The sequence below is a fragment of the Aquirufa sp. genome (genome assembly GCF_044239315.1).
In the GTDB taxonomy this organism is placed as follows: domain Bacteria; phylum Bacteroidota; class Bacteroidia; order Cytophagales; family Spirosomataceae; genus Aquirufa.
Genome location: NZ_JBIIBQ010000018.1, coordinates 1 through 56,839, shown reverse-complemented (window position 1 = coordinate 56,839; position 56,839 = coordinate 1). Strand labels below are relative to the sequence as shown.

At 41.0% G+C, this 56,839-nt stretch carries 34 protein-coding genes, 1 tRNA gene and 1 pseudogene; 13 read left to right on the top strand and 23 right to left on the bottom strand.

Annotation, left to right across the window (positions count from 1 at the left end):
• A pseudogene (prfC, locus tag ACILP5_RS07905) lies at window positions 1-463 on the top strand (peptide chain release factor 3); the annotation flags it as partial.
• On the opposite strand, the gene ACILP5_RS07900 reads toward prfC, so the two are convergent.
• The 7 genes from ACILP5_RS07900 to ACILP5_RS07870 all read right to left on the bottom strand — a co-directional run bounded on the left by ACILP5_RS07900 (window position 460) and on the right by ACILP5_RS07870 (window position 6,627).
• Window positions 460-1,656, bottom strand: a complete 1,197-nt coding sequence (locus ACILP5_RS07900; RefSeq protein ID WP_395618117.1) for a Gfo/Idh/MocA family protein — start codon at window positions 1,654-1,656, stop codon at window positions 460-462. The pseudogene prfC and the gene ACILP5_RS07900 overlap by 4 nt on opposite strands.
• Entirely contained in the window at window positions 1,656-2,471 is an 816-nt protein-coding gene (locus ACILP5_RS07895; protein ID WP_395618116.1) for a phytanoyl-CoA dioxygenase family protein, read from the bottom strand. The genes ACILP5_RS07900 and ACILP5_RS07895 overlap by 1 nt, the downstream gene beginning before the upstream one ends.
• Before the next feature lie 273 nt (window positions 2,472-2,744).
• The gene (locus tag ACILP5_RS07890; RefSeq protein ID WP_395618115.1) at window positions 2,745-2,912 is read right to left on the bottom strand and encodes a hypothetical protein; all 168 of its coding nucleotides are present in this window, start codon (window positions 2,910-2,912) and stop codon (window positions 2,745-2,747) included.
• Window positions 2,909-3,358 carry a hypothetical protein gene (locus ACILP5_RS07885; RefSeq protein ID WP_395618114.1) on the bottom strand — a complete coding sequence of 150 codons (450 nt, stop codon included), beginning with the start codon at window positions 3,356-3,358 and terminating at the stop codon, window positions 2,909-2,911. The genes ACILP5_RS07890 and ACILP5_RS07885 overlap by 4 nt, the downstream gene beginning before the upstream one ends.
• Window positions 3,359-3,578: 220 nt before the next feature.
• The gene (locus tag ACILP5_RS07880) at window positions 3,579-5,315 is read right to left on the bottom strand and encodes a phospho-sugar mutase (protein WP_395618113.1); all 1,737 of its coding nucleotides are present in this window, start codon (window positions 5,313-5,315) and stop codon (window positions 3,579-3,581) included.
• Window position 5,316: 1 nt separating this feature from the next.
• Window positions 5,317-6,090: a diaminopimelate epimerase gene (gene dapF / locus ACILP5_RS07875; protein ID WP_395618112.1), complete on the bottom strand. Its 774-nt coding sequence runs from the start codon at window positions 6,088-6,090 to the stop codon at window positions 5,317-5,319.
• 18 nt (window positions 6,091-6,108) lie between these two features.
• Window positions 6,109-6,627 carry a DinB family protein gene (locus ACILP5_RS07870; RefSeq protein ID WP_395618111.1) on the bottom strand — a complete coding sequence of 173 codons (519 nt, stop codon included), beginning with the start codon at window positions 6,625-6,627 and terminating at the stop codon, window positions 6,109-6,111.
• A 75-nt stretch (window positions 6,628-6,702) separates the two neighbouring features.
• Here ACILP5_RS07870 and ACILP5_RS07865 point away from each other — a divergent pair.
• A tRNA-Asp gene (locus tag ACILP5_RS07865) sits at window positions 6,703-6,779 on the top strand.
• A gap of 47 nt (window positions 6,780-6,826) precedes the next feature.
• Here the strand turns inward: ACILP5_RS07865 and ACILP5_RS07860 are convergent.
• Both ACILP5_RS07860 and ACILP5_RS07855 read right to left on the bottom strand, forming a co-directional pair.
• The gene (locus ACILP5_RS07860) at window positions 6,827-8,998 is read right to left on the bottom strand and encodes a B12-binding domain-containing radical SAM protein (protein ID WP_395618110.1); all 2,172 of its coding nucleotides are present in this window, start codon (window positions 8,996-8,998) and stop codon (window positions 6,827-6,829) included.
• Window positions 8,999-9,203: 205 nt separating this feature from the next.
• Window positions 9,204-14,891: a T9SS type A sorting domain-containing protein gene (locus tag ACILP5_RS07855; protein WP_395618109.1), complete on the bottom strand. Its 5,688-nt coding sequence runs from the start codon at window positions 14,889-14,891 to the stop codon at window positions 9,204-9,206.
• 130 nt (window positions 14,892-15,021) lie between these two features.
• On the opposite strand from ACILP5_RS07855, the gene ACILP5_RS07850 reads away from it, so the two are divergent.
• Genes ACILP5_RS07850 through ACILP5_RS07840 form a run of 3 tightly spaced genes read left to right on the top strand, consistent with a single transcriptional unit; the run spans window position 15,022 to window position 18,051 of the window.
• Window positions 15,022-15,894, top strand: a complete 873-nt coding sequence (locus tag ACILP5_RS07850; protein ID WP_395618108.1) for a PIG-L deacetylase family protein — start codon at window positions 15,022-15,024, stop codon at window positions 15,892-15,894.
• 19 nt (window positions 15,895-15,913) lie between these two features.
• Window positions 15,914-16,564, top strand: coding sequence for a DUF1080 domain-containing protein (locus tag ACILP5_RS07845; RefSeq protein WP_395618107.1), 651 nt, complete (start codon window positions 15,914-15,916; stop codon window positions 16,562-16,564).
• A complete protein-coding gene (locus ACILP5_RS07840; RefSeq protein ID WP_395618106.1) occupies window positions 16,561-18,051 on the top strand; it encodes a Gfo/Idh/MocA family protein in 1,491 nt (496 codons plus the stop codon). Before ACILP5_RS07845 ends, ACILP5_RS07840 begins: the two co-directional genes overlap by 4 nt.
• 4 nt (window positions 18,052-18,055) lie before the next feature.
• Here the strand turns inward: ACILP5_RS07840 and ACILP5_RS07835 are convergent, their stop codons facing one another.
• The 5 genes from ACILP5_RS07835 to ACILP5_RS07815 all read right to left on the bottom strand — a co-directional run bounded on the left by ACILP5_RS07835 (window position 18,056) and on the right by ACILP5_RS07815 (window position 24,732).
• On the bottom strand, window positions 18,056-19,270 hold the full coding sequence (locus ACILP5_RS07835; protein ID WP_395618105.1) for an MFS transporter: 1,215 nt from the start codon (window positions 19,268-19,270) through the stop codon (window positions 18,056-18,058).
• Window positions 19,267-19,974, bottom strand: coding sequence for an alpha/beta hydrolase (locus ACILP5_RS07830; protein WP_395618104.1), 708 nt, complete (start codon window positions 19,972-19,974; stop codon window positions 19,267-19,269). The genes ACILP5_RS07835 and ACILP5_RS07830 overlap by 4 nt, the downstream gene beginning before the upstream one ends.
• Complete coding sequence (locus tag ACILP5_RS07825; protein ID WP_395618103.1) at window positions 19,974-21,281, bottom strand: flavin-containing monooxygenase; 1,308 nt, start codon at window positions 21,279-21,281, stop codon at window positions 19,974-19,976. Before ACILP5_RS07825 ends, ACILP5_RS07830 begins: the two co-directional genes overlap by 1 nt.
• 61 nt (window positions 21,282-21,342) lie before the next feature.
• The gene (locus ACILP5_RS07820) at window positions 21,343-23,721 is read right to left on the bottom strand and encodes a zinc-dependent metalloprotease (protein ID WP_395618102.1); all 2,379 of its coding nucleotides are present in this window, start codon (window positions 23,719-23,721) and stop codon (window positions 21,343-21,345) included.
• A 60-nt stretch (window positions 23,722-23,781) separates the two neighbouring features.
• Entirely contained in the window at window positions 23,782-24,732 is a 951-nt protein-coding gene (locus tag ACILP5_RS07815; RefSeq protein WP_395618101.1) for a phytanoyl-CoA dioxygenase family protein, read from the bottom strand.
• 116 nt (window positions 24,733-24,848) lie between these two features.
• On the opposite strand from ACILP5_RS07815, the gene ACILP5_RS07810 reads away from it, so the two are divergent.
• Window positions 24,849-25,694 carry an AraC family transcriptional regulator gene (locus ACILP5_RS07810; protein ID WP_395618100.1) on the top strand — a complete coding sequence of 282 codons (846 nt, stop codon included), beginning with the start codon at window positions 24,849-24,851 and terminating at the stop codon, window positions 25,692-25,694.
• Here the strand turns inward: ACILP5_RS07810 and ACILP5_RS07805 are convergent.
• Window positions 25,686-26,642: a Fic family protein gene (locus tag ACILP5_RS07805; RefSeq protein ID WP_395618099.1), complete on the bottom strand. Its 957-nt coding sequence runs from the start codon at window positions 26,640-26,642 to the stop codon at window positions 25,686-25,688. The genes ACILP5_RS07810 and ACILP5_RS07805 overlap by 9 nt on opposite strands.
• A gap of 84 nt (window positions 26,643-26,726) precedes the next feature.
• Complete coding sequence (locus ACILP5_RS07800) at window positions 26,727-27,623, bottom strand: hypothetical protein (RefSeq protein WP_395618098.1); 897 nt, start codon at window positions 27,621-27,623, stop codon at window positions 26,727-26,729.
• Window positions 27,624-27,793: 170 nt separating this feature from the next.
• Here ACILP5_RS07800 and ACILP5_RS07795 point away from each other — a divergent pair, with 170 nt between their 5' ends.
• Window positions 27,794-28,285: an ester cyclase gene (locus ACILP5_RS07795; RefSeq protein ID WP_395618097.1), complete on the top strand. Its 492-nt coding sequence runs from the start codon at window positions 27,794-27,796 to the stop codon at window positions 28,283-28,285.
• A 20-nt stretch (window positions 28,286-28,305) separates the two neighbouring features.
• On the opposite strand, the gene ACILP5_RS07790 is transcribed toward ACILP5_RS07795, so the two are convergent.
• From ACILP5_RS07790 to ACILP5_RS07770, 5 genes are all read right to left on the bottom strand, one after another.
• Window positions 28,306-29,487 (bottom strand): helix-turn-helix domain-containing protein, encoded by a 1,182-nt coding sequence (locus ACILP5_RS07790; protein ID WP_395618096.1) that lies wholly within the window; start codon window positions 29,485-29,487, stop codon window positions 28,306-28,308.
• A 41-nt stretch (window positions 29,488-29,528) separates the two neighbouring features.
• Window positions 29,529-30,710 (bottom strand): helix-turn-helix domain-containing protein, encoded by a 1,182-nt coding sequence (locus ACILP5_RS07785; RefSeq protein WP_395618095.1) that lies wholly within the window; start codon window positions 30,708-30,710, stop codon window positions 29,529-29,531.
• A gap of 94 nt (window positions 30,711-30,804) precedes the next feature.
• Window positions 30,805-32,199: a Gfo/Idh/MocA family oxidoreductase gene (locus ACILP5_RS07780; RefSeq protein WP_395618094.1), complete on the bottom strand. Its 1,395-nt coding sequence runs from the start codon at window positions 32,197-32,199 to the stop codon at window positions 30,805-30,807.
• Window positions 32,200-32,243: 44 nt separating this feature from the next.
• On the bottom strand, window positions 32,244-33,170 hold the full coding sequence (locus tag ACILP5_RS07775) for a sugar phosphate isomerase/epimerase family protein (protein ID WP_395618093.1): 927 nt from the start codon (window positions 33,168-33,170) through the stop codon (window positions 32,244-32,246).
• Between the two features lie 150 nt (window positions 33,171-33,320).
• Window positions 33,321-34,367 (bottom strand): helix-turn-helix transcriptional regulator, encoded by a 1,047-nt coding sequence (locus tag ACILP5_RS07770; protein ID WP_395618092.1) that lies wholly within the window; start codon window positions 34,365-34,367, stop codon window positions 33,321-33,323.
• An 84-nt stretch (window positions 34,368-34,451) separates the two neighbouring features.
• On the opposite strand from ACILP5_RS07770, the gene ACILP5_RS07765 reads away from it, so the two are divergent.
• The 6 genes from ACILP5_RS07765 to ACILP5_RS07740 all read left to right on the top strand — a co-directional run bounded on the left by ACILP5_RS07765 (window position 34,452) and on the right by ACILP5_RS07740 (window position 48,516).
• Window positions 34,452-34,727, top strand: a complete 276-nt coding sequence (locus ACILP5_RS07765; protein WP_395618091.1) for a hypothetical protein — start codon at window positions 34,452-34,454, stop codon at window positions 34,725-34,727.
• Between the two features lie 121 nt (window positions 34,728-34,848).
• Window positions 34,849-40,203, top strand: coding sequence for a LamG-like jellyroll fold domain-containing protein (locus tag ACILP5_RS07760; protein WP_395618090.1), 5,355 nt, complete (start codon window positions 34,849-34,851; stop codon window positions 40,201-40,203).
• Window positions 40,204-40,207: 4 nt separating this feature from the next.
• Window positions 40,208-45,064 (top strand): tail fiber domain-containing protein, encoded by a 4,857-nt coding sequence (locus ACILP5_RS07755; RefSeq protein ID WP_395618089.1) that lies wholly within the window; start codon window positions 40,208-40,210, stop codon window positions 45,062-45,064.
• A gap of 4 nt (window positions 45,065-45,068) precedes the next feature.
• A complete protein-coding gene (locus tag ACILP5_RS07750) occupies window positions 45,069-46,454 on the top strand; it encodes a T9SS type A sorting domain-containing protein (RefSeq protein WP_395618088.1) in 1,386 nt (461 codons plus the stop codon).
• A 5-nt stretch (window positions 46,455-46,459) separates the two neighbouring features.
• Window positions 46,460-47,185, top strand: coding sequence for a hypothetical protein (locus ACILP5_RS07745; protein WP_395618087.1), 726 nt, complete (start codon window positions 46,460-46,462; stop codon window positions 47,183-47,185).
• 2 nt (window positions 47,186-47,187) lie between these two features.
• Complete coding sequence (locus ACILP5_RS07740) at window positions 47,188-48,516, top strand: hypothetical protein (protein ID WP_395618086.1); 1,329 nt, start codon at window positions 47,188-47,190, stop codon at window positions 48,514-48,516.
• Window positions 48,517-48,548: 32 nt separating this feature from the next.
• Here ACILP5_RS07740 and ACILP5_RS07735 read toward each other — a convergent pair whose 3' ends face one another.
• On the bottom strand, window positions 48,549-49,526 hold the full coding sequence (locus ACILP5_RS07735; protein ID WP_395618085.1) for a type IX secretion system membrane protein PorP/SprF: 978 nt from the start codon (window positions 49,524-49,526) through the stop codon (window positions 48,549-48,551).
• A 2-nt stretch (window positions 49,527-49,528) separates the two neighbouring features.
• Complete coding sequence (locus tag ACILP5_RS07730) at window positions 49,529-56,833, bottom strand: putative Ig domain-containing protein (protein WP_395618084.1); 7,305 nt, start codon at window positions 56,831-56,833, stop codon at window positions 49,529-49,531.
• Between the last annotated feature and the right edge of the window lie 6 nt (window positions 56,834-56,839).

The window sequence follows — 56,839 nt, the reverse complement described above, 5'->3', positions numbered from 1 at the left end:
TGAAGGGGAAGTTTTGAACTACCAAGGTATTCCCTCTTTCTCTCCAGAAATTTTTAAGGAGTTAATTAACCTCGATCCGATGAAGGCCAAACAGCTCGAAAAAGGCATCGATCAATTAACCGATGAAGGAGTGGCCCAATTATTCTTACAACCGCAGCTCGGAAATCGCAAGATAGTGGGTACGGTAGGAGAACTTCAATACGAAGTAATTCAATACCGTTTAGAGCATGAATATGGTGCGAAGTGCCGCTTCGACGGTATGTCTGTTACTAAAGCCTGCTGGATTACCTCTGAGGATCCGAAGAAATTACAAGAATTCGTCCGCCTAAAGGGCCAAAACATCGCCCAAGACAAAGACGGCAACTACGTCTTCTTAGCTGAATCTGACTGGATTCTTCGCATGAATCAAACGAACAATCCGGAGATTGAATTTCACTTTACGAGTGAGTTTAAATTAGCTTAGGCAAGCAGGGCTATTTCAGAAATTACGCCGGTTGATTTATCTTTCAGAATAATTTTTTTATCTCCATTCGGAAGAATTTCTTCTTTGATGAGCCAATGCTTTTCATCGTATGCTTGGTAAACGGATGGCTTTGAAAGTCCTCTTTTCCCGCGCCACTCCGGTAGTTGAACGGGTTCCCAAAGCTTGGTTTTTGCCGATTTATACGCTGCATCAATAATTGCATTGACTACGTAACCATCATAAAAAGTTTCGCGCGGCTGTATACCTTTTTCATACGCATCAAACATATCATTGAACATCGTAGGGTAGCCTAGTTCATGCGCTTCGTCACCAACTGGGAACTGCCAGCCCACATTTGTTTCGGCTTTCTCAGCCACATAATTATCCGTGTTTCCACTTGTAAACATCTCAAATCCGGTACGCAAAAATGAATTAACCCAAATAGTCCCTTCCGTTCCCATTACCTCATCTCGCAAGTCCATTCCGCCTCTAAACGTCCACGAAACTTCGAACTGACCGATGGCTCCATTCTCATATTTGACTAAACCAATCGCATGATCCTCTGCATCAATGGGCTTCACTTGCGTATCTGCCCAGCACATAACCTCTACGGGAAGCACATCTTTACCTATAAAATTACGCGCAATCTCAATGCAATGACAGCCTAAATCGACCACGGCTCCACCTCCTGCTTTGTCCATATCCCAAAACCAATCAGCATGCGGGCCAGGATGTGTCTCCCTGGATTTAGCCCAAAGAACTCTTCCTATCGCCCCGTCCTCCACACTTTTAACCGATTTTAAAAACTTAGGCGTATAACACAAGTCTTCTAAATACCCGGCGAAAACACCCGCTTTCTCGCATGCTAAGGTCATTCTCAGCGCTTCTTCAGCCGTTCGGCCCAAAGGTTTTGTACACAAAACCGCTTTTTTATGTTTCACACAAAGCATGACCGCTTCTTCGTGCAAATAGTTAGGTAAGGCAATAACAATAAATTCAGATTCCGGATGTGCAATGGCATCCTCCATCTCTGTGCAGTAATGAGGAACGTCATAATCCTTTGCAAAACGAGAAGCTGTGGCTTCTTTCCTAGAATAAACCACTGTGACGCTATCTTTACTACGTCTACCACATAGGGATTCAGCGTAAAATCGACCGATGAAACCACCACCTAGAATACATACTTTTGCCATTATTTATTGATTTTTAACGTGATCTCTTCTTCTTTAGCCAGGAAGTCAGCCCCGATAACTGCTTTTTTTCCACTTTCTAAAATTGCCTCATCAGGCACTATGCTGATGGGCGTTATACAGGATGTATTTTTCTCCAAAAAAGGTTTGTTTGAAGCTATATTATAGGCTGATATGACTGACCAGCGGGCATTATCTGATAAATTTGCCTCCGATCTATGCAGTAAATTAGGATGAAAAAACAGCACATCTCCCGCCTTTAATTCGCAATAAACAAGTTCCGAAACCTTAGCCGCCTCTTCCACAAAGGCCATATCGGCCCCTTGCTGTTCCCCCGCAAAATGGTGTTCTATTCTTTGCATATGATGCGTCCCTTTCAACACTTGAAGGCAACCATTTTCGATAGTCGCATCCGTGAGTGCAATCATCACCGAAACCATCGACTCAGGGAATAGAAACCCATTTTTGTACCAATAGCCATAATCCTGATGCCATTCCCATGCACCACCTACGCGTGGTTCTTTCTGCATGACTTTGGAATGAAAATGACAGACCTCACCTTCGCCTAAAAGGCTTTGGACAGACGTAACCATGCGCTTACACCTGGACATAAGCCCGAAAGAATCATCTCCAGCCGTAAACCAAAGCGTTAGCTTCGTTTTCTTGCCCGTCTGATCATTCAAATCAAAGGCGTGGTTAACCACGGAGTCATCGGTCGCAACCTGAAATAACAAGTCAATTTCTTCTTTAGAAAAAAAGTAGGGAACGTGGATAAATCCATCCTGCTTATAGGCATGGATTTGAGATTCAGTCAACATAGTTATTGGTTTTATTGGCTGAATTTATGGATAATTTTGATAGGTTGTATCCCGGGGAGAGGAGAGATTATAGAGTAGAGAGTATAGATTAAAGCACAAAGAATAAAGCACAAAGCATAAAGTTGGAATCTCCTGCGGAGATGACTACATGAAGTATTTCTGAATACATAAAAAATGGGGCCTGAGCCCCTAAAAAAAGATTAGAGATAAGAGAGCAAAGAGTAGAGATATAAATCTACTCTCTCTACTCTCTACTCTCTACTCTCTACTCTATTATCTATTATCTCCAAACTTTAATTCAAACTCCTTACTAGCTGCTGCTAGTCTTGCCATAATTTGTTCAGGTGTCAAATCTTTCATCTCAAGACTGATTTTTGTTTTGATTCGGCGGAATGTTTTTACTGTGTCAAAACCTTCCTTTACTAGTAATTCCTTTTTCATATGATTTCCCTAGGGGATTTAATTGGAATTTTAACATAACCATAAGCTGAATTTACGTGATTATAACCAGTAATTCTATTTGAGTTTACAATATGTTTGAAGTTCCAGCTTAGGAGTGCGTCAACTCTATATAAAGTAGCAGTAGCGATATGAATGCAGTCGTCCAAACTTGTTAAACCCACTACTTTGTGTTTAATATAAAGGGCTGCTAATTCGAGACATTCGGGAGTTACTAAAATTTTCTGTTTGAATTCTTTAGGGATTTTTTCAACCAATTTACTTATTCGACTTGGGGCTAGAATTAATTCTTCCTCACATAAATCAGAGTAGATGCACAAAATTTTACCTTCTGCTATAAGATCAAAAATTTGCTTCGTTTCTTTAGAAAATTCTGGATCAAAAAATCCACCAAATATGGAAGTGTCAAAATAGCAGCGCTGAATCATTTGAGAAATTAAATGTTCAGCAAGCACTGGAATTAATAGGAGCAAGTGTGAAAATTAACTGATAATCTAGTTAATTAATCATTTTACTGATAAATAATGGGGCCTGAGCCCCTAAAAAAAGAGTAGAGATAAGAGAGCAAAGAGTATAGACGTAAATCTTCTATCTCTACTCTATAATCTCTACTCTATAATCTTCTATCTCTACTCTATAATCTCTACTCTAAACCAATCCTAAATCCCCCTGTATAACCCCCACCTTCTCTTGCAACTCCGCATAAACAGTAAAAAAGTCAGCCGCTGAAGCTAAAGGAGCGTTCACCGAAACGTAGAACTTGATTTTAGGTTCGGTGCCTGATGGTCTAGCGGAAACTTTAGATCCGTCTGCTAATATTAGTTGAATCACGTTTGATGCCTCGATTCCTAAACCTACTTTGATAGGAGTGGATTCTCCCGTTAGTAAGTCAGTCGAAACTAAACCCTCGTAGTCTAATACGCGAACTGGTTTAGAACCTGCAACGGTAGCTGGGACGTTTGAGCGAAGGTTGATCATCATTTGTTTGATCTCCTCGGCGCCAGCTTTTCCTTTTTTGGTCAAGGAGATAAGACCTTCGTAGTAGAAATTGTTTTCTACATACATCTCAGCAAGGAAGTCGAATAATGATTTGCCTTGGTCTTTTGCATAAGCGGTTAATTCGGCGATCATGGCACATGAGGCCACTGCGTCTTTGTCGCGCACGGCATCTCCGATTAAATAGCCGTAGGACTCTTCGCCACCGCCTAGGAATTTTTCTTTTCCTTCTAATTCGCGGATTACTTGGGCGATGTATTTGAAACCGGTTAAGGTATTATAGCAAGGTACGCCTTTAGAGGCACACATTTTGTCGATTAAGTCGGTTGTCACGATGGTCTTCGCGGCGAACTCATTGCCCTTTAAATCCGATACTTTTAATAAGTAATACAGGATTAAGCTGGCCATTTGGTTCCCGTTCAAAAGGGCCCATTCGCCGTCTGGGCTTTTTACAGCGGCGCCTACGCGGTCTGCGTCGGGGTCAGTGGCGATGACGAGGTCGGCATCGATTTCTTTGGCTTTATTTAAGGCCAAAGTCAAAGCTTCCTTCTCCTCCGGATTCGGGTAGATCACCGTAGGGAAATTTCCATTCGGAATGGCTTGTTCGTCTACGATAGTCACTGCTTCAAATCCTAATAATTTCAAGGCCGGCGGTACTAGGGTAATTCCGGTTCCGTGAATAGGGGAGAAGACGATTTTGAGGTCTTTTTGGCGTTTAATCACCTCCGGCTGGCGGCAGTTGACTAAAATAGTTTGTAGGTAGGCCTCGTCGATGGCACTGTCTAAAAGGTGTAACAACGTATCGTTTCCAGAGAACTTAATATCAGCAATGCTCGTGATCGCATTTACCTCGTTTACAATGTTTTTATCGTGCGGTGCAACCACTTGTGATCCGTCAGACCAATAAGCCTTATAACCGTTGTATTCCTTTGGATTATGCGATGCGGTGATCACGATTCCTGCTTGGCAGCCAAGGTGGCGCACCGTAAAGGATAATTGTGGGGTAGGGCGTAAGGCTGGGAATAAGTAAACCTCAATGCCGTTCGCTGTGAAGATGTCTGCAGCGATGCGCGTGAATTCAGGCGAGTTGTTGCGAGAATCGTGGGCGATAGCTACTTTGATTTTTTGGCCTGGTAAAGATGCGTTTAAATAGTTTGCAAAACCTTGTGTGGCTGCGCCTACCGTGTATTTGTTCATGCGATTCGAACCTACTCCCATCTCGCCGCGCATACCGCCTGTTCCGAATTCCAGCGATTTGTAAAAGGAATCGGTCAAAGTCGTTTGGTCGCCTTTCGCGATTAATTCCTGAATCGTCGCTTTCGTCGTAGCGTCGTAGGGGCCCGAAAGCCATTGGTCGATGTTTTGTTGAGTGGTTAAATCCAAGGTCATGTTACACAGATATAGTCCCGGTAAACACGTGTTTCGCCGGTCCGATTAAGAATATATTAGTAAATCCAGAGATGGCATCGCCGTCGAAATTCACGGCTAATTCACCTCCTAGAGTTTTAATTTTAATGGGAGTTTGTACGTTTTGAAAGGTTTTAGCTACTAAAGCCGCCGCCGTTACGCCCGTACCGCACGAATAAGTTTCATCTTCCACTCCGCGCTCATAGGTGCGAACGAAGAGGGTTTGGTCATCTAATTTCTCTACGAAATTAGCGTTAGTTCCATTGATGGGTTGGTATGCTTCTGAATAACGAATCGCTGAACCGGTATTTTTGACATCAAAAAACTGCACCTGCTTTGTAAAACGCACGAAATGCGGTGAACCCGTATTCGTAAAATAATCGTCGTTATGCTGCTCTATACCTTTCACATCCATCATCTGCAACGAGATGGTTTCAGGATTGATATAGGCCAAATGTGGTCCATCTACCGCGATGAAACTAGCTTTCTCTTTCACAATACCCTGATCAGCTGCAAAGCGGACTAAACACCGACCGCCATTTCCACACATTGTACCTTCGGTTCCATCGGCATTAAAATAGACCATTTTGAAATCATAGGCTTCAGCCTCTTGCAAAAGCATGAAACCATCGGCCCCTATCCCAAAACGACGGTGGCAAAGTTTCGCAATTGCCTCTTGATTTAAGTCAAAAGTCTTTTCGCGGTCATCCACCACCACAAAATCATTTCCAGTACCTTGGTATTTAAAAAATTGCATAGTGCAATATTAAGTATTTTAGGCTAAATACCGCTCCTTCATTATCGTAAGGTGGTGTTTTTCGTGTCCAGCGATCATCCAGGCCCAGGCTCTCGCACTGGTTTTTTTGCCATTCGCTTCACCCATTTGGTTCCAATGTTTCGTTGAGAAGGAATGTAAAAGCGCTAATGTGGCTGCTCTAGTGGCTTTGTACTGCGTTACAATAGCTGCCACCTCTTGTGTTTCGTACTCGGAGGCTGCTTGGTATTCATTTTCATCAAAACCAGGTAAGGGTGTTTTTTCGCCTCTGGATATCGCCAAAACCCGGTATGACACAATCCTTTCCGTATCCACCATATGGCCTAATAAACCCTTTAGGCTCCACTTTCCTGGGGCATAGGCTTTGTCTGCTTGGCCATTACCTGCATTTTCAAAGATTTCAATCAATTCATTGAATTGATTATTTAACACCTCGAACAAATTTTCATCTGCCTCAAAGTTCAGATATTCAGCGAAGTACGGCGCATTCGGGTATTCATAGCTAGCAGGTACGTGCATATTTTCGTATTTTTTTACTCAAAGGTATTGTTTCAAAGCATAAATTCCCTAATTTTGTGCCACTAATTACAAGACGGTCCGGTAGTTCAGTTGGTTAGAATACATGCCTGTCACGCATGGGGTCGCGGGTTCGAGTCCCGTCCGGACCGCCAACTAAGAGAAAAGCTTCAAAGAAATTTGAGGCTTTTTTGTTTTATTATTACACCACCAGCAATCCCATCTCCCGTAATTCTTCTGCGATTTCTCCTTCCCAGAATTTGTCGAAATTACCTAAGCTAGCTTTAGAATAAGCAGCTTGAAATTCTGCAAAGGTTCCTGTTTTTTCAGTTCCTAGGGATAGTGTAGGTAATGTATTCAAGAGCCAGGCTCCTAGTTTTTCCGGTACCTCTAATTCTACTTCTTCTCTTCCTAGACTGAAAGAAATTCTTTTTTTATCTAAATAAGGCGAAGGCCCGAGCCAAACAATTTTAGCCGTAGCCTTAGGGAAGGTATCTTCTTTTTGATTTAAAATGCGAGCAATGTAATTTTTAGGAATCTGCGTCCGTGGAATTTTGAAATCAAACCAATCCTGAAGCGGCATATCTAAACCGATGCCATGCATGTAATTAAATAATGACTTCTTTAATCCCTCACTAAATAGGGCATGATCTGTACCGGTAGGATCGGCATGCTCTAAATCGTTATTCGCGAAGCTACCTGGTTCAGGATTCAGAATTTCTATTTTGTAGGCGTCCGGATTCAGTCCCACTGGACTATGTGCAGTTAGAGCAAATTGATGCCAAAACCCAGAATGCACTACTCCATTTTCTACCAACTGTCTCACAACTTCAAGCGAATCTACCGTTTCTTGTGCGGTCTGGGTCGGAAATCCATACATTAAATAGGCATGGACTAAAATGCCCGCTTGCGTAAAATGATCAGCTACTTGGGCCACTTGTGACACGGTCACCCCTTTATCAATTAATTCCAAAAGTCGATCTGAGGCCACTTCTAAACCACCCGAAACGGCAATGCAACCTGAGCGAACGAGTAATTGACATAGGTCTTTGGTAAAACTCTTCTCAAAACGAATATTCGTCCACCAAACCACCGTTAAACCACGGCGAATAATTTCAATCGCCACATCGCGCATTAAGGCGGGAGGTGCCGCTTCATCCACAAAATGAAATCCATTATTTCCCGTTTGCTTAATCATTGCCTCCATGCGATCGACTAACAGGGGAGCCGTTGTGAATTCGTAGTCTTTGATGTAGGATAAAGAAACATCACAGAACGTACATTTGCCCCAATAACAGCCATGCGCTAACGTCAATTTGTTCCAGCGCCCATCGCTCCACAAGCGGTGCATGGGGTTCGCAATTTCAATGACCGATAGATATTGATCTAATTTAAGATCTGAATAATCCGGAATGCCCACGTCTTTTTGCTTGACATCGGAATCTTTTGATCCATTGAGGTAAGTGACCTTCCCATCGATGCAACAAAAAGTACGTTTCAAATCTTTTAATTCTCGTGAACCTTTTAAGTGTTCCAAAAGGTTCATCAAAGGCGTCTCCCCATCATCTAGCGTAATAAAGTCAACAAATTCAAAAACGCGGGGTTCTTGCAAAGAACGTAATTCGGTATTCGCATATCCTCCGCCAAAGGCTACTTTTATCTGAGGATGGTGTTTTTTGATCCACTGTCCACACCGAAGGGCACTATATAAATTACCGGGGAAAGGAGCTGTGATGGCGACTAAATCAGGCTGTTCAGCTTGTATTTTTTCAGCTAAAATAGCCACTAATAAGTCATCAATATAGGTAAGTGGCGCGTTCAGCGCATCGTGTAATTCATGAAAAGTAGAAGCTGAACGACCGAGCCTCTCTGCATACCGGCTAAATCCAAAATACGGGTCCACCGCATCGATAATCAAGTCAGAGATATCTTCTAAGTACAATGTGGCTAAATGCCTCGCTTTATCCCGCACCCCCATACTTCCAAAGGCCCATTCTAAATCCGTTACTTGCTGAAAACGCGATGCTTCCGGCAGGTAATTTTGTTCGCCTATGACATGGGCAAGGGTAGGATTTTTATCGTGTAAAAAGGAAATAACTGGATCGATGGTGCGAATGTAGGCCTGTTTTAGTCGAAGCATTCGCTGGCTATTTTCAGTCAGTATTTTGCCAGAATCCTCAATGAGCGCAAATAACTGCTTAAGTCCGCTGGATGAAAAAAGCTGCAATATAACTTCCAAGCCTAGGTCGGCCTGGTAGGATGGTAAACCTCGGGTATTCATAAACCCCTTCAAATAAGCCGTTGCTGGGTAGGGCGTATTTAATTGGGTAAAAGGTGGGGTAATGAAAAATACCTTGGGGTCTTTTGAGCTCATCTACGTCAAAAGTACTTGAAAAGCAGGGAAAAGAAAAAAGCAGACCATCTATTGATAGCCTGCTTTCTTTTTTTCTCTTTTTTCTTCTTTTTTCTCCTTCGGAGTTTTAGCGGGTTCTTTCTTTGCCGCCTTTTGGGAATTCATGCCTTTGGCCATCTTTTTGGGGTTTAGGATGGCAAGGTCGGGAAAATAGTTGAAATACTATTTATTGAACCTTACTAATTTTAATGGCCTTTTTATTCGAATTGTCATTTGATTCGAGATGCAGTATATAATTACCTCCACTTAAATGACCGAGATCGATAAATTCACCATTTGAAACAGCTTGTTTTTTGAAATGAACAGACCCTAACATATCCAGAACTTTTACTTGTGAAGTTTTACCAAATTCAACAGGGAAACTCACCTTAAATCGATTTGAAAATGGATTAGGGGCTACTTGAACTTGCTCTAAAATGGTTTCTTCTGCTGAAGTGACCACTACATTATAGGGGCTACTAATTGCACTTTCGCAAGGAGTTATCACTTTAACCGTATAATTACCACTATTAGTAGGAACAATAGTTTTCTGTGTTGCATTATCTATCTTAACATCATTAAAATACCATTGAATACCATTTGAAGCACTTGAACTTAGACTTCCGTTAACATCCAAGGTTATTGTAGGAGTAGGTGGTATGGGGTTAACCACAACGGTGACATCGGAACTAAAGGCGCTACTGCAATCACTGGTGGATGCTTTTACTTTATATACGCCTGATGAGGTAACTGTATAGGTAGTAGAGTTTGAGTTGGTAATCGCATTTCCATTTAGGAACCATTGGTTATTGGGTGTTCCGCTACTTGTCAGAATTACATTATTACCTGCACAGAAAGTAAGTGAAGATGAGTTGGAAATAGTTGGAGTTGCAACGACAGCTAATTTAATTACTGATAAACTGTCTGTTTTAGTTTCACAGCCTAAACTATCCACCTTAGTAATTAAGACTTTTTGTGTTTCAAGGAATGACTTAGCAGTTACATTTAAGGTATCCACTTTTGTGCCAAAATACCAAATATATTTATCCCCTTTTACACTATTTGTTATGGATAATTTAAGTGTATCGCTAGCACAAAAACTGTATTTTGACGTGTTTAAGATAGGCTTTGGTGCATTCTCGCAGAACAATTTAGTTGCGTAGGTTTTTATTTTATCATCATACGTGTCCAATGCAAAAACCTTATAGGTAGCATTAGCAAAGGTATTTCCTTCTAATGGGATTTTTATGCCAGTTATCGTCGTCTTGTTTTTCGAATTATCGTAGCTGTAGTTGAGATTCTGATCAAATACAACTGTTTTTTTCAATACCTTATTGACATAAAGTTCATATCCATATTTTAATCCATTTATGATATTTCCGTTCACGCGGTGTTCATTTAAATTGATATCGACAGAATTAGATAACGTTAATTCAAAACCTTTGAAATTACCTCCGTCTATCCTGTTTTCAGTAATAATTGAGAAGGGGAACGGGGCAATGTTCTTTTTACTTAAAATCATATCCGCCTTTTTTAAGTAAATATCATTTTTAACTGGTAATGCAAAAGGTACTGTGTAGCTAACTCCACTCGAATCCGGGATACTGGAATTGAAATTCATAGCTAATAAGTGCTCTACATTGTTGACTTCAGTTGCATCTAAATTAGGTGGGAAATAGGTGAATGGTTTACTGTTTATTTTAGGCTCTAATAAAACTGGTCTATGGGTTATTAATTTGGCAGAATCCTTAACAACAAATTTCTGGATAAAACGGTAATCAAGACCTATATAAGCTGTATCAGAAGGAAATGTTAATTTGGAGAAATCATATAAGGATACGAATGAAGTTGTTGGATTCGCAGCGAATTGAATTCTAGACTCATTAATTTTGTATTTACTAACAGGTGAATAATTTAAGTCCGATTTTGTGTAAACATTTAAGTAATCTGGTTGCGATGATGTTAGTAATTCATTTTTCCCATCTTTATCAATGTCGTGCAATGAATAGGTGTTTAATCCAGTAAATGATTCTAGGCGCAATGTATTTCCATTCACCGTATATTCTCCATTATCATTAAACAAATTGAAATCAGTGCTTTTGAAATTTTGGGGGTAATTAAAGTTTTCAATGGTTGCTAAATCAGTCAATTTGTACTTGCCCTGACTATCCTGTTTGAAATAGTATAAGGTGTTGAATTTGCCATTCCAGCTTGGGTATTTTAAAAATTGATTTATTCCTCCCAATTCTGGATAAGGCATACTGCCTAACTGAGGGTAAATATCCGTTATCCCATCTCCATCTACATCGATAAAATAAACCCTACCGCTATTGTCCAGAGAAAGTGTCTTACTTTCATTATTCGAAAAGAATTCAGAGGTTACGTTCGTTAAATTTTTGTTTACCACTTCATAAATTCTAAAATATTGCATGGTTGTTCCCTCAGTAAAATTAGTTGTCCCCACTAATTTTCGTACAGGTGATCCATATTGATCACTATAGAAGAACAATAATAAATTACGATTTGATTTATTTGGCAATACCCTAACGTCCTTAGGATCAATAGACCAGTTAGGATTCTCTAAGAACTCTGCGGCATTAAATATTTTCTTGAATGAGACTGAATTAGTCTGAAAATTGAAATCTAAATAGCCAAACTCTCTATCTGGTGTTAAGTTTGCGGTGAATGTATTTCCTTTTGAAATAGAAGTTAGTACCTCTTTTTCAGCATCATTATCCATATTTAGTGCATGCATTAAATTGCCTTCTTGAATACTGAAGTTGCCAATGCTACTTATGTCCATAATGTCCGCAAACAAAGTTCCATTGCCTTGGTTTTTATAAACAATGATATTTTGATAATTCGAATCGTAGTTATTTGTAAAATTATCTATTGAATTAAAGAGATTTCTAGCTGTTATAATGATATCTAAATCGCCGTCTCCGTCAATATCAGTCGTTGAGCTAGCCTGTGGCCATAGAAAACGGACCACATCTTTTTTGATATTATCAGAGTAGGTTAATTTAGTTTTGGTTACGTCAATGATTACTCCATTATTGATTTCATATACTCTAGGCGTAAACCATAAATAATCATTATCGAAATAATAATCTTCATATTTTGTTAAACCTTTTGATTGGTAAAATAAATCAAAGTTGTTAACACCAATTTGATTCAGAGGTGTTGGGTCTTGAAACGTATAGTTGAAGACATATTTTTTGCTATTTAACGAATCATAAACGACTTTTGAACCGTCGGCAAGAATGACATCTTTTTTCTCCAAGGTGAATTTGTAATCTGATGCAATAGATCCTTTTAGATAAATTCTAGGATTACCTGAAGGTAGATCCCATGCCCCATCTAAATATTCTTTAGCTCTCATCATGATGTCGAATTTTCCATCGAGATCATAATCTTCTAGCCTATTGCCAAAATAGTTTAATCCATCTAAACCTTCCGTTTGGTACATAATATGGTTATAGCCATTATTTGCTTGGTCTGGCATTAGAAAGCGGAATGTGGAAGGCGAAGTCCCATTTCTAAAATTATTTTGTGAAGGCTGTGGAGTTGAATTTTCGAGTACATCCATCACATTGAATGTTCTTTCAATGATGGTAAATGTATTATAGCGCGTATTTGTAACCTTAATGGGAACGACTATTTTTTTGGTTTTAATTGTCTCAAAATCAATCGCGGCTTTCACAAATAATTTATTTCCTGATAATCCGATGAAGTCATTCGGTTCAACTAATGAAAAGGTAAAATCAGCAATTGAGATAGGACTACTAACAGTGATGGTGTCTATGTTTGAATTGACTGGAGTATTTTCTTTAAGTTCAATCAATTTTGAATTGAATTGAAAATCAACTGTTGGTTGTAAAAGTTGATCTGTATTATTTCCTGTGAGTAATATCTCATTCTTTCCGTCTTTGTCAAAATCATGGAACATAAATTGACCATTGGCATAAGTTTCATTGATTTTTATGGAATTAGGTTTTCCAGTTGAGTTATCATCGGAGTAACTAATTAAATTACCTAAACGTTTAATCTGGTATTTTGAATTAACTAAATCAAAATACTGAAATCCAGTATAGTTATTCCAATAGCCATACCAGCCCTCTTTGGGGAAAAAGGGATAATAGGTTGGATCTAAGGCATTAAAGTAGGGGATTATCTCTAATTCTGGATCAGCGTCCATATTTACAAATTGAAAGTTACCGCCATTTTTGGAAGAGACTTTGATATTATTTGTTGTGCCTTCAAAATAGGAAGAGGTTTGATCTATAATAGTCCCATTAGATGTAATTTCGACTATTCTATAAAATTGCTGGGATGGATAAGGGTTTTCATTACCTACGGTTGAAAATTCTTTGGCAAAGCAAAAAACAACTTCTTGCGTACCATTTTTATTGATATCTTCCGCATAAACGTCACTTAAAACATAGTTTAAGTAGTTGTCCTTTGAAGCATTATCACTGTAAGGAATGAAATCTTTTAGATCATTGAATGCAAATCCTTTATTCTTATTGTTTAAGGCATAAACAATTCGATTTGGCTTGTGCGCTCCCGATAATTTTTCTAAACTAAAAATTAAGTCGCCATATCCATCTTGATTAACGTCCACTAAATAGGGGAGCATCGTTGAAATACGTCTTTGAAAGCCCTCTGACATAAAATCAGCAACTTCTGAGTTCAAAATCTTTGTTAATGAAAATTGGTAGTTTGTATTTTCAATTCTCCAAACGCCATCGCTCACAACAATAATGTCATTGTCTCCGTCTTTTTCTATATCCCCCGCGCTTCCAAACAGTGATGCAGATAAAGGAATACCATCTGGTACTAGGTTTCTTTTATCTACTAATTTGCCATTAGATATTTCATAAAATGTTAATTTCTTTAAATACATTAACTTGTTGTAGGCGGAGGCGGTATCCCCTTTAAAATCAATGTTATCTCTTAATCCTGCTGATTTAGCAAATTCAGGATGAAGCGTGTCAGGGGATTGATGGTATCCTTCACCCCAGCCGATAATTTCTTTCTTACCATCATTGTTTAGATCAATAATTGAAGCCCGATTTACATTATGAAACATAGCAGATGGCTGACTATTGGGGTATGACATGTCCTCATTGTCATTTCTGATGTTGAAGGTGTTATCATTATTCTTTGTTAAGTATTTGTACAATGGGAGATACATTCCTCCTGTATTGAAAAAATTGCCTCTATAAAAAGCATTATTTGTAGCTAAGATAAAATCATCAATTTTGTCATTATTTAGATCATCGAAAATTAAAAAGGGACTATAGCTAAATGGGATAATCATGTTATAGTTGAAATTTCCCTTTTGATTGGCATAATTAGAGACTAAATTTCTTGGAAGTATTTGACGCTTATAAGTCCCATTATTGATTAGGTAGTAATCTTGATTTGATGCTCTATTAAAAACATAGACCTTATTCGATATACCTGGTTTTTTTCTGGAACTTATATAGAGTATCGGATGAAATTCATTTCCTGTGCCTGAGGACTCTTTGGCGGCAAGTATATCAATGGTAAATCTAGATCCAGTTTCTCCGTCTTTTCCTCGTTTAACTACCGCATTGCTTGTTTGTAGAAAATTATTGACAAAGGGATAATCTGGGGTTGTTGAAATATAAAGGTCTAACCCTTTTAGGCTTACGTCAGAAATATCTAAATCTATAGCACTCTGATTATAAAGCGTTAAGTTAGATGGGTTTTGGCCGTTAATTAATATTTTATTGGAAGCGAATGTTACTTTATAATTCGTTCCAAAATCTACGGATGCATTTTGTCCAAAAGAAATTACACCATTTAATAAAAGTAAAATTAGTGCGAATAGTTTATTGGGTTTCATATTCCTGATATAGTCTAGTTTATCTCAAATTTAAAAACCTAAAAAATATTTTCCCAGAACAACTTATTTAACGGTATCTCTTTATTTTCTACACTTAATTGCCTAACATTGAGACACTAAACCTATGAAAATGAAAAACTTACTAGTAGCTATCTGCTTAATCGTTAGCATCGGATTGCAAGCCCAAACAAAACCATTACGCATTATCTTTATCGGTGCTCACCCGGATGATTGCGATATCAAAGGGGGTGGAACGGCCGCTCTTTTTGTAGAAATGGGTCATCAAGTGAAGTTTTTGTCTGTAACGAATGGGGATGCAGGTCATCAATTACAAGGTGGAGGAATGTTAGCTAAACGTCGGATTGCGGAGACGAAAGAGGTGGCAAAGCGTTTGGGAGTTTCCTATGATGTGTTAGATAATCACGACGGGGAATTGTTACCCTCCTTAGAAATTCGTTTACAAATCATTCGTAAAATTAGGGAGTGGAAGGCGGATGTTGTCATTGCTCCTCGGTCGAATGATTACCATCCGGATCATCGCTATACGGGAGTTTTAGTACAGGATGCAGCCTTTATGGTGGGCGTTCCTAATGTCGCACCTGATACAGAACCTTTACGAAAAAATCCAGTTTTCTTATATTTTCAGGATAATTTCAAAAAGCCTAATCCCTTTCAGCCTGAAATAGCCGTGGATATTACACCTGTGATCGAAAAGAAAATAGCTGGCCTAGATGCGCATCAATCTCAGTTTTATGAGTGGTTGCCGTGGGTAGGGAATTATGAAGAAGAGGTTCCAAAAGACCCGGCGAAATACAAGGCTTACCTGTTGCAGAAGCGGGTTTCTAAACCTAATGCGGACGTTCAAAAAAGTTTGGAGAAATGGTATGGTTCCGCTCGTGCTTCGAAGGCGCTTTATGCGGAAGCCTTTGAGATTTGTGAATATGGCACGCAACCTACTGAAGCTGATATTCGAAGATTGTTTCCTATGCTAAAAACAGATTAAGTCTACAAAAATGAATAAAATGAAATCCCTCTGCCTTTTGGCCTTAATATTTTTTTTAAGCACTAACGTAATTGCTCAGGCCTGGAAGCCGCTGTTTAATGGGAAAGATTTAACCGGATGGAAGCACGTAGGCGGCGGCAGCAGATTCGTTGAAAATGGATTATTAGCGAGTAAAGGTGGTATGGGACTTTTGTTTTGGACCGGTGGAAAATTAGGAAATTGTCAAATCCGCGTCGTTTATAAAATGCAAAACTTCAATAGCAATTCGGGTGTATTTATTCGCGTACCAGTGGAGCCTAAGGAAGAATGGATGCCAGTATTTTACGGCTATGAAGTGCAAATCGATAATCATCCAGAGACCTCTAACGAAGATGAATACCACATCAGTGGAACACTATATGCCTTTACAAAGCCTAAAAGCAAGCCTGGAAAGCCGGGTCCAGAATGGAATACCTTGTTGATTACCTTAGATGGTCCTCGAACGATTGTTTATTTAAATGATCAATTAGTCACAGACTATCGAGAAGGGGAACCTGTTCCTCCGCGTAAGTTTGACTTTGAACCCTATCCAGGTATTCGACCGAATTCTGGTTATTTTGGGTTGCAAAATCACGGCGATGAAGATATTGTTTATTTTAAAGAAGTAGCAGTTAGACCCCTAAAAAAATGAAACGTTCCGAATTTATCAAGAAGAGTACTTTAGCTTCGGCAAGTTTTTTCATTGTGCCACGTCACGTGTTGGGCGGTAAAGGTTTTGTCGCGCCGAGTGACAAATTGGTTATCGCGGCCATCGGTTGCGGAGGCGAGGGGGATAATGATATTCAGCATTTGGCCAAAACTCCAAATAATAACTCAACCATCGGATTTTTATGTGACGTGGATGATCGTCAAGGAGCGTCTAAACGCAAGCAATTTCCAAAAGCTATATATTACCAAGATTGGCGCGAATTATTCGACAAGGAAAACAAAAATTTCGATGCGGTTACCGTTGCCATACCGGATCATAATCATGCCGTAGTCGGTTTACGAGCGATGCAAATGAAGAAACATTTGTACCTTCAAAAGCCCTTAACTCACGACATTCACGAGGCAAGAATTATCACTCAGGCCGCCAGTAAATACAAAGTTGTTACACAGATGGGTGATCAAGGCGCTTCATGTGAAGGTATGCAAACGATGCGAGAATGGATCGAGGCTGATTTGATTGGAGAAATCAATAAAGTGTATTGTTGGACAGATCGTCCTGTTTGGCCACAAGGTATTTCTTGGCCTAAAACTCCGGCTAAAATTCCGAAAGAACTAAATTGGGATTTGTGGTTAGGGACGGCGCAGAATACGAATTACATTGAGAATTTAGTGCCCTTTAATTGGAGAGGTTGGTGGGATTTTGGGACAGGGGCATTAGGTGATATGGGTTGTCATATCATGGGTCCTCCCTTTAAATTATTGAATTTAGGCTATCCCACGGAGGTCTCTGGAAGTGCGTCCACAACTTATAGTGGTGTATTTAAAGAGTCTGCATTCCCTGAAAGTGGTCCTATTTCTAGTTCATTGAAATACCGATTTCAACAGTCAAATGGCACCGATTTGGATTTGTATTGGATGGATGGGGGTATCACGCCAGAACGTTTACAAGCTTTAGTTCCGGAGGTAAATATGAACGATGCTTTAGGGGATTATCCAGGCGAAAACGATTTCGAAGGTGCTACTTTATTTGTGGGAAGTAAGGGCGTAATTGCCTGTGGTTGGGGAGGAAGTCATCCGCGACTTTTCTCTAAAGAATTGCAAGAAAAGGCGAATTATATTCCTCAAAAATATCCGCGCGTAAAAGGTGGAATGGATGGACATTGGTGGCAGTGGATTGATGCGAGTATTGCAGGATATGGAAATATGGAGGTGAGTTCTCCATTTGAAGGATATGGAGGACCTTTAACCGAAACCGTTTTATTAGGGAATTTATTGCTTCGTAGCTTTAATATTCGCGAAAAAGTGGAGCGAATTGATCCCGTTTATGGAAAGATGACAGGCTACAAATACAGCGGTCGATATAAGGCATTGAAGTGGGATGGGGCATCTATGCGCGTAACGAATTATGAGCCTGCGAATCAATTTGTCAAGAGAGAATATCGCAAAGGGTGGGGCGATTTAGTTATCTAGTTATCTATTCTTGGAATAATTTTACCCGTTTATTGTTTACGATTGGTTTTGCCCAAAAACCCATACTAAAGATAAATGCTAGACTGATAAACAAGACGCTCATTCCTATTTTTAGTCCCAATAAATCACCTAATCCACCGATAATGAAGGGGAAAATGGCTCCCCCGACTATTCCGGTTACGAGGATTCCGGAGAATGATCCGTGATGCTCATTGACGGAATTTAAGGCTAAAGAAAAGATGATAGGGTATATAACCGAGGCAAAAAATCCAACCAAAGGAAAGGCTATTAAAGCCATAGATACATCTCCCCAAAGTCCGGCCCCTAGACAAATTATCGCCAGCATCGTAAAAGTTGACAAAACAAGCCGACTGTCTAAAAATTTCAAAAGCCCTAACCCAACAATTCCTCCAGCTGTCATTAATCCCCAAAAATAAGCAATAGAATCTGCCCCCGCTTTTTGTGGGTCTACGCCATGATAAGTGGCTAAAAATTGAGATAACCAAGTCGCAATGCCCTGCTCAGTACCTACGTAGCAGAACATGGCTATAAAGTATAAAATCACATATTTATTCTTGAATAAAATCCAATGAACCGCTAATGGTCCCGGTTTTTCATTTTCATCTAATTCTACCTTAGGGAAAGTGGAGAAATAGCTAATTGCCACCATAAATAAACTGAGTAGAATAAATAAAAGATAGAGCGAAAGCCAGGGGTATTCGGCAGGAATAAAGCCTGTGAGGAAGGATTTTTTGGCAATAAAAACCTGATAAACTAAGGGACTTAAGAAAGAAGCAAATCCAAAAATCAACTGAGCTAGAACGGAAAAATTAGCGTAATTCTCTTCTCCACCAGAGGTGCGAAGTAGTGGGTTGATGACCACCTGCAACATGGCCATACCGCTCCCGATGAAAAACAAGGAAAGGATGGCAGTCAAGTAATGAGGTGAAATAACAATCAGTAAGGAACCTAAACTAGCTAGTCCAAAAGCAACCATCATGACTTTTTTCTCTTTGTAAACCTCCAATAAAATGCCAGCTGGGATTGACATGATGCCATAGGCGATAAAGAAGGCAAAAGGGAGCAAGGAAACTAGGGTCAGATTTAAGTGAAAGCTATTAATTAAATCTGGTATGATGGGCCCAATTATATTTGAAATAAAGGAGATGACAAAGAATGTCAACAATATCAATAGGACAATTTTGGGGCTTTTATTCATTGTTTGATAATCCATTGGTGAATCAAGTCGGCTGTTTTCATAAATTCCGCGTCGAGCATCAGGTCATGTGACCCACCTTCGATGATTTCCAATTGCGCTTGGTAGTGTTTTGCTGTGCTAGCGAATTCGCGAACGGTGATGAGTCCATCTTCTGATCCGCCCACGACTAAAATGGGAACGGAGGTTTGATGCGATACGGGAGGTATTAACCCAAGGTATGCTAGAAATGATTCCGCGCACATTCTAGGTGCATACTTTGCGCAAAGGGCTGGGTCATTAAACATCAATTGGGGGTATTTTCGGAACACGCCTAACAGGTTCATTTGGAATAAATGGGGGATAGCTCCTGGAAATTTGGTCAATACGCGGAGACTTGCCATCAGCACCCCTGCTGGAGGAACGGAGGACATAAGAACCGCTTTTTTGCAGGATCCTGTTTTTAGGAATTGTTGCACAATCATCCCACCCATGGAATGTCCGATGATGATGGGTGGAGCCTCGAGATTTGACACCACTTGGTGTAATGCCTGAACATAATCGTTAAGCGAGTAGGAAATGCGCTTGGTGCTTCCTTGCATTTCGTGTCCCGGAAGATTGAATGCAATACAATGATAACCCAGTTGCTCGAAATAGGGGATAAATTGCTCCTCCCAGCACCAGCTACCGTGACACATGCCATGAACGAACACTATTGTGTCTTTCATTAGGCGGGAGATTTACTGACGTAGTTCGATGGTAGGTGTTTCTTCAATTGTTTGACAAATAAATGGAAATCTACGGTGATCGTATGTCTTGGTGTTTTGATTTGATTCAGGTGAGGGTGGGTGACCTCTCTTTGGCATAATTCAGCGATGTTTTTGGGTCTTTGCCAAAGTCCTTTAATCGCTCTCGCCGCTATTTTACTCTGCAATTCAGCGCCTGGCCAGATGCAACCTAATGGTTGGAACATGCCTACGAAAAACAGATTCTCGTATTTCTCGTGCAGCATTTTAAGATATAGGGGAACATCGCCTTCGCTGTAATTCAAGAAGTCTTTGCGGAAAAATGGATGTTCAAGAATATAACCAGTGCAGGCGATAATCGTGTCAAATTCTTCTACAGAGCCATCTTTAAAGTGGACATTTTTGCCCTCAAAGTGATCAATGTCCACCTTTGGGAAAACTTTGCCATGCCGTACTTTATACAATAATTCTTCATTGATGGTGGGATGGGTTCCAGTAATCGCATGTTCTGGTTCTTGAAGACCGTAGTTTTTATTCGACCCAGAAAATATCTTCACGGATAATTCCGAGAAGAAAAATTTCAATTTCGTAGGCAAAAAAGTTAATCTGGATGCCACCACATCACTGGGTTTCCCAAACAAAAACTTAGGAACAATCCGATACCCTCTTCTCCAGCTAATACTTGTCTTCTTGCTCACACGACTTGTTTCTACCGCCACATCACAGGCTGAATTCCCACCTCCTATGACCAGAATGCGCTGGTCTCTAAAAGGCTCCGCTTTTTTGAACTCATGCGAGTGCATCAAACGACCGGTAAATTCACCCGGGTAGTGCGGCATTCTAGGCAACCAATGGTGGCCATTGCAAACAACTAGGTGTGTAAAGTTTTCTGTTTTTTCGACGCCATCCCTCTCAGAAACGATGACCCAGTTATTGTCTTTATCTAACTCACAGGATTTTACTAAGGTGCCGAACTCAATGTTCGGAGTAAGATTAAAATGAGCGGCATACCCTTGAAAATAGCGTCTTAATTGATCGTGTGAAGGATAATCCGGCATCCCTTTTTCGAAATCGTCGAAGGTAAAGTCCTCGTATTGCGAAAGGGTTTTGGAACTAATAATGTGCGTAGTCTCGAACACACTGGAGTGTCCGGTCTTCTCATTATAGACCCAGTTTCCACCTACTTGATTGTTGTATTCGTAGCAAACTACGTCAAGTCCTTGGTCTAACAGGTTTTTTAAGGCTGTGATTCCAGATGGTCCGGCACCGATTACGCACACTTTTGTCATAGTTTTATTTCTGGGTAAGAATTTAACTGCTTATGCTATAAATACGCTAAAAGGAACAAGTTTACTCATAACAATCCATCCCAATAGGCGCCCCATCCGGAATCACCGGCGTTTGCATCGGCTTCCAGTCTGCTGGGTTAGCTTTAAATTGATCGATTGTATGTACCATGTAGCTGGCAAAGGAACCAGTTTTTTTGCTGTAAACATCTCTAATTCCTTTCACGGATGAAGCGACCTCCGCTGCAGCTAAAGGAGATATAGATGGCGCATTCAGCACATTCAAGAGGGATGAAACCACCTTGAAATTAATGGTCTCTTGGGTGGCTTGTAAATACGGATCTGAATGTGATGTATAAAGTGTGGTCTGCAACAAGGTATTCAAGGTCTCAGAAACGCCTAATTGTTGCGCGTTAACTGCTTTATTTCCTGCTAATCGAGACAGTCGATCTGGATGTAATAAGAAGTCCAAAGTAAAATCAGCCGCGGATTCTACAGCGCCAAACGGATCGAAAGTGATCCCTGTTTTCCCTTTAAAAGATTCCCGTGTCCGTTCATTATTGAAAGCGCGAGGAGGGAAGAGCGCCAGTTTGTCTTTCGGAATAGCAAGTGTACGGGCATCTAACGTAGCAGCCACGGATTTTAAAGCTTTTTGTTGCAAGGCCACTGATGCATTTTCTAAAACGAGTTCTTTGCCGCCTCGGACCGCGTAATTGTATTCATAACCTCCAATAATTTTAGTAGTTGCTTCGGTTTGATACCGGTGCAAGAAATAAAGGGGTACGAAGACATCCTCTAGGTGTGAATAGGTCTCGTTTGGACGAATGTTTTTGACGGAGAAGTTGGCGATGGCTTTTTGGCGAACTGCTAAAATGTGGTCTAGTTCGTCTACGATCGTTTTTCCATTGTCCCAAAGGTGTGCATAGATATGCGCCCCACCCGGGTTGCGAGCATCGGAGTCGGTGATGAAGCGAAGCCCTTTGGCATACGCATTATCAATTACCTGATTTAATTCTGCTGTTGTTTTGTGATCACCGTAAGCAAAGTCCACGGACACCTTATCCCAGTCGCCTATTTTCGTGTCGTAGGCATGGCTGAAATCCATCTGATCACCTTTGAAATCGATCTGCGGATGTGGATAATCCATGACACTAGTATTTTCTCGTGCACTAGCCGCATAATTGTGGGCAAAACCAAGCGTATGCCCTATTTCGTGCGCTGCGAGTTGTCTAATGCGTGCCAAAGACATCTCCATCATAGGTCCGTTCGCAGAGCCATCAACCGCAAATGGGGCATTCATTAACGCCTGCGCAATCATGAAATCTTGGCGAATCCGTAAACTTCCTAAACTCACGTGACCCTTCATAATTTCTCCAGTGCGAGGATCGGTGATGCTGGAGCCATAGCTCCAACCCCGTGTAGAACGGTGAATCCACTGAATCACGTGGTACCGAACATCCATCGGATCTACGTCCTCTGGCAATAATTTAACCTGAAAGGCATCCTTATATCCGATCGATTCGAAGGCCTGATTCCACCAGCGACCACCTTCCATCAAGGCAGAGCGAACCGGTTCCGGCGTACCATTATCTAGGTAATAAATGATCGGTTTTACGGCCTCACTTACCGCCGCTTTGGGATCTTTTTTCTCCAAACGATGGCGTGTAATCCATTGCTTTAACACGACTTCATTCACCGGGGAAGAGTAGTCTTGAAAGGAAATCGCATTCGCTCCCGAACGGGGGTCAAAAACTCGAGGTTGGTATTTACTGTCTGGTAATTCGATGAAAGAATGGTGCTCCACTACGGTCACATAATCTGCATTGGGTGCTACAGAACGTATTTCAGCTCCAGTTCCATTGCCTGCAAAAGTCAAGCGAGCCTCGAATTCGGTATTTTTTGGGAAGGATTTTGTGCGATCTAGTGCAAGTGAACTTTTGGACTTATCTAAACTATAGGAGCCCTGTTTTGCTTGCGTTAAGCGCTTTAAAACACCGTGGGCATCTTGCATCAAGAAATCCGTGATGTCGATTATATAGGTGCCATCGGTAGCGCTTTCAATTTTGAACCCAAATAATACGGATTTTGCAAAGGCCTGCTGAACCGATAATTTCTCCAAAGGATTCGTCGTGTTCGCCCGGTATTGGGTATTCGGTTGAACTAGGAAAATTTTATTGCCTTGTTTTTCGAAATAGACCACTTGCTCATTGCCTAATTGACCCCGGTCTAGGCCTAAATCGTTGTTTCCAACTCCCTGAGCTAAGGAATACACATACATGAATTCCTCATTTAGTTTTTTAACCTCTAAATAGATTTTGTCATTCGACTCATCGTAGTAGAAGTTGAAAAACCCGGTATGGGCTTTCATGGATTTGAATTTATCAGCTGTTTGTGCAGTGGCGCTTAAACTGAAAAGGACGAAAAGTAGGAGCAGTTTTTTCATATCCCAATTTAGGAATTTACCTGATAAAGAAAAAGCTCGAATAAATTCGAGCTTTCTAATTTACCAGCGATCTGATCCTAGAATTTTTTTGCCTAGCTCATTTAGTTCCGCTGTCTTGTATTTTGTTTGTTCCCATTTGCGTGGATCACCTGGGAAAGCGTAGCCCTCAGGGGCAATGCGATCGCGCCAAGAATTAACCCTCCATTCGCGCAGTTCCGCATTATCTTCCTCTGCCGGCATCATTGAAATATATTGTGCACAACGAACTTGATTGCTATTATTTGCTCGAATACCATGAGGCTGAAGGCTGTTAAATATTAACAGATCGCCAGCCTCCAGTGTGACTTTGGTAGGTGTGAAATCTGATGTGTCCGGAAGGAATCGATTTCGATCTTCTGGCTGCGTTAATTTCCAAGTATCGTAATTTCTGAATAATTCTGGGATGCATTGGAAGCCTCCCATATTCTCATCTAATTGGTCTGCTAACGCTAAAACCCCTTGCACATTCACTGGCTTTGTCTCCGGATCATAATCCCAGTGGATGAAGGCTTTGTACTCATGACCTGGTCGAATGGGAAAATTCAAGTTTGCGCGGTCAATCGTGACCCATAATTTTTCGGTCCCCCAAATATCCACAAAGGCATCAACCACCCGCTGCGTTGAACGGTTGTCCCACTGCAATTGGCTATTATAACATTCGACCATCCCCGTGTTAGCCAGCTCCTTCATCTTCATTTCTGCCCGAGGAGCCGTGTACCAGGTGGACGGATCATTCGGATCTTTTTCTTCAAATTCATACAAGAAAGCCGCCGTTTTTAAAGCTTGTTCACGCGACACCGCTTGCTTAATGATGACATACCCATTGTGTTTCCAAAACGCCCAATCCTCTTCACTTAATACACGAAGAGGTTCGCCGTTCGAACGGTCATTTAATTTGACTGTACTACTTTTAGCGGTGGATGGATTACCCGGAATGTCGTAATGGCCGTTGTTAGGGATGTCTGTTTTCATAGATTGTTAAAATATAGACCAAAGGTAAACGCTTTCAATAGACAGTTTTTCTGCTACATTGACTAAAATTTGTACTGTATTGATATTTATACAACACAAATAGTTAATTTAGGGTAATGAAATTGAATTTAGAACAAATCCTTCCCGATGAAGACAGTTCCTTTAGGTTCCTTTTGACCCCTAAATTGAATGAAGTATTCTACTGGCATTTCCATCCGGAAATCGAATTAGTGTATGTGGAAGCAGAAAGAGGTATTAGGCATATTGGCGATCACATTTCCACCTATGAGGGATGTGATTTAGCCTTAATCGGCTCCTACATTCCACACCTGAATTTTGATTATGGGGTCAAAGCCACCGTTGAGACGGTGGTGATCCAATTTCCGGAGACCTATTTTGAAGTGGGTTTAACACGAATTCCAGAACTTCAAAAAGTGGTTGATTTAATGGAGAGGGCAAAAACTGGCATTGCATTTACAGGGGAGACGAAACGAATGGCGGGTGCGCGCTTAAAGAACTTACAGCAGATGGATCGATTCCATCAATTTATGGAGTTGATGAGCCTCTTTCAGTTTTTGGCAGTATCCGACGAATTTGAGGCCCTGAATGTTCGACCCATCTCTAGCCAAACCATCCTCAAACAGCAAGAAAGGATGCACCGTATCCACCAATTTGTAGAGATGAATTTCCAAAAACCCATCTATACCCAGCAAATCGCGGATGAAGTAAATCTCACCTTGCCTGCTTTTTGTCGCTATTTCAAGAAAGCCACAAAACTAACTTACACCGATTTTGTGAATCAATACCGCGTTCAGTTTGCAAAAAAGCTGCTTATTCAAGATAAGAATGTAACAGAAACTTGTTTTGAATGTGGTTTCGAAAGTTTGTCTTATTTCAACCGGATCTTCAAGAAATTTACGGGAGAGTCGCCTTCGGAGTTTAGGAAGCGGAGATTACACTAAAACACGATATCTGGTTGCATTTCGTTTTCCATAAGTGGAAAATAATTCCAAAGTCACCCCTTTTTTTAGGTCTCTGCTGGCCGTGGCAGATGATAAATTTTTGAAAACGCGCTGGTAGTCTATTCTAGAGAAGTCCTTCATGCCGATGTAAATGAAGTATTCGATTCGTTCGGTTTCGGATAAAACTACGTTCGTGGTTTTCAATAAATTCGCTAATGATTTATCTAACACACCTAACATATATTCGATGAAAGGTGTGGATTGTCCGCAAGAGTCGCTAGTTGCGAGTGCGTGATAGTAGTCCGATTGTGAGGCAGCGATAATCGTTTCGAATGGTAAGAATTCAAAAATGGGATGTGATTTTGATAAAAGTAGCGATTGCCAAAAGCGCCCCATCCGACCATTCCCATCCAGGAAAGGGTGTATAAATTCTAATTCGTAATGAAAGACACAACTTTTTATCAGAAGTGGATCAGGATCATTATCCACATACTCGAACAGATTCTCCATTAAATGCTTAACGCGATCTGCCGGTGGAGCGATATGGGTTAAGGTTATCCCTTTCGTGATTCCAACGGACCTATTTCGGTATTCCCCAGGATTTGTCATTAAACCTTGCATTAAAAGGAGATGGGCACTCAGAAAGGAAGCGCTTTTAGAAGGGTTGAACTCGTTCCAACGTTCATATAATGCAAGCGCATTTTGGACTTCTTTTTGATCTCTTTCAAAACCTAACAAAACTTTTCCTTCTTCGATCGCTTGAACCTGGGATTCACTTAGTGAATTCCCTTCGATTCCCAGGGTTGCTTGAATCGTTTTAATCCGATTCGCCTTCCTTAATTGAGGAGATTTTTTGTCCAAATAATGAGCCGAAGCTTCTCCTATCTTCAATGAGATGGAAGCCACTAAATTCAGAATGGAAGGCGAAATGGTGTAGGGTGGCTTCATGATAGTATCATATGATACTATCAAAGGTAAAATAAAAGGCCGAAGAACAACGTCCTTCGGCCTCTAATAAACTGGTGCAAATTTTTATTTTTTCGGGCGATTATACTGATCAATACCAGAAATTTTTCCGTCATTATTGAAGTAGAAATACTCAACTAATGATTTGTCCCAAACACTTCCGTCTTTCATAACTCGCTTCTCTGTAGAAATAACCATAATCGCAGAAGCTGGGTCAGTGTTAGTTATCTTGAATGGAAGAATCGCATTAATTTTCCAATCCACTGATTTCATATCAGCAAAAAGCGCAGGAATATCTTTCTTCTCTAAAACAATCTTATTTCCATCAAAGTCAGTGATGTTAATTTTGTCTGCGAAAAATTCCATCGTAGCTGGGATATCAAAGGCGTTGTATGCCTTGTTAAATTTCTCTATCATCTCTACTTCTCCGCGGTTAGAGAATTGGAAAGTTCTTCCGTTTGTTTCGGCTTTAGAATAATATTTACCACCTTCTGTTTTACCATATTCATTAGAAGCAGGAATGGATGTATACCGATTAAAGTCTGCAATTTTTCCATTTTTGTCCAATTTGAATAATTCGAACAAATTCATTTTTTGCTTAGAACCATCTTTTGATACTCTTTCATCTGTGGACTGTAACATGACAATCTCATCACTTGATCCCGTTATTTTGATAGGTAAAATAGCATAAACTTTGTTATTCAATGTCTTAGCATTTTTATGATATTTGGTAATGGTCTCTCCAACTTTCTTTTGCATTTCAGGTGAATAAAAAGACAGATCTTTTTCCGCATCATTTGTGTTGTACGCATTCACCATATCTAAAATAACTTGGCTACTTTTTTCTGATCCTAATTGGAATCCTTTCCCTGCGTCTGTGCCAGAGAATATTTTTCCTGCCGTTTGCGCAGAAACACTAAATACGGATGCAACTAATGCACCTACTAGAACAAATTTTTTCATGGAATTAATTTTTTGATTAGGAAAGCAAGTACGGAGTATTTTGAAATATCAATAAGAATTGAAACCTCAAATTTGTTCCCATTTGCGCAAAACGGAACAGATTCGTTCGGTGTAAAAATGTGTAATCGGTGCAGATGAATTATGTTTAGTAAACAACAAAACTTATAACAATGAAAAAAATTATTTTATCACTATGTGTGGCTGCAGGATTATTCGCTTGTACGTCAGAAGCGGATAAAAACGCTAAAATTGGGGCAGAAAACATGGCCTTTTACACGCGTGTTTTTGATGTGGCAGTGAATGAAGGTCGCACGGATATCTTTGATTCGGCTTATGTGGATGATGCAGTTTTGCACACCGTTCCTGAAGTGAAGGGTAAGGCAAATTGCAAGGCCTATTATATGAATTATGTAACGGGTTTTTCCGAGCGTCAATTTATCGTAAAAGCAATGTTTGCAGATGGGGATAAATTAGTGAAGTACTGGCAGTTCAAGGGAAAGCACACAGGTAATTTCTTTGGCATTCCTGCGACTGGTAAGACAGTGGATGTGATCGGATGTACGATTGCCAAAATGAAAGATGGAAAGATTGCCGAAGAGCAAGATTTCATGGATAACATGGTATTTATGCAGCAATTAGGTCTTCTGCCAGCAGCACAATAAAATAAAAAAAGGGCGGGGGCTTATGCTTCCGCCTTCTCTTTAATAAAGGCAGAAGGAGTTACTCCTTTTCTGGCTTTAAAGGCATCGATGAATTTCGATCGCGAGACGAACCCTGCATCTGTAGAAATGGCTTCGATCGTGATGCGTTTCGCATTTCCTTCTTCGATTAATTGACAGGCATACTCAATGCGTAAGTCATTTTTCCATTCACCAAAAGTCTTATTTAATTCCTTGTTAAAATAACCAGACAAGAATCTTTCTGGAATTTTTAGATCAAAGGACATTTGGGATAAAGAAAAATCTTTCTTTACAAAGGGATGCGTGTTCAAATAGTTTTGTAAATCATGATCGAATTCCCGAGATGCAGGTTCTTTTTTAGGTAAACTAGACTTTATTTCTTGCAAAATCGTGGAAGGGCCCAGTTCTACTTCATAGGAGACATTGCCATAGAGGATTTTGGGAAACAAAAACAAGATGAAGTTTTGGACAAAAAATCCTCCTCCACAAATCGTGAAGAAACGAGCCTCACTAAATATAATGTTTGATGGAATGCCTAAAATGGTATAGTTGTGTGAATAAAGTGTAATCATATGTCCTAAACTATTTCCGGCAATGACCAATTGCAAAAAGACTAATGAGAATATCCATTTCTGAATCAGGCGGTGATTCGATGGTAAAGCGCCGTATTTCTTCATTAAATGGCGTTTATTCCAACTGAAGTAGATGAGCGATGCAAAGCAATAGCTAATCAAATGGATGGAGCGTCCATATAAAATTTGCTCAAAGCTCACCCATTGAAAATTCAGATTATAATCCTCGGTGAAATTCACAATCTCATGTGCCATTGCCGTTTTCGTTGCTAAAGGCAAAGTCGTGAAGGGTAAAGTGGCGAAAAAGGTAAATACCGCTGGGAAAAGATGAATCAACTCATAGCGTTGAAGTCGTTTGTCTTCGGAAACCGTATGTTTGACATAAAAGAATAAGGCTGGGCCTAACAGGAAAGAGAGAGGCAAAAAATGCACGAAACAAATGCCTTCCCAGAACTCAATTTTGCTGTAATGCAATCCAAAATAGACCATTAAAACAGCATTGCAACACAAGAAAAACAAGGCTAAAAAGGTATTGGATCTATTTAATGAACTTAAATAGTACAAGAGTATGAAAGATGTAAATAGGCCGAATAGTGGTGCTAGTATTGCCAAAGCGTCATTTTAATCTGTGACAAGATAGAAAAATTTCGTCTTTATTCCTCTGCCTTTTCTTTGATGTAGACGGAGGGTGTTACTCCTTTTCTTGCCTTAAAGGCATCTATGAATTTTGATCTAGAAACAAAACCGGCATCGGTTGAAATGGCTTCGATGGTAATTTTCTTTGCATTCCCTTCTTCAATAAGTTGACATGCATATTCAATACGAAGGTCATTTTTCCATTCCACAAAAGTTTTGTTCAGCTCCTTATTGAAGTAATTAGAGAGGAATCGCTCCGGCATTTTTAGGTCAAAGGACATTTGGGATAAGGAGAAGTCCTTTTGAATAAAGGGGTTTCTAGCCAGGTAGTTTTCTAAATCCTTATCAAAATTGCGGTAGTCGTATGTTTTTTTAGCTAAGCTTGATTTTAATTGCTGTAGAATAGATTCAGGTGCTAGTTCTACCTCATACGAGACGTTACCGTAGAGTACTTTGGGAAATAAAAACAGGATGAAGTTTTGGATACAAAAACATCCTCCACAAATGGCGCTATAAGTGTCATCCGTAAAGATATGATCCGATGGAATCCCTAAAATGGAATAGGTTTTTGCATACAGGGTAAAAAAATGAATCAAGGTATAGGAGGCAATGACTAATTGCAGAAAAACTAAGGTGAATATCCATTTCTGGATCAGTCGGTGATTAGAGGGTAAAGTCCCGTATTTGCTAAGCAGATGCCTCTTATTTCCCATGAAATAGACTATGGAGGCGATGCAGTATAGAAGCAAATGGGCTGATCGACCGATTAATATTTGCTCAAAAGTGACCCATTGAAAATCGACCACGTATTTTCTTGTGATATTTACGATCTCATGTGCGATTGCTGTTTTAGTGTCTAAAGGTAAAGTCGTAAAGGGCAAAGTCGCAAAAAAAGTAAAGACAGCCGGAATCAGATGCAGCAAATCATATCGGTGAAGCTGCTTATCTTCAGAGACGGTGTTTCTGATATAAAAAAACAAAGCGGGTCCTAATAAAAAGGAGAGGGGTAGAAAATGTACAAAACAAATGCCTTCCCAGAATTCAGTTTTGCTATGATGTAAGCCAAAATAGACCATCAAAATAGCATTGCAGCACAGGAAAAATAAGGCCAAAAAGGTATTAGATCTATTTAATGAACTTAAATAGTACAAGAGTATAAAGGAGGTAAAAATGCCGAACAGCGGAGCTAATATGGCCAAAATATGAATTTAATTAGCTACAATATAGATAAAAATATAGTTAAAGACAGCTACGGCTGGGCATTTATTCGCCCCAGCCGTAGCTATCGAAACTCTAGATTTTATAGTATTGCTCCCAACCTTTTCTTGGAGGCGCACCTACTAATAACGAATTAGCTAACGAGTTATTCGTTATTTTTTTCGTCTTGCGATCGAATAATAATTTTGTATTTAATTTTTGTGCCATTACGCCTAGAGAGAATACTTGGCTTAATGGTCCCGCGATTTCGAATGGAGAACGCGTTTTCTCTTGTCCCATACACGCTTTCAAGAAGTTCGCATAGTGGTTCGAAGGACTCTTAGGTACTTCTGGTAATTTTAGATCTTTCGCTGCATCGCCTAGGATCGACAACGTACTTCCGTGCGAGCCGCCTTTGAAAATGTGGTCCTTTGTGTAGATAATTTTACCTGGATTTAATTTTGCCGGTTGAATTTTTCCATTGCTAGCCGGTGGAATGTTCGGGTCTAATTCATTCGTGCCATAATTCGCTGGAACCGGTGGAATGTTGTTCACCCCGTCATACCAGGTGATATCCATGGCAGGCATGTTCTTGCGCTCTGGGAATTTGAATTGAATCGTAGAGGACATTGGATAGAAGAAATTATTATGTCCATCAGCCCTTAACATATTGATCTCGGTAGGTAATCCTAAGTCCAAAAACTCGTGAGCCGTATCCATGATATGGGCTCCCCAGTCGCCTAGCGCACCTAAACCATAGTCAAACCAGCAACGCCATTGACCGTTGACAAAATCTTTTTGATACTCATGTGGCTGAACTACCCCTTGCCAAATATCCCAATCCAATGTCGAAGGAATAGATTCTGCTGCCGGGAATTTCGTGATTTTAGGATCCCAGCTATGCCAACGACGCGGTGAATTCATGTGTGCCGTCATGGACGTCACATCTTTAATGAGCCCTGCTTCCTTCCACGCTTTGAATTGGAAGTAATTGCCTTCTGAGTGGCCTTGGTTACCCATTTGGGTGACTAAGTTCGGGTGCTTGCGCGCCGCGGCCATCATTAATTCGACTTCATTAAAGGTACGCGCCATCGGTTTTTCCACAAACACGTGTTTGCCTAAACCCAATGCCATCATCGTGATAGGGAAGTGAGAGTGATCAGGCACACCTACCATAACGGCCTCAATTTTCGATCCCATTTTATCAAACATCTGACGAAAATCTTGGAATCGAGGCACATCTGGGAATTTCTCTAAAACCTTTAAGGTTTGCGGAGCACCCATATCCACGTCACAAAGAGCGACAATATTAGCTAGTCCTGTGTTATATAAGGACATCACATCTGAACCTCCTTGGTTACCGATACCGATACAAGCTAGATTAACTTTTTCACCTGGTAATTTAGATAGTATGTTCGGAAAAGCGGCAGCAGCTCCTAATAAGCCAGCATTCTTAAGGAAGTCCCGGCGTGAATTATGTTGATTGATCATAGGAATAAATAGGTTTGTCTAGTAAAGTCAAAAACGCATCTAATCTACTTAGCCAGCGCTTTGCGTAACAATTCAACGCTCTTACGAACGCCAGATTTCGCGTCTTCTTTTCCTTCAAATTCGATGGAAATATAGCCGTGGTAGTTCACGTCCTTAAGAATTTTAACGATCCGGTCGTAGTCTAATTCCAAAGAATACCATTCTCCTCCGCCATAATAGGTTTTTGCCTGCACGAAGCTAGCTCGCGGGGCGATCATCTTTAATTTATCATAGGGATCTTCTAAGAAATTTCCGGTATCCATTAATAGACCTAACCAAGGAGAATTTACCGTATCTTGAATCCGAATCATCCCTTCTGGTGTAGAACCTAAGCCCCAGTGATTTTCCAAGGCTAATAAAACACCACATTCTTCCGCCTTTTTCAAACATTGTTGAATACCATCCACACACCATTTGTATCCATCATCTTCGGTATAGCCAGGAAGAATAGGTTCGATTCCTCTATTTTTCATTAAGTCGTCAAAGGATTTAATCGTATTCCATCTCCCCGTATTCAAGCGGAGGCAGGGAATGCCCATCTTATAGGCTAGTTCAATGCATTGATTCGTGTGATCTACGTGTTTTTTTAGTTCCTCTTTATCAGGTGTGACAAAACCCTGGTGAATCGAAAGGCAAGTCATGGCGATTCCATTAACGAACGCATGCTTTTTGAGTTTTTGGAGATAAGCGTTGTCCTCACTTTCCATTTGGCGATGTAAAACGTCAATTCCCTCTAATCCGAGGGCCGCGGCATCATCAATTACTTTTTCGATGGGGAATTTATCTCCTTTAAAATGCCAATAGGAATAACTAGAGACACTTAATTTAATGGAAGGTTGTAAACTAGGTTTAGCAGGAATGGCTTGCGATGAAGGAATTCCGCTGAGGCCACCTGCTAACAGGGAGCTCTGGATAAAATCGCGTCTTTGCATGTTATTAAGGTTTAGAAAACCTAAGTTAAAAAAAAAGATGAAAGAAAAGTTCTTTCATCTTGATGCACACCAAACCACTAATAGATTTTGTAATAAGCGAAGGTAGACCTATTTCTCGGTTATCAAACACACCCCTTTAAGATTATCAGTTTATTGATAAAGTAGAAGGGCTTTTTGCAGATTTTTTTGCAGCTGTTCTTTTAAATAAACTGGTTCAATCACCTGTAATTCAGTGGCATACCGGAAAAGAAAATTTTCTACATCTTGATTTATTTCGAGTGTAAGTTCGAATAATTGTTCATCGACTTGAATTTGCGAAGGATGTATGGGGTATTTAGGTAAGTATTCTTTAATCCATGAATCGTCCTGCACTCGGAAGGTGATTTTTTCGACTTCTTGAGCCCCCCGAAATAAACCTAGGCTATGTTTGAAATAATCACTTGGTTGAAAGCTGGGATGAATGCGGGTTTTAAGGGGTGCTGTGCTTAAGCGAAGGGAGCCTATTCGATCTAATGCGAACAGCCTAAGTTTATCTACCGAAATCTTTGTCTCCCCCGCAGATATCTCTTGGAACAATAAATACCAGCCCGTATACCAGCCATTATTGTATTCTTTGATCAGCAAGGGTAGGCAAGTAAGCGTTTTGGCTTTTGAGGTAGTCGCTAAACCTTTGTGGGAAATTTCAATTAACTGTTTGCCTGAGATGGCGTCCACCAGGAATTTCACATGTTCGGATCCGGATCGATCGCCCTCATTGATCAGTTCGATCGCCGGCCAGTTTGCTAGTTCTTCGTGTTTTATGAGGTTGTTTTCCAAAGAGATTGCCCGCAACTTATTCACAATTCCATTTCCATTCCCACCCGTAAACAAGTGCTTATTGAAATCGATGATGGAGGCGATTTGGTCTAACTCCTGCTCTGAAAAGGAAGGGAAGGCACTGATGTCATCCCGGATATAGTAAAACCTATTTTCAGACTTCGAATAACGGATTAAATCCCCTTCCGCATCCTCTAGGCTGGGATATCGTTCCGCTAATTTCTCTTTCAATGCCTTGATATCGCGACTAAAACTACGTTCGCTATAGCCCAGCTGGTCAAAGTGTTCCGTGAAATAGGCGCCCACCGTGGATGCTCGCAGCGGAAAGGTCTTCCGAAGAAAGAGGTTATTTAATTCTTTTAAGCGATCTGTCGTATTCATTTCGAAAAATACAAGATTTCTTATAGATCGCCAACTATTGGCGGACTACTACCGCAATTTTGGGTAAACAAAAACGAAAAAACGATGAAAAATTTCAAAGCATTATTAATCATTCCTTTCTTCTTCTACGCAACAGAAGGTTATTTAAAGGCATTCAAAATAGGCGGCACAAGTTTGATGGTTAAAATTTTAGTATCCATCAATTTTTTAATTTGTGTTGGGTTAGCCATGTCAGATTTCCAATTTTTTGGCAATTCCGATTTGGATGGTTTTTACACCCAAATGGCACTAGCGGAATTCATTTATTTAGTATTCGGTTTTGGCCTTCATTTGTTCGCAGGATTAGAAGAGAATGAGTAGCTAAGTAGTTGACCGTTAAATAAATAGTGATAAAAATTCTTTATATATTTTAATACTTTTAGTGTTTAGTTAGTTAAGTGAATAGTATTAGAAAAATTCATTGATCATAAACAGTAAAAGAATGAAAAAATTATTAGCCATAATTTTAATTTTAGCAGGCTCATTTGCATCAAACGCCCAAAACAAGGGCTTCACCTACCAAGCCCTCATCGTCGATAATGTAGGGAAGCCGATCGTCTCTAAGTCGATCAAGGTGCAATTTTCCATTATCCCTACTGCGGCAACGAACATGCCGGTCTATACGGAAGAACATACGGTGACGACCTCTGAAACAGGGGAAATCAACTTAGTCGTGGGAACCGCGACCACCGTTTCCGTAGGTACAAATCTATCCGCAGTTAACTGGAATGTGGCTGCGATGTATTTAGCTACCAGAGTGGACGTGGGCGATGGATATAAATCCTTGGGCGCGACTCAGTTGCAGACTGTTCCCTATGCAATGAATGCGGCGAATGGGGTGAATACTTTTGGTGAAAATAACATTGCCATAGGTAATAATGCACTAATTAATACCACTACTGGTATGAATAATGTGGCCATAGGGGTAGATGCATTGAAGTCAAACACAACGACAGGCGTGAATACGGCAGTGGGTTGGAAAGCATTAAAAGATAATTCAACAGGTTGGTCAAATACCGGTGTGGGAAGTACAACTTTGATGTCAAATACGACGGGTTCAGGCAATATTGCGATGGGTTCTGGTGCTTTGGAATCAAATACAAGTGGAGGATTTAATACAGGTATAGGGCTTGATGCCTTGCATAGTAATACGGAGGCGGGTCAAAATACAGCTGTCGGTAGTAATGCTTTATTTAATAATAATGGAACGGGAAGATTTACGGCTAATACAGGTATAAGCTGGGATAATGGGTCTGGCAATACAGCAGTAGGTGCAAATACATTATTCGATAATACGGTAGGTTCATTCAATACTTCTGTTGGATCTAATTCACTAAATAAACTTAAATCCGGGATTAATAATGTGGCTGTGGGTGTAGCGACACTCCAAAAAGTGGTTGATCAAGGTGACAATACGGCACTTGGTTCATATAGTTTGTTGAATACTACGACTTGGGGATCTACAGCGGTGGGTACACATTCATTAAGAGCTAATACGACTGGTAACGCAAATACGGGAATCGGTACATATTCCATTTACCTGAATACGACTGGATCAGGAAATACAGGTTTAGGTAATTATGTTTTGAGTGCAAATACCACCGGTAGTAACAATACGGCTTCAGGAAATCAATCCATGAAGTTTAATACGACTGGTTCTGGTAATGTGGCTTATGGTAATAATGCGCTAAACACGAATACGACAGGTAGTAATAATTCTGTTTTTGGTAATGCTGCAGATGTAGGTTCCGCCAACTTAACGAATGCCACCGCTATAGGTAATGGAGCTATCGTGGCAGCTTCTAACTCGATGCAGCTAGGTAATACAGCTGTTACCAGTGTTAGAACAAGTGCGGTGCTAACAGCAGCTGGCTATAGAACTGCGAATGGTACATCGTCTCAATATTTAATGGCAGATGGATCGGTAACGACTAGTTCGCCTTCTTCCTCATCATCTACTACTGGAATACCTTATACGGGTGCTAATCAGGCTGTGAATCTGGGTGCTTATAATCTAACAGTAAACGGTATTTCCGTAGGTGTAGGTTCGGGTACGGTTACCAATAGTGTTGCAGTAGGCCAAAGTGGTCTAGTAAACAACACCTCAGGTACAAACAATGTTGCATTAGGTAATAATGCATTGAAAGCGAATACAACAGGTTCGTTTAATACAGCTATTGGTAGTGATGCTTTAGCTTCCGTAACTATTGGTGGATACAATACAGCGGTAGGTATCGCGGCTTTAGAGAAAAATACTGCTTGGGCAAATACCGGTGTAGGTGCTGGTGCGTTAGGCAAAAATACAATAGGTGATGGAGGGACGGCAATAGGTGCAGGCGCGCTTCAAGCAAATACAACGGGTAATCAAAATATTGCCTTGGGGGGCGATGCCCTTTGGACAAATACCACAGGTAGTAATAATACAGCAGGTGGAAAGTCCTCATTAAAATCTAATTTGACAGGTTCAAATAATACCTCATTTGGTTATAACGCCTTATTCTCTAATGTGGCAAACAATGGAAGTACAGCTATCGGTTTTAATGCGATGCAGAACGCGGACAATCGATCAACAGGAATTGTTACAGGTAATACAGCTATAGGCTTTGAATCTTTAAGAGGGAGTTCTACTCCAGCAAACAACACGGGCCAAAATAATACTGCAGTAGGTTACCAATCATTACTTTCTAACACTAGTGGATACAATAATATTGCAGTAGGTAGTTTTGCATTAGGGGCTAATACGACTGGAGCGGAGAATATTGCTTTGGGTCGTGAATCTTTAATTTCTAATACCACAGGTGCACAAAATATAGCGCTAGGTACTAACTCTATTAATTCAAATACATCTGGAAATAGAAATATTGGTTTAGGTTTACGCTCATTATACCTAAATAGCAGCGGTTCGAATAATCTAGCTTTAGGTGATTATGCTTCCTCTAACAGTACTACAGGAGATAATAACATTTCCTTAGGATATTTATCTGGTTCTAATCTTACAACAGGAGCGAACAATACTTTCATAGGAGTAAATTCAAATGCTTCTTCGGGTACTGTTTCAAATTCTACAGCTATCGGTAATGGAGCCGTAGTTACGGCCTCTAACTCCATTCAATTAGGTAATTCTTTAGTTACCAGTGTTAGAACAAGTGCAGTTTTAACAGCAGCTGGCTATAGAACTGCCAATGGTACTTCTTCTCAATATTTAATGGCAGATGGATCGGTGACGACTAGTTCGCCTTCTTCCTCTTCATCTACTACTGGAATACCTTATACGGGTGCAAATCAAGCAGTGAATTTAGGGGCTTATAATCTGACAGTTAATGGTATTTCTGTAGGTATTGGTGCAGGTACGGCTTCGGCCACTAACAACTTGGCAATTGGCCAATCTGTTTTGGGAAGTAATACTACAGGAAGCAATAACGTAGCCATCGGTAGTTCAGCATTAGCAGCTAATACATCGGGTACAGAGAACGTAGCTATCGGTTTAAGAGCATTAGCTACCAATACGACGGCAACGGTGAATACGGCAGTAGGTTGGAAGGCCTTAGAGGCAAATAATGGTTACGCAAATACGGCAGTAGGTAGTACCACATTGATGTCAAATACGAGTGGTAATGTGAATATTGCGATGGGTAGTGGAGCTTTGGAATTAAATACGACGGGTAGTTCGAACGTAGGTTTAGGCGCAGATGCCTTACACTATAATTTAACAGGTACTGATAATACCGGCGTAGGATATAAAGCATTGGAGGATAATACGGTAGGTAGTGAAAACACGGCGTTAGGTGAGTATGCGTTAGAAACAAATAAAGCAAATACAAGGTCCCTAGCCGTGGGATATAAGGCCATGCAATATGCAGATAACAGAACTACTGGAAGAGTAACTTACAATACAGCAGTCGGTTATGAAGCTTTAAAAGGTAGTTCGACTCCTGCTAATAATACTGGTGTAAACAACACGGCTTTAGGTTATCAAGCCCTTTTCCAGAATACGACAGGGGTTCAGAACACAGCCCTTGGATTAGGTACATTAATTAATAATTTATCCGGTTCTGAAAACACGGCAGTAGGTGGGGACGTATTAACATCGAATACAAGTGGTGATGCTAACGTCGCAGTAGGATCTGCAGCTTTACGTATGAATACGACGGCCGGCCATAATACAGCAGTCGGATATTATGCCTTGTCTTCTAGTGTTACGGGTGCACGAAATAACTCATTTGGCTCTAGAAATTTACGTTATAATACGGGTTCAGATAATAACTCTTTTGGAGAGCAAGCGTTGTATTCAAATAGTGGGAATGGAAACTTAGCTTTTGGAAATGGAGCTATGTATGGAAATACCACGGGTGAATTGAACGTGGTAGTAGGACATGGAGCTTTTGCGCGTAATTTAACAGGAAGTAATAATATCGCCATAGGTGCTTATGCTGGCGAAAAAATAGCTGATACTCAAACTCAAAATCTTTTGGCAAACAATTCCGTTTATATTGGATATGCAGCTTACCCAAAAGCATCAGGAGAAACGAATCAAATCGTTTTAGGCCATGGTGCTATTGGTCGTGGTTCTAATACGATTCAACTCGGTAATACCTCTATCACTGAAGTAAATACCAGCGGTAAAATCATCGCAGGCGGAGGCCTAGTGCCGGGTAAATATACTGCGGCCCAAAGAGACGCCATCGTTAACCCTGACCAGGGTTTAATGATTTATTGTACAAACTGTGGTCCATTAGGAGAGGTTGAAATCTTTAACGGTAATGAGTGGAAGGCTTTCACCGGAGCTAACACAGCAGCAGTCATTACAGATGTTACAGATGGCCTAGTAGCTAGTTTCCCATTAGATGGATCTGCTTCAGGAACTTCTACGACAACTGGAACGCTAATCAGTAATAATACATATGCTATGACTTCAGCTTGGAGTGCTACTTTAGCTGCGACGAATCCTAATAAAACTTATAAAATTGTAGTTAGTGGTACGTGGGGAATAGCTAATGGAAGATTTCACCGTGATGCAGCCTACGATGCTGGTAGCAATAATACGATAGGTTCCTCAGGTACCCCTGTAGCGAATAGAGGTTGCGATGCAAACTGGTCATTTGATGGATCATGTGCACCTCCAGTTCCTAGCTCACCTGCTGGTTATGCTGCAGATAATACCTACGAATATATTGTTACCGGTAAAGTGGGAGGCTATGCGATCGGCTTCTCTGATGGTAGTTATAGCGATAATAGGGGTTCATTAACCTTTAAATTATACGAGCAAGGTATCTCAGCTTCTACTACTGGAACTGTAACCTACACTACCAATAGAAGAGGCACAGCTAACTCAGCGATGCAGGGAGGTGCAGGATATATCACGGCACCATCTAGTCTTTTCCAATTCACTAGATCGCAAGCCTTTACCGTATCAGTTTGGTTTACTGCAGATAATGTGACGTCTTCAGGTAGATTATTATCGACTGAGAATCCAGAAGGTAACTTTAGAATTTCTAAGTATAATACGGGAACAATTGCTGTTCAGTATGGCGATTACCAGCAGGTAGATGTTTCTACTGGCGTTTGGCATCATTTAGTTTATACATACAATAACCGAACAGAAAAAGTCTACATCGATAATGTTTTAGTAAGCACAAATACGGACGCTGAAACAGAAGCATTGAATTATGGTAGTCCATTTACGATCGGTGCGAAGGCAGCTTCTGCATTCGATAAGTGGGCGGGTAAAATTGATGATGTGAAAATTTACAATAGGGCGTTAGTTCCATCGGAAATAAGCGTGTTATTTAACCAATAGACATATGAAAAGAGTCGTTTTATTTTTGATTTTTTGGATAGCATCGTTTGCTTTATTGTCCCAAAACAAAGGCTTCACCTACCAAGCCCTCATCGTCGATAATCTAGGGAAACCTATTGTGTCGAAGTCGGTCAAATTGAGGTTTGGCATTATTCCTACTTCAGCAACGGCTACGGCCATCTATGAGGAGGAGCATACGGTGACGACCTCAGAAACGGGTGAAATTAATGTGACAATTGGTAGCTCGAATACAGTACTAACGGGTACAAATTTGTCGGCTATTAATTGGAGCATTTATCCGATGTTTTTAGCGACCAAAGTCGATGTAGGTGAAGGTTTCAAATCTTTAGGCACATCTCAATTACAGGCGGTACCTTATGCGCTACATGCGGCGAATGGATTGAACTCACCTGCGGGAGTTAATAACGTGGCAATAGGGGCTGATGCTTTGAAAGATAACATAACAGGTAGCCGAAATGTGGCAGTGGGTGTGGGTTCACTTCAAGCTAATTTAGGTAGTGTAAATAACGCTGTTGGTTACTTAGCGCTAAACAAGAATACGACTGCCGCTGAAAATAATGCCTTTGGACATCAATCATTAGAACAGAATACGACAGGTACAGGAAATGCTGGTTTTGGTCATAATGTTATGCAAGCGAATCAGACAGGTAATTTTAATACTGCCATGGGATATGCTGCGTTAAAATCAAATTTAACAAGTAATAACTCAAGTTTTGGTGCTGGAAGCTTAATGCAGAATACAACAGGTACACAGAATTCCGCGTTCGGAGAGGAGGCTCTTACAGTAAATACCACGGGTAATAATGTAGCAGCTTTCGGTGCGGAGGCAGGTAAGGCTAACACCACGGGATCAAATAATACCTATGTAGGAGCGCTGGCCAATACCTCATCTGGAACCATTTCAAACTCTACCGCTATCGGTTTTAATGCACAAGTAACAGGTAGTAATCAAATTCAATTAGGTAATTCCTCCGTAACTGATGTGAAAACGAGTGGTGCTGTGACTGCGGCTGGATTTAAAGTTCCTAATGGTACCCCGGCTCAATATTTACGTGCAGATGGAACGGTAACTACTTCTGTTACAGCGGGTGTTCCATATTCAGGAGCTAGTCAGGCGACTGATTTAGGGCCTTATGATCTTAAGGTGAATGGGTTGACTGTGGGTGTGGGTTCTTCTACACTGACTTCAACGAACAATAACTTGGCTGTGGGGAAACAGGCGTTGCTTGCAAATACCACAGGAAATTCTAATTCTGCTTTTGGAAATACTGCATTAAAGAGTAATACGACTGGATCTTATAATACAGCAATAGGAAATAGTGCTTTAATGAACAATATAGTTGGTGAAGCAAATACAGCGGTAGGTTTTAATACATTAACTCAGGCAAAAAGTAGCCGAAATGTTGCTGTGGGTAATAATTCATTATCAACCACAACTACAGGGGAGAATAACACTGCAGTAGGTTTTAATAGTTTATTATTTAATACAACGGGATCATTTAACTCGGCAATTGGTGATGGTTCATTAATGAATAACACCATTGGAAGTTTTAATGCTAGTATTGGATATTTAAGTAGTTTTAATAACACGACAGGAAATGAAAACTCTGCATTTGGTAGCAGAGCGCTATACTCTAACACAACAGGATTAGAAAATGTGGCAATAGGGCCTTCAGCATTATATTCAAATACTACTGCAAGTTCAAATGTGGCGATTGGTGCCGGTGCGTTGTATACAAATACTACTGGTACTAGAAATACGGCGATTGGTATTACATCTTTACGTTATAGTCAAACCGCATCATATAATACGGCGCTAGGCTATGCGTCATTATATTTAAATACGACAGGAAGTGGAAATACAAGTATAGGTTATGAATCAAATTATTCGAATACTACAGGTGAAACTAATGTTTCAATTGGTCCATCTTCTTTGAGAGCAAATACTATTGGTTCGAATAATATCGCCATTGGAAATGGAGCGATGCAAAATAGTACCTCAGAATCTAACACAATCGCCATAGGGCCATTAGCTTTAAAGTCATTAACTACAGGAGATTATAATGTGGGTGTGGGTATTAGAGCCTTAGAATCCACTACGAGTGGATATACGAACGTGGCCATGGGCTATTTTAGTTTAATGTCGAATACGACGGGTTTTTATAACACTGGGGTAGGAGGAGCAACATTGAAGGATAATACGACCGGTTATAGGAATAATGCATTTGGTGATGGTGCTTTATGGAAGAATATCACGGGAAGTTATAATAATGCTTTTGGATGGAGAGCCTTGGTGGAAAATCTCACAGGATCGAATAATGTTGCAATTGGTGATGGTGCATTATACTTTAGTAAAGGAAACTCAAACTCGGTTGCTATTGGTAATTATTCCATGTATTATGCGGATGACAGAGTAACCGGTAGAATTGCTGGAAACACTGCTGTGGGATTTGAGTCTTTACGAGGTAGCACAACTCCGGGTAATAATACGGGAATGTTTAATTCCACTTTAGGTTATCAAACGCTTTTAAATAACACGACTGGTTCATATAATGCTAGCTTAGGTTATCAGGCGCTTTTTTCAAATACCGTTGGAACTGAGAATACAGCGATGGGTTATAGAGCGTTGTACTCATCTGTGGGAGCAATCATGAACACAGCCATTGGTAATGAGGCATTGCTAAACAATACAGCTTCTGCTAATACCGCAGTGGGTTTTAGAGCCTTAAGAGCAAATACAAGTGGAATTAATTTAGTTGCAGTGGGATCTGGAGCACTATATTTGAATACATCAGGAAATAAGAATGTTGCATTAGGCCAAAATGCCTTATTTAATAATACATCGGGGTCAAGCAATATTAGTATAAATATTGGATCGCTAGCAGATAATTTAACAGGCAATAACAATATAGCCATTGGCGAATCGAGCTTATTTACAAATGTTGGAAATAGTGGTTCAATTGCTATTGGAATTAGTGCAATGCAGTTTGCAGACAATAGATCTACGGGAAGAATAACAGCGAATACCGCTATTGGATTTGAGTCTTTAAAAGGTAGTTCAACTGCTGTGAATAATTCTGGGCGATATAATACCTCAATAGGTTATCAAACTTTATTAAGCAATACAACCGGTAACGATAATACAGCAGTGGGAGCATGGGCATTGGATGTAAATACGACGGGTAGTAGTAACTCAGCTTTTGGTAAAAATACCTTACAAGCTAGTACTACTGGTATTCATAATACAGCATTAGGAACTGAAGCGTTATTTACATCTACAACAGCAAATTACAATACAGCTGTAGGTTCCTTTGCCTTAAGATCCACAACAACTGGTTCTGATAATGTTTCCGTAGGTTATGCTTCGATGTATTCGAATACAACTGGAACTCAAAATAACGCAGTGGGTTTTGGAGCATTAGCGGCAAATACGACTGGTAGTAGAAATAGTTCTTTAGGTTGGTATTCATTAAATGCCAATACAACGGGAGGTGATAATGTGGCTATCGGACAAGATGCTTTGATGTTAAACACAACAGGATCAGGTAATATTGCAATTGGTACAGATGCCTTAAATGCCAATACCACTTTGGGTAGTTTAGTAGCCGTGGGTACGCGTGCATTAATGAGCGTTACCACTGGTTTTTCTAATACAGCAATTGGAAATGAGGCACTGAAAGCTACAACAACTGGCGATAGAAATACAGCTTTGGGTAGTTCAGTCATGGTAGCAAACACTACCGGAGCATATAATACGGCGGTAGGTAATGAAGCATTAAAAGCAAATACGTCTGGCGGTAGAAATACAACAGTAGGTATGAATTCCATGTTAAGAAATACAACAGGAGGGAATAATGCAGTTCTTGGATTCTATGCCTTGAAAGAAAATACTACTGGTAGTGCAAACGTAGCAGTGGGTGATGAGTCCCTATCGGCGAATACAACTGGTTTTGGTAACGTAGCTTTAGGAACTCAAACACTTTTGGCAAATACCACGGGAGTAGTCAATGTAGCTTTAGGTAATCAATCGATGTTATCCAATACTGCTTCGAGTAGTAATGTTGCTATAGGACATCAAGCCATGAAAAACTTTAATTCGATAGGCTCAGGATATAATAGTGGGATCGGAGAAGGCTCTTTAATTGCTTTAACTATTGGGCATAGTAATGATGGTCAGGGGGTTTATACTTTACAAAATTTAACGACTGGAACTAACAATATTGCGATGGGTAGAGGTGCGGGTACCACACTAATTTCAGGTTCGAGTAATGTATTCTTGGGTGCGTATAGTGATGCTGCATCTTCAGCGATTATTAACTCAGTAGCCATCGGCGCTTCTTCCTCCGTTTCTTCTTCTAACACCGTGTCTTTAGGCTCGTCAACTACGACGAAGTTTGTGTTTGGAATTCCTACGACGACGAACTCAGGCTATGCCTTGCAGGTGGGAAGTACAACCTCGAATGGTAATGGGGCGTATTTAACGAATGGCGGTACCTGGACGGATGCTTCTAGCCGCGAGTTTAAGGAGAATTTTGAGGATATTAATGAAGAGGAGCTTCTCTCAAAAGTAGAAAAATTAGATATCAAAAAGTGGAACTACAAGGGCACGGACGAAGTGCACATAGGGCCGATTGCTGAGGATTTCAAAGCGCTTTTTGAATTAGGGGTGAAAGATGATAACCAGCATATTTCCACGTTAGATGGTAACGGTATTGCCTTGAAGTCTGTCCAAATTTTGAACAAAAAAGTAGGCGAGAAAGAGAAGCAAATCGACGAGTTAAAAGAACGAATTAGAAAGTTAGAGTCCTTAGTTGAAACGTTATTGGAGTCTAAAAAATAAGCATATGAGAAAACTATTTAAACTATTCTTACTGCTGATTTTACTGCCCGGGGCCAGCTATGGCCAGAGTATTAAAAAACAGGTGATTGCTGTGGGGGAGACGCCCACCAGCGAGAATAAGACACTGAAATCAACCATTGGGCAAACGGCTGCTGGAAACTTTCAAGCGGAAGGTTTCCGAGTGAAGGTGGGATACCGGGTTTTGGCACCTGTCATTCCTCTGGTTACTCTTTCGACTAGCACAACTACGGTGGAAGAAGGTAAAACGATGACATTCAAAGTTTCGCTAGATAAGCCTAGCTATGAGAATGTGACGGTGGATTTATTATTTGCCGGAACTTCTAAGATGCAGACCGATTACAACTGGTTATTAGGTGCGTCTTCTAATCCAGAGAGAATTACGATAGCTGCAGGAGACACGGTTTCTACACTCACATTAACGGCAGTCGATGATGCTTTAGTGGAAGGTAATGAAACGATTATCGTGTCCATTTCTGCTATTTCTAAAGCGGAGGCTGATCTAACCAAGACTTACACGGTTGACCTAGTAGACAATGACTTTAATGATACGGACGGTGATGGTCTAAAAGATAACGTAGATCAATGTCCTAACTCTAAACCAGGAGCAATCGTTAACGTGAACGGTTGTGAGATCTTTAATTTAGCGGCTGATAATTACCAAATTGCTGCCACTTCCGCTAGTTGCGTAGGCGCAGCCACTGGTTCTTACCGAGTTACGGTAGGAGATAAGACCTATGCCTATGTCGTGAAGACAACGGGTGCAGGTGGATTTACGAAAACGGAAACATTCGATGCTAAGAATGCGGCTTCATATAGTCTAACGGGATTAGCAAAAGGCGTTTACACTGTTTGCTTTACGATTGCGGCACAACCTGGTTATGAGCAATGCTTTGACCTGACTGTAAGTGAACCAGCGGCCTTGAAGACAACAAGTCTGTTAGATCCGAATACCAACGTATTGAAACTAGACCTTTCTGGATCCGATAAATACATCGTTACGATTAATGGGGTTTCAGAAACGGTGAAAACATCGAGCTTTAGCAAGCAATTAGGCACTGGTTTGAATACGGTAACGGTCAGCACAGATTTAGGATGTCAAGGACTTATCACGGAAGAGATCTTCATTTCGGAGGAGGTATTGACTTACCCTAACCCGACTACTGGAATGGTTCATTTGTATATTCCAGGAACAGATTCACAGGTTCAAGTTTCACTTAATTCGATGAATGCAACTTTCATGAATGAGACCAAAGAAGTGAAAGCGAACCGGGAGGTAGATGTCGATTTATCCCACATGCCAGCTGGATCTTATGTGATCCAAGTGCTTGGTAATCATGTACGTAAAACGATGAAAATTGTTAAACAATAAGAAAGATGAAAAGGTATTTTATATATTTACTGATTATTAGTGGTTTGGTTTCATGTGCGCAGCCTGTTGATCCCGCCCCTACACCTACGCCACCGACACCCCCTACGCCTACGGTGAATAACCCAGGAGTATCGGCTTTAAGTAGTCCTGTAAAAAACAAGACTTGCGAGGATGGGGTAAGTTTAACAGCTAGCACGGCAGAAGTTACCTTCACTTGGGCTGCCTCTACTAATACTGAGTCGTATGACTTAGTCATTACGGATTTAAACACGAATGTGGCTACTACCCTAACGGGTATAACCGCAACGACTAGAAAAGTTACCTTGACGAAGGCAGTGCCTTATTCTTGGAGAGTTATTTCTAAGTCAACTAAGACGACTAATACATCGACTAGCGAGACTTGGAATTTTTATTTAGCTGGTGAGGGAATAAGTAATTTTGCTCCATTCCCAGCGACAATTTTGTCACCTAAGACAGCTGTAGTAAGTCCTACAAATGGAAAGGTGACTTTAAGTTGGAACGGCGTAGATCCAGAGAATGATGCGTTAGTGTATACTGTTTTTATTGATAAAGTAGATGGTAAGCAAGAGCCACCAGCGGCACAAAAAAATATTACAGCTAAGGCGATTGACGTCTCAGTAGAAGTGGGGCAAGTTTATTATTGGCGAATAAAAACTTCAGATGCTCAAAACTCGTCATACACGATAGTGTATCAATTTAAAGTTCAATAATTATGAAAAAGTACCTTGTTCTATTTTTTGCCTCGATTACATTGCTAGCTAGCTGTAAAATAGAGGATTTATTAAATCCGGCAGTGATTGTGACACAACCGGCCATGGACATCACGGGTACTACGGCAGTGTTACATGGTGACTTAGTCAGTTTATCTACGACAGGTACGGGCACAGCAAATGCTGAAAGAGGATTCATTTATACGAATCTGAGTATGACGCCTACTTTGCAGGATAATAAAATAGCCGTAGGTTCTGGATTAGGAAAATACAGTTATCTATTGCAAAATTTAAAGCCAAATACGACCTATTATTTCATGGCCTATAGTTTGAACTCTAGTAACTCCCCTTCTTTTGGGATGGTGCAATCCTTTAAGACAACAGATCTTAAGGTGCCTACCGCTACTAAAGTGGATGTCAGTAAACTAGGTTTAACTTCTGCGACTTTCACTTCCTCCATCAGCGATGATGGTGGCGCAGCCATTACAGAACGTGGCTTTGTTTATGCGACAACGGCTAATCCTACTACCGCGAAAACTAAAGTGACGTCGGGTTCTGGAAAGGGAGATTTTACCGCTACAGTAACAAACTTAGTCAAAGCGACCACCTATTACATTCGATCGTATGCGATAAATTCGAAAGGAATATCTTACGGAATAGAGAGCAGTTTTACGACGCCTAATAACTATGCTTTGACCACTACATTTACAGATGTGGCATCGAAGCCGTCGCCTTTGTTAGTAGGTGCGAAATTAACTGGCGCAGGAACTTCACCGGTGAAAGAATATGGTGTATTGTATGGTCTTTCCCAAAATCTAACTGCTGCAAACTCCACGAATGTGAATACCAATGCTCCAGGCACAGGATTCCATGCGTCGAATGAAGGAGGATTTTTAACTCCATCGTTGAATAATGCGAAGATCACATCACCCGTTAAGACGGATGGATCTTTCGAAGTGATTATTCGTAATTTGTTAGGGGCAAAAGTGTATTATGCTAGAGCCTATGTTATTTTAGAGAGTAATGAGGTGATTTATGGAAATATCGTGACGATTCCAGCTCGTACGTATGTGAGAGACCCAGCTGCTTTTGACGTTGCAAATGTATATTATAAGTCTGCATATACTTTATTTGATATGCTGACGGACGAGGTGATTACACCTAATATTTCAGGAACGTTTGATATTTGGTATTCTTCTAACGAGGATCCGAAACCTTATTCGAGGACTTTTACGAAAGCGCAAATGACTAGCTTCTTGTTTTATAAGTTCAAGAATAAAGAAAACTGCCAGAGATGGTGTGATCTGAAAACCGGCGTTATTAAGCCATAAAAAAAGCCCCCTAGATTTAGGGGGCTTTTTTTTTATCTTCTATTGAAGATTTTTTTGATATTAAAGATATCTCCCATACTCTTTTTCTTTTTGTAATACGTAGGGCGATCATCCTTCACTATGCGGTATTTCAATACGATTTCGTGCGTTTGATTAGATACCTGATTAATTTCGGTAGTTGGCATCTCGTATAAGTAACCTAGGTAGATTTTGGGATTAAAATTAAACCCTAAGTTTGCACTGTAACTGTTCAGGCTACGGTAACCTAAACCAAATTCCACCAGCTTATTCATGGTCGCAGTGACGTTAACTTCCCATGAGTTAGGTACATCAGCTCCTAGACGAATTAAGGCGCTAGGATTCAAGGAAATAGCCTCATTTACGTCATACTTTCCACCCAAGATGGTATACAACATAGTCACGTCTTTGTGCGTGCCTTCATAGATACCATAGTCATTCCAAATCATGCGGGGTTGAGATATCCCAAAATACAGGGCATCGTTCTTTTTCGCAAAACGAAGTCCCCAACCAAAATTCGCCTTAATTCCAGTGGAGAAATTTTGGTTAAAGGAAGGGTCACTCATGTCTCTCAGACTTAATCCGGCAAAGTCCAAACTCAAGTTTGAAACACCGGCACGGATACCACCAGAGAAACCCCAGGTTTCATTTAATTTCACATGATAAGCAAAGTCTCCACTGACGTAGATGGACTTCACCGGCCCCGCTTGGTCATAGAGGAGGGTAAAGCCTGTACCTTTTTGCTTAAAGGTCTTGAAATTCCCAAAAACACCCACCGTCTTAGGGGCTCCCGCAATCTCCATCCATTGATTCCGGTGCGTTAAACTAAATTCGGAATTTTCAACTGCACCGTTAAATGCTGGATTAATTACTTGTGGATAAGCCCTAAATAGGGAGAATCCCGGATCTATTTGGGCAAAGGCCTGTTGACTAGTTACAAAAACGAGCAAGCAAAGGCTAAATATGCTGAATATAATGTTTGTCTTTTTCATGTCTATTGTCCTTTCAAGCGATTAATGTAAACGTAATTGGTAACCGTTGGTTTCTCACCAAAGAAGTCTAGGATGTAGTAATACGTCCCGTCAGGTAATAAGCCGTCGCCAGCTAATAAACTGCTTCCTTGATTCGATTGACCACCCCAGCTGTTATCATAGTTATCCATGACAAAGACGGTTTGTCCGTATCGATTTATGACCGTTAACCTATTAGGTGGATTCCGTTTTAAATCAAGATCATAGAACAGCATCAAGGTCTCGTTTAATCCATCCCCATTAGGTGAAATACCTTGGTAAGGGGTTGGATTACAAACATCCTTGTCAATTCTATTATCGATGCCATCTTCATCACAATCAGGACGTATGGTCTCCCGCTCATCTCGATCTGTGATTCCATCACCATCCGAATCATCATCTAAGATATCAGCCGTTCCATCTTTGTCCGTATCAACCGGTACATTGATATTAGCACCTATTTCCTCCCAATCTTTATAGCCATCATTATCTAGGTCAGATAACGAATCAATATCAATTACGATTCGAATCTTGGTCTTCGCGATAATGTCTCCTAATCTACCCGTTATCACATAGGTCGTGTCACGGCGTGGTAAGTACGGATTTCCTGAAATGATACCCGTTAAGGAGTCTAACACGATTCCTTTAGGAAGTGCAGGTGACACAGAGAAGCTAATTAACTTGCCTACGATCGTCGGTTCGAGCGGGTTAATTTCTACCCCTTGCTTGAATCGATTAGGTGTGTTATACGTAATCGTAGGTGGTACCACCTCGATTTCTAAGCTATCCGTTGCAGTTCCCACGCTATTAGTAGCTGTTACGACAAACGATGTTTTCGCTAAGGTATCTAACGGTGTTCCAGCTATCTCACCCGTTATTTCATCAAAGGTCATACCACGCGGTAAGGCAGGCTCGATACTGTATTTCCTCACGAAACCATTTACCGTAGGTAGGATAGAAGGTACCACAGCCACACCTTGAATGAAGGTATGTGGACTAGGATAGCTCAAGGAATCTGGGCTGACTGGTAGTATGACTTCGAGCAACAAGGTATCTGAAATAGATCCTTGTGCATTCATGGCCGTAATGACATATTCAGCTAATTCTGTGATATCCTCTGGTGTACCAGAGATCACACCCGTGAATCCATCGAAATTCAAGCCAGCTGGCAACGAAGGATTAATCGAGTACGACTTAACGAAACCTTTCACATTTGGAGTTAAAGGATTCATCTTCTCCCCGCGATTCAATGTACGCTTGATCTTCTTACCCGTATATCCAGGAACAGGAGGGTAGTACAAGGAGTCTGGCGGTCCAGGAGGTAGAATCGTTATCTCAATATCAGCCGAAACAGAACCAATGTTGTTTCTAGCCGTCACCGTGAAGGTCGATTTCTCAATTACACCAATAGGTGTACCAGAAATAATACCCGTAACTGCGTCGATATTAATTCCTGCTGGTAAACTAGGCTCTACGCTGTAAGCATAGACAGCCCCTTTCACTTTTGGAATTAATGGATTGATTTCTTCATCTTGTCCAAACACATTCGGTGTAGGATATGATAAGGAATCAGGAGCCACTGTCGCACTGTCTACAGAAATTTGTAGAGTGAATTGTGTAGATCCAGAATTATTAGTCGCTGTCACTTGGTAATCTGCCAGAGCAGAAACCGCTGTAGGTCTACCCGAGATGACACCCGTTACTGGATCTAGTGTCAATCCAGCCGGAAGCGCAGGGCTAACCGAGAAGGCTTCTACTGTACCTACGTAGGTAGGAGTAAGCGGAGTAATCTGTAAACCATGCGTGAATTGGTTAGGTGTAGGATATACCAGATCTTGCGGTGGTCCCATTGGAATCACTGTGATATCTAATGTTGTACTTACACTGCCAAAATCATTGCTAGCAATCACCTCATAACGAGTCGAATCACTTAAGCTAGTAGGCTTACCACTAATCACACCCGTAAACGGATCCATACTTAATCCGGCCGGTAAATTAGGACTGATGGTATACGAATCAGCTACCGCATCTTTTTCTAGCACCGTAGGGCTTAATGGCGTAATCGTAACACCTTTCGTCAAGACATTTGGCGTAGGATAGCTAATCGACTTAATTTTCTGTCCAGCGACCACCTGAATCGTAAAGCTTGCACTTACCTCATTCACGGCATTGCTAGCTGTTACGGTATACTTCGTGATAGGCATCACATTCACCGGGGTACCTGAAATAATACCCGAGCTAGGATCAAATACTAATCCCTGCGGTAATGCAGGCTTAATAGTATAGCTAGATACATCACCTCTCACGCTAGGCGTAATAGGAGTGATTAATTTGCCTTTGTTAAATGTATTAGGCGTGCGGTACGCTAAGCAGCATAAAGAATCTGGTGCAATTACCTCGATTTGGAGGGTAGCAGAAACTTTACCCGCTGGATTCTCCGCCGTAATCACAAAGCTTGCTAACGCGCTTGTATCAGCTGGAATTCCCGAGATAATACCCGTCGCAGGGTCTAACGAGATACCTGCTGGCAAGGCAGGAGTAACGATGAACGTTTTCACGAATCCTGAAACGATCGGTTTCAAGTCTACCATTTTAACCCCTTTCGTTAAGGTTACTTTAGTAGTTGAGTAAATTGGTAGTTGAGGTACTTGTAGTTGAGTAACCGCAATTACCACTTCACCTTTCGTACTACCCAGGTCATTCGTACCGATCACCTCATACGTGGTACGGTCACTAAGAACCGTAGGGGTACCTGTTATCTCACCCGTTGCTTGATTAAAGTTCAAGCCAGCTGGTAAGCTTGGAGAGATCGAGAAGGATCCTATGTAACCACTATAGGTAGGCTTTAAGGTATTGATAGGAACACCTTTAGCGAACGTATTCGGTGAGTTGTACACGATACAACAAGGTGCAGAGTTATCAACCTTAATTCGAAGCGAATCAATCACCACGCCTTGAGGACCCGTCGCATAGAATGTATACAACTTGAAGTCTTGTAGATCTTGTGGTTTACCACTGATGACACCGGTTTTTCTGTCCATTGTTAATCCGGCAGGTAAAGCTGGTGAAACGATGATGGAATCGATGATACCAGCCGTACGTGGGCTAAGCGGATTAATTAACTCACCTCGATTAAACGTTACGCTGGTAGGCGTATAGTCAAATTCGATAGGGCGGTTAATCACCGTAATGGCCACATTGGCAGAAGTACTACCGCTCACGTTCGTTGCCGTGAACACATAGATTGCGGAATCTTTCGCAATCGACGGTGTTCCAGTTACCCAGCCAGTCGAAGGATCTAAACTTAATCCTGCTGGAAGTTCAGGGGCTACCGTGAATAAGGAAACTCCGCCTTTCACTTTCGGCTTCATTGTTTCGATAGGGTCACCTACTATGAACGTATTTGGTGTAGGGTATTCAAGCGAATCCGGTTTAACAGGAGTTCGAACAGTAATCACCAATCGAGCCGTATCGCTTCCAGCCGCATTACGAGCGGTTATAATATAAGTTGCAATCGATTTTAGTGCCGAAGGCGTTCCACTGATAATACCAGTCGAAGGATCAATGCTTAATCCCGCAGGTAAACTTGGAGATACAATATAAGACGCTACATATCCATTTACATTAGGCTCTAAAGGCTTAATTTCAACCCTCAGGTCGTAAACCTGTGGTGATGGGTACGAGATGACTGGAGGACGTGGCGTTACCACTTCGATTTTAACCGAATCGGTTGCCACTCCATCGTTAGCGCTAATGAAGTAATCACTCAAGGCAGAGATCGCCGTAGGCGTGCCTGTAATTTCACCTGAGGTAGCATCAATCGATAATCCCGCTGGTAAACCAGGCGTGATAGAATATCCTGATACAAATCCACCCTCTACCACTGGTGCAACCGGAACGATTAGCTCGTTTTGATTGAAGCTTAATTTCTTAGGGTAGTTAATGGTCGGCGGATTATTTACCTCTAATTCAATCGTATCTCTAACAGAACCGGCAGAATTAGTCGCCACTACCACATACTTCGTCAGTAGAGATAGCTTCGTAGGAATACCGCGAATGATACCTGTAAATAAGTCAAGATCTAAACCAGTTGGTAATGATGGACTGATCGTGAACGATTTAGCAGTGTTTGCCTTCGGTTTAATTTCTACCTGCACCCCTTTGTAAGTAGTGATAGGAGAGTCATATAAATCTGATGGTGGAAGGGTTGCCACGCTATCTACTCGAATAGAGATATTCGTCGTTATCGAATTCACCGAATTGCTCGCTGTAACCGCATAACTATTTGCTGGGCTGTAGATAATAGGCGTACCACTGATGATACCTGTCAAAGGATCCATTTGCAATCCACTAGGCAAGGCCGGAGTCATCGTGAATGACGTTGCCGGTCCACCTACTACCGTTGGACTTACCGGTAGAATTCGTTCATTTCTTACGAATACTAAAGGACTAGGATACGTCACCGAATCAACCGGAGCAATCGCCGCTACCGTGATAGACAAGGTATCAGTAGTGCTACCATACGAATTTATACCCGTGATTACCGCGCTAGCAGCTGTCACCGGAGTCGTAGGCGTACCACTTATTTTACCCGTAGTAGAATCCAAACTCAATCCAGCTGGTAAGCCAGGTGCAGCGGTGAACTTAGCGATATAACCCGTATAGGTAGGGATAAGATCACTCATTTTAACCCCTTGCTTCAAGCTGATCGGCTTAGCGTATTTCAAGTTGCTAGGCGCAATTGAATCTACCACCGTAATGTTAATCGTACATTTACCCTCACCAGCTGAGTTGTAAGAGGTAACCACATAAGACTTCGCAGCGGATTTAACCGTAGGAGTTCCTGTGATGTCACCCGTTACTGGATCGATTGTTAAACCAGCAGGTAGGTTTGGACTTATCGTTACCTTATTTACTGCACCTTTAACGGTAGGTTTCCAGGTATTAATCTTCTCACCCACATTGAATGTTCTAGAAGTTACCTCATAACATAATTCTGGAGCAATCGGATTAGTCACCGAAATCAATAAAGTGAAGCTGGTACCTCCCGTTTCATTAGATGCCGTAATCACATAAGGTGATTCAGGACTGATAACACTAGGTTTACCCGTAATAATACCTGATTTAGGATCTAATACTAAGCCGGCAGGTAAAACAGGACTTACTTCGTATTTCTCCACAAAACCTTTCACCTTAGGTGATAATGGAATTATTTGTTCATTCACAATGAATGATTTAGGAGAAGCATAGCTCAAGCTATCTGGTGGGTTGATCGGGCTCACCGTAATAATCACCTTCGCCGTATCCGTACCAGCTGTATTAAGCGCTGTAATGGTATAGGTTGTTTTTACCGTGATGTAGCCAGCCACACCGGAAATCTTACCATTCACAGGATCTAGACTTAAACCGCCCGGAAGTGTAGTAGGAGAAGAAGTAGCTGATTGAACATTATCCCAAAGTGTAGGTAAAATACTTACCTTATCTCCCTTGAAGTAGTTGTATTCTTTCGTAGGGTATTCAATCGTAGGAGCAATACCCACTTCTAACACTTCGATAACAATGGTAGCGATATCAAAGCCGCTTTCATTAAATGCCTTCACCGTATAGGTGTTTGCAGGTGAAGCAGCCGTGGCAGTACCCGAAATCGTACCCGTTTTCGTATTGAATACTAATCCTTCAGGAAGGGCCTTGTCGATTGTTAATGAATCGATAGCACCACCCGTAGAAGTTAGTGGGAAAGTTCGCGCTTCATTCTTGTTAATTTTAACTAACGAAGGAACTAGGTAGGCGATTTCAGGCAATTTATCTTTCACCTGAATAGTGATCGTCGTCGAATCTGTACAAACACTATTGATGGCCTTAACAGTAAATGTTTTGGTTGCTAATTTTGCCAAAGCCTTTCCAGAAATCGTTCCATTCGCCGTGTTAAACGCCAATCCAGCCGGCAAGGCAGGACTAATGGTGAAGCTATTGATTACTCCGGTTTGCGAAGGAGTGATCGTGGTGTCTTTGGCAACCTCTAACACTAACGCATTCGGATTGTAATTCACATCCGGACAAGTCACCGTAGCCGTCACCTCGATCGTAATGACATCCGTATCTTCGCCAGACGAATTAATCGCTTTTACCGTGTAGGCAGTAGGCGCAGAAGTAGCTGACGGCGTACCTGTAATTGCCCCTGTTGTTGTATTCAATACAAGACCAGCTGGCAGCGTAGGGAAGATTGAAACAGTCACCGGTGCACCCGTTATAACTGGAGCGAATGCAGCGATAGGAGTATTTAGGCCAAAGGTTTTGTTCTTAGGCGTATACTCAATCGTAGGTGCTTTTGGATTAATCGTCATACTAAACGTACCCGTTGCACTACACGTTCCATTACCCGCCGTCATCACAAAGCTTGTCGTTGTTAGTATTCCAGTAGGAGTACCTGATATAGCTCCGCTAGACGGATTAAAGGTTAATCCAGCCGGAATCGCAGGGTTAAGACTAAATCCACTCACTACACCCGTTGTCGTCGGCGTAATCGCAGGATTGATCACAACACCCTGTGTTAATATAATAGCGCTAGGCGATACACTAACAGTCACCGGACAAATATCCGCTGAGACCTCTAAAGTCACTTGAGTTGTTGCCGTTCCTCCAGCATTCGACACGTTAATCGTATAAGCACGCGGCGCCGAAACCTGTGTAGGTGTACCTTTAATCACACCTAAGGAATCAATGCGGAGGCCTTCTGGCAACGCAGCCGGGATGGTCGTCACTGACGTGAACGGAGCTCCCGTCACAATAGGAGTATATGAACCAAACAGATCTTTACCAAACACCTTATTCGTAGGGTTGTATACAATCGTAGGTGCCTTCTGTGTCACAGTGATGGATATGCGCGCGGTGTCTGAGCCAGCCGTATTGCTAGCTGTGACGATGTAATCACGCTTCGTCATAATAGCCGTAGGCTTACCTGTGATGATACCTGTCAAAGGATCTATTACAAGACCTGCTGGTAAGGCTGGTGTAACAGTAACGGAATTAATTACATCGGTTGTGATAGGAATCCAAGGTGTAATTACGCTATCAACAGGGAACGATTTAATGTTCGCCGGTTGATATGTGATGGTAGGACGCGATGGTTCTACTATTGAAATTGTGATGATATCTGTACCAGTTCCACCAGCATTAGTAGCCGTAACCGTGTAAGCACGAGGAGCCGAAGTAGCTGTTGCAGTACCCGAGATCGCACCCGTTACTGGATCAATTACTAGACCAACAGGTAATGCAGGAGAGATCGTCACTGTTAC

Bases quoted from the DNA above. Each gene is read 5' to 3' on its own strand.
- ACILP5_RS07840 (WP_395618106.1), top strand. From the start codon at position 16,561: ATGAAACGTTCCGAATTTATCAAGAAGAGTACTTTAGCTTCGGCAAGT.
- ACILP5_RS07870 (WP_395618111.1), bottom strand. From the start codon at position 6,627: ATGCACGTACCTGCTAGCTATGAATACCCGAATGCGCCGTACTTCGCT.
- ACILP5_RS07765 (WP_395618091.1), top strand. From the start codon at position 34,452: ATGAAAAATTTCAAAGCATTATTAATCATTCCTTTCTTCTTCTACGCA.
- ACILP5_RS07850 (WP_395618108.1), top strand. From the start codon at position 15,022: ATGAAAAACTTACTAGTAGCTATCTGCTTAATCGTTAGCATCGGATTG.
- ACILP5_RS07845 (WP_395618107.1), top strand. From the start codon at position 15,914: ATGAAATCCCTCTGCCTTTTGGCCTTAATATTTTTTTTAAGCACTAAC.
- ACILP5_RS07885 (WP_395618114.1), bottom strand. From the start codon at position 3,358: ATGATTCAGCGCTGCTATTTTGACACTTCCATATTTGGTGGATTTTTT.
- ACILP5_RS07800 (WP_395618098.1), bottom strand. From the start codon at position 27,623: ATGAAAAAATTTGTTCTAGTAGGTGCATTAGTTGCATCCGTATTTAGT.
- ACILP5_RS07830 (WP_395618104.1), bottom strand. From the start codon at position 19,974: ATGAAAGACACAATAGTGTTCGTTCATGGCATGTGTCACGGTAGCTGG.
- ACILP5_RS07890 (WP_395618115.1), bottom strand. From the start codon at position 2,912: ATGAAAAAGGAATTACTAGTAAAGGAAGGTTTTGACACAGTAAAAACA.
- ACILP5_RS07855 (WP_395618109.1), bottom strand. From the start codon at position 14,891: ATGAAACCCAATAAACTATTCGCACTAATTTTACTTTTATTAAATGGT.
- ACILP5_RS07860 (WP_395618110.1), bottom strand. From the start codon at position 8,998: ATGAGCTCAAAAGACCCCAAGGTATTTTTCATTACCCCACCTTTTACC.
- ACILP5_RS07770 (WP_395618092.1), bottom strand. From the start codon at position 34,367: ATGAATACGACAGATCGCTTAAAAGAATTAAATAACCTCTTTCTTCGG.
- ACILP5_RS07880 (WP_395618113.1), bottom strand. From the start codon at position 5,315: ATGACCTTGGATTTAACCACTCAACAAAACATCGACCAATGGCTTTCG.
- ACILP5_RS07735 (WP_395618085.1), bottom strand. From the start codon at position 49,526: ATGAAAAAGACAAACATTATATTCAGCATATTTAGCCTTTGCTTGCTC.
- ACILP5_RS07780 (WP_395618094.1), bottom strand. From the start codon at position 32,199: ATGATCAATCAACATAATTCACGCCGGGACTTCCTTAAGAATGCTGGC.
- ACILP5_RS07825 (WP_395618103.1), bottom strand. From the start codon at position 21,281: ATGACAAAAGTGTGCGTAATCGGTGCCGGACCATCTGGAATCACAGCC.
- ACILP5_RS07820 (WP_395618102.1), bottom strand. From the start codon at position 23,721: ATGAAAAAACTGCTCCTACTTTTCGTCCTTTTCAGTTTAAGCGCCACT.
- dapF (WP_395618112.1), bottom strand. From the start codon at position 6,090: ATGCAATTTTTTAAATACCAAGGTACTGGAAATGATTTTGTGGTGGTG.
- ACILP5_RS07895 (WP_395618116.1), bottom strand. From the start codon at position 2,471: ATGTTGACTGAATCTCAAATCCATGCCTATAAGCAGGATGGATTTATC.
- ACILP5_RS07745 (WP_395618087.1), top strand. From the start codon at position 46,460: ATGAAAAGGTATTTTATATATTTACTGATTATTAGTGGTTTGGTTTCA.
- ACILP5_RS07760 (WP_395618090.1), top strand. From the start codon at position 34,849: ATGAAAAAATTATTAGCCATAATTTTAATTTTAGCAGGCTCATTTGCA.
- ACILP5_RS07810 (WP_395618100.1), top strand. From the start codon at position 24,849: ATGAAATTGAATTTAGAACAAATCCTTCCCGATGAAGACAGTTCCTTT.
- ACILP5_RS07900 (WP_395618117.1), bottom strand. From the start codon at position 1,656: ATGGCAAAAGTATGTATTCTAGGTGGTGGTTTCATCGGTCGATTTTAC.
- ACILP5_RS07740 (WP_395618086.1), top strand. From the start codon at position 47,188: ATGAAAAAGTACCTTGTTCTATTTTTTGCCTCGATTACATTGCTAGCT.
- ACILP5_RS07750 (WP_395618088.1), top strand. From the start codon at position 45,069: ATGAGAAAACTATTTAAACTATTCTTACTGCTGATTTTACTGCCCGGG.
- ACILP5_RS07755 (WP_395618089.1), top strand. From the start codon at position 40,208: ATGAAAAGAGTCGTTTTATTTTTGATTTTTTGGATAGCATCGTTTGCT.
- ACILP5_RS07775 (WP_395618093.1), bottom strand. From the start codon at position 33,170: ATGCAAAGACGCGATTTTATCCAGAGCTCCCTGTTAGCAGGTGGCCTC.
- ACILP5_RS07835 (WP_395618105.1), bottom strand. From the start codon at position 19,270: ATGAATAAAAGCCCCAAAATTGTCCTATTGATATTGTTGACATTCTTT.
- ACILP5_RS07805 (WP_395618099.1), bottom strand. From the start codon at position 26,642: ATGAAGCCACCCTACACCATTTCGCCTTCCATTCTGAATTTAGTGGCT.
- ACILP5_RS07795 (WP_395618097.1), top strand. From the start codon at position 27,794: ATGAAAAAAATTATTTTATCACTATGTGTGGCTGCAGGATTATTCGCT.
- ACILP5_RS07815 (WP_395618101.1), bottom strand. From the start codon at position 24,732: ATGAAAACAGACATCCCTAACAACGGCCATTACGACATTCCGGGTAAT.